Raw genomic sequence first — 51,127 nt, forward strand, 5'->3', positions numbered from 1 at the left:
CGTCGGGGTATGGGCTGGACGCACGACCATGTTGACGCCGCACACGACCGCCGCTCGGCATCCGCCGCGCCGACTCCCGAGAGGAGCGGGCCGCAGGAGGCCGTGTCGGACGGCCATCTCGGGATCCCCCGCATCCTGCGCCGCCGGGCACGGTGGGTCTCCGCCCGGCTGCGACACCATCCGCGCGGCTGACCGTCCCGCAGGCGCGGGGCGGCCGGCGAGGCCGCGCCGCACGTCCCGCCCGTCGGAGGCCGACGTACGGTCGGCAAGGCCGGCGCGGTCGGTGTGAACGTCCTCGGGTCTCCTGACCGCTGCCGCCGTCGGCAGCCCGGGCGGCCGTCGCCCGCACGACGCCGACACCGCTCGGCACACCGGCCGCAGGGACCCGCAGTACGGCCCACGAGAGCCGCCGCCGGCGGCGGGACCGCACCCACGGAGTCCCGCCGCCGCGCCGGACGGCCGCGTCAGAGGGCGCAGCCCTGGCTGTCGACCTGCTGCCCGGCGCTCAGGCCCAGCGCGATGTCCTCGCGGATCTCGTCGACCGTCAGCGCGTAGCCGGTGTTCGGGTCGTCCAGGGACCGCGCGAAGATCACGCCGTACACCTTCCCGTCCTCGGTCAGCAGCGGCCCGCCGGAGTTGCCCTGCCGGACCGTCGTGTACAGCGAGTACACGTCGCGCCGGACCTCTCCGCGGTGGTAGATGTCCGGACCGTCGGCGTTGATGCGACCCCGGACACGCGCCGAGCGCACGTCGTACGCGCCGTTCTCCGGGAAGCCCGCGACGATCGCACCGTCGCCGCTGCGCGCGTCCGTCTCGGTGAACTCCAGTGCCGGAGCCCTGAGGTCCGGCACGTCCAGCACGGCGATGTCCCGCGCCCAGTCGTAGAGGACGACCGTCGCGTCGTACAGCCTCCCCTCACCGCCTATCTGGACGGTCGGCTCGTCGACCCCGCCCACCACGTGGGCGTTCGTCATGACCCTGCGCTCCCCGAACACGAAGCCCGTGCCCTCCAGGACCTTGCCGCAACTGCGGGCCGTGCCGACGACCTTCACGATCGACCGCTGTGCGCGTGCCGCGACGGGACTGTTGACGAGCGCCGGGTCGGGCGGCTGTACCTCGGCGATCGGCTCGTTGGCGAACGGGCTGAACACCTGCGGGAAGCCGTTCCGGGCCAGCACCGTGGTGAAGTCCGTGAACAGCGTGGACGCCTGGGCGGGCATCACCTGCTCCACCCCCAGCAGCACCTTGGAGCTGCGCACCTCCTTGGCCACGGTCGGCACGGACGTCCAGGCCAGGGCCGAACCGATCAACCAGGCCACCAGCAGCATCGCCATCACGTTGACGAGAGCGCCTCCGGTGGCGTCCAGGGCGCGCGCAGGCGACCAGGTGATGTGGCCGCGCAGCCTGTTGCCCAGGTGCGTGGTGAGGGTCTGCCCGACGGAGGCGGCGATCAGCACCACCGCGACGGCGATGATCGCGGCGGTCGTCGACACCTCCGCGTCCCCGGTGAGGGGCCCCCAGGCCAGCGGCAGCAGGTAGACGGCCACGAGGCCGCCGCCGAGGAAGCCGACCACGGACAGGATGCCGACCACGAACCCCTGGCGGTACCCGACGATCGCGAACCACACGGCGGCGACCAGCAGCAGAATGTCCAGCACGTTCACCGTCATGAGCCTCACAGATCATCGCCGGCCGCCCTGGGGCCGGTCACCCCGTACCCGTACGGCCGCGGGGTGCGGCCGTCACCTGTCCTGCCACCCTGTCATGCACGCGCGTCGAGTGGGACCTGCTTCCTCCTGTCCCACGGCTGCTCCCACCCCGCGAAGTGCAGGATCCGGTCGATCACCCCGGCCGTGAAGCCCCAGACGAGGGCCGACTCCACCAGGAACGCGGGCCCCCGGTAGCCGCTGGGATGGACCACGGTGGCGCGGTTGGCCGGGGCCGTGAGATCCGGCCACGGGTACGGTGAACACCCGCGCGGTCTCGCCCGGATCGACGGCGCCCACAGGGCTGGGCGTCCGCCACCATCCCAGTACGGGCGTGACGACGAAACCGCTCACCGGGATGTAGAGGCGCGGCAGCACGCCGAAGACCTGGACGCCTCCGGGGTCGAGGCCGGTCTCCTCCTCGGCCTCGCGCAGCGCGGCGCGCAGCGGCCCCAGGGTCGCCGGGTCACCGTCCTCGGGATCGAGCGCACCGCCGGGGAAGGACGGCTGGCCGGCGTGCGAGCGGAGGGTGCCGGCCCGCTCCATCAGCAGCAGCTCCGGGCCGCGCGCCCCCTCACCGAACAGCACCAGGACGGCCGCCTGCCGTCCTCCGGACGCGGGGGGCAGGTACCGGCTGAGCTGCTCGGGAGCGATGGTGCGCGTCGAGCGCGAGACCGGCTCCAGCCAGTCGGGCAGCCCGTCGGCGGTGACGTCCACCGGCACGGCCTGCGTCCGCCCGGGCGCGGCGTCGTGCGGCCGCGGCGCCAGGGACCCGGGCTCGCCGCCCTGGGCGGCGCCGTGACCGGGCACGGCCGCGGGACCCGGCTCGATGCCCGCGGCCCTGGCGCGCCGGGCACGGCGCGGATCCGGCGCGGAAACCTTCGCAGGGTCCGCGGCGGCCCTCCCGCCTCGTGCGGGCTCTCCCGCCGACCGCCGGCGGGTCTCACGGCCGGACCGGCCCTCCGGGCCGCGATCGGCTCCGGCGGCGCCGGTGCTTTCTTCTCTCGCTCGCGTCATAGGCACCCCCGCATCTCACAACGTGTGTCGGGCACAGGTTCGTTCCGACGTGCGCCCCGGCCTTCGGCGTCCCTGACGCCCGGTCCGGCTGCCGGCTCGCGCCCGGCCGGGTCGGGACCGGTCAGGCACCGAAGCCACTGCCCGGTGTGTCCTCCGCTCCGACGGCGGCTCCCTGGCCGGTGCCCAGGGGTGCGGCGGGGCGGCCCGGAAAGTCCGGCGGCGGGGCGAGGCGCTGGCCCGGGTAGCCGCCCATCTCGTACTTGAGCAGCTTCTTCGCCTTCTCCGGGTCCGTCTCCCCCTCGCCGTACGCGGGGCAGAGGTGGGCGATCGGGCAGGCCCCGCAGGCCGGTTTACGGGAGTGGCAGATGCGGCGGCCGTGGAAGATCACGCGGTGGGACAGCATCGTCCAGTCGGACTTGGGGAACAGGCCGCAGATCTCCTCCTCGACCTTCTCGGGGTCTTCCTGTGCGGTCCACTTCCAGCGCCGCACCAACCGCCCGAAGTGGGTGTCGACGGTGACGCCGGGGACGCCGAACGCGTTGCCGAGGACGACGTTCGCGGTCTTGCGGCCGACCCCGGGGAGGGTGACCAGGTCCTCCAGGCGCCCCGGCACTTCCCCGTCGAAGCGGTCCCGCAGGGCCGTGGAGAGGCCGATCAGCGACCTGGCCTTGGCGCGGAAGAACCCGGTCGGCCGGATGACCTCCTCCAGTTCCTCCGGCACGGCGGCCGCCATGTCCTCCGGCGTCGGGTACTTCGCGAAGAGCCCGGGCGTCGTCTGGTTGACGCGCAGGTCCGTGGTCTGGGCGGACAGGACGGTGGCGACGAGCAGTTCGAAGGGGTTGCGGAAGTCGAGTTCGGGGTGGGCGTAGGGGTAGACCTCGGCGAGTTCGCGGTTGATGCGCCGCGCCCGCCGCACCAGGGCCAACCGCGACTCCGGCTGGGCCGGCCTGCCGCTCTCGGGCGACTTGGCGCCCCCGGTCTGCTTGGCGCTCCCGCTCGGCTTCGCCCTCTTGGCCGGCTCGGTGCCCTTGCCCCGGCCGGTGCTCCTGCCCTGGTCGGCGCTCTTGCCGGCATGGGCGGTGCCGGCAGCCTTCGCGCCGGTACCGGTGGCGCGGCCGGTCCTGGCCTCGCTGGCCGCCCTGCCGGGGCCTCGGGACTTCCCGGCCCCGGCGGTGGTGCCGGTTCCGTCCGGCGCCCCCGGCTTGCCGCGTGCCCCGGCCCTGCCCGACGCCGCGGCCTGGCCGGCAGCCCCGCTCGCGCCGGGGGCGGAGGACGTGGCGGCTTGCGCCGGCCGGCCGGTACCGGCGCCGGTCGTTCCCCGTACGGGCTCCGCGGCCCGGGCCGCACCGCTCCTGCGGCCGGTTCCCCGCTTCCCCCGCCCATCCGCCTCAGTTGGCCGATTCGCCCCGTTTGCCGACTTTCCGGCTTCCTTCGCGGTCACGGGCGACACCTGTTCGCCCACAGCGGAATTCTGTTCCCCGGACACTCTTCCGGCCCCCTCGGCCTGCGCTCTCACCGGCGACTTGGACACCCGGCCAGCCTAAGCGCGCCCGCCGGGATCCGCCCTGGGCACGGGCGATGAGGACCCAATCGGGCCCCTGCCGTACGGACACGCGAACCGGTGCGTCAAACTTGTTGTGATTGATCGCACGATGATTACCCTGCGGACGCCGGGTCGCACACCACCGCCGCGCGCAGCGCCCCCCGGACGAGGGCCGCGGCGTCCGGCATCATGGGGACCAACGTCCCTGAGCAGGTCGACATAGGAGAGTACTCGTGGACGACGTTCTGCGGCGCGCCCCGCTCTTCGCGGCGCTCGATGACGAGCAGGCCGCGGAGCTCCGCGCCTCGATGAGTGAGGTGACCCTCGCCCGCGGCGACTCGCTCTTCCACGAGGGCGACCCGGGAGACCGGCTCTACGTGGTCATGGAGGGCAAGGTCAAGCTCCACCGGACCTCCCCCGACGGCCGCGAGAACATGCTGGCCGTCCTCGGCCCCGGAGAGCTCATCGGCGAACTGTCCCTGTTCGACCCGGGTCCGCGCACGGCCACGGCCACCGCCCTGACCGAGGTCAAGCTGCTCGGACTCGGCCACGGCGACCTCCAGCCCTGGCTGAACGCCCGCCCCGAGGTCGCGGCCGCCCTGCTGCGCGCCGTCGCGCGCCGCCTCCGCAAGACCAACGACCAGATGTCCGACCTGGTCTTCTCCGACGTCCCCGGCCGGGTGGCACGTGCCCTCCTCGACCTGTCGCGCCGCTTCGGCGTCCAGTCGGAGGAAGGCATCCACGTGGTGCACGACCTGACCCAGGAGGAGCTGGCCCAGCTGGTCGGCGCCTCCCGCGAGACCGTCAACAAGGCACTGGCCGACTTCGCGGGCCGCGGCTGGCTGCGCCTGGAGGCGCGCGCCGTGATCCTGCTGGACGTGGAGCGCCTCGCGAAGCGCTCCCGCTGACCGCGGGCGCCGGGCCCCGAGGACCGGGCGCCGCACGGCCGCCGGCGCCAAGAACGCCGCAGAGGGCCGCCCCGCATCCGGCCGGATCGACACCGTCGACCGGTGGGCGCGCGGGGCGGCCCTCCTGCTGTGCTGCCGCCCCTTCACGCGCGCGCAGCGGCGCGCCCGTCCGGCAGGGGCCCGGCGGTCACTTCTTCTTGCCGTCCACGATCACCGGCGTGCCCCCACCGTCACCGCACGGCACCGCGTACACCGGGTTGCTCGCGGCAGCCTCCTTGTACGCCTCGATGCACTGGTTGAACAGGACCTTGTCCGTCAACGACTCGTTGAGGATCGTGTTGGCCTTCGCGATGCCCTCGGCCTCGATGCGGCGGCGCTCCGCCTCCGCCTTGGCGGTGCGGGCGGCCTCCTGGGCCCGCTCGGTGGCCTGCTCCTGCTGGATCTTCCGGTCGATCTGCTCCTGGAGCTTCTCCGACGGCCGTACGTTCCGCAGGTTCACCGTCGTGACGTCGATGCCGCGGGGGGCCAGCCGCTCCTTGACCAGCTTCCCGATCTCGGCGTTGATCCGCTCGCGGGCGGACGTGTAGCCCTCCTCGCTGGTGTAGCGGGCGAAGACGTTGCGGACGATCTCGCGGCTGTCCGGGTAGACCAGCCGCTGCTGGATGGCGGCCTCGTTGCCGGCGAGCCGGTACAGCTCGACGGCCTTCGTCGGTGCGACCGCCCACTTCACGGTCACCTCGGCGTACATCACGCCGCCCTGCGAGGAACGGACCTCGACCACGTCCTTGTCCGACAGGTTCAGGTCGACGGGGCGCGTCGAGAAGCTGGTGACGTCGGTGAACGGCGAGATGACGTTCATACCGGGCTTCATCGGCGAGCCGACCTTGCCGAAGGTCACCGGCACACCGACCTCGTACGCACTGACGACGTGCAGGCAGCTCAGCAGGCCGGCGAGGATTCCGGCGAGCAGCGCGCCGACGGCACCGAGCCGGAACCCGGACCGGTCGGTGCTCCGCGACACCACGTACAACACGACCGCTGCGATGAGCAGCAGAATGCCCAGAACGAACACAGGGACCCCCCATTCGAGCGATGACGCTGGTAAAGGGAGCGTAAAGCACCGCATGGTGCCCGGGACATGCCGATCCCGTGCAGGTAAGGCCACGTTTCCGCTTCCGGATGCGCCCCTGCCGCCCGCGACCGTCGGTCAGATCAGGCCGTGGTCCGCGAGGTACTCCAACTGCGCCCGCACCGACAGCTCCGCCGCCGGCCACAGCGACCGGTCCACGTCGGCGTACACCCGGGCCACGACCTCCGCGGGGGTCACGTACCCGTCCTCCACGGCCGTCTCGACCTGGGCCAGCCGGTGGGCCCGGTGGGCGAGGTAGTACTCGACGGCACCCTGCGCGTCGTCCAGGACCGGCCCGTGCCCCGGCAGGACCGTGTGCACCCCGTCGTCGACGGTCAGGGAGCGCAGCCGCCGCAGCGAGTCCAGGTAGTCACCGAGCCGTCCGTCCGGATGGGCCACCACCGTGGTCCCGCGGCCCAGGACCGTGTCCCCGGTGAGCACCGCCCGGTCCGCCGGCAGGTGGAAGCTCAGCGAGTCGTGGGTGTGCCCGGGTGTCGGGACGACCCGCAGCTCCAGCCCGCCGACCGCCACGGTCTGCCCCGCCGACAGGCCCTCGTCCCCGAGGCGCAGCGCCGGGTCGAGGGCGCGCACGCGGGTCCCGGTCAGCTCCGCGAAGAGGCCCGCGCCCTCGGCGTGGTCGGGGTGGCCGTGGGTGAGCAGCGTCAGGGCGACCCGCTTGCCCAGGCGCTCCGCGGTGTCCCGTACGTGCCGCAGGTGGCCCTCGTCGAGCGGGCCCGGGTCGACGACGACGGCGAGCTCCGAGTCGGGCTCGGAGAGGATCCAGGTGTTGGTGCCGTCCAGGGTCATGGCGGAGGGGTTGGGCGCCAGGACGTTCACGGCCCGTTCGGTGGCGGGCCCGGACACCACGGCCCCGCGCGGCTGACCCGGGAGGGCGGCGGCGTCGGTCATGCCTCACCACCTCCGGCCGTGTCGGGGCGTACGCCACTGGGCACGTGCTTCGTGAACTCATCATGCCCCGGCCAGCTCAGCACCACCTGCTCGCCCTCCAGCCGGGCCTGCGCGAGCACCGGGGCCAGGTCCCGGCCGCGTGCCCCGGCGAGCGCCGCCGCCGGGGAACCGTACGCGGTGAGGGTGCGGAGCGTCGCGATGGTGGGCGGCATCATCAGCAGCTCGCCCTTGTCGTAGCCGGCCGCCGCGTCCTCGGGGCGGGTCCACACCGTCCGGTCGGCCTCGGAGGAGGCGTTGCGGGTGCGCTGGCCGCTCGGGAGGGCCGCCACGAAGAACCAGGTGTCGTAGCGGCGCGGCTCTAACTCGGGGGTGATCCAGCGGGCCCACGCCCCGAGCAGGTCGGACCGCAGCACGAGGGCGCGCCGGTCGAGGAACTCCGCGAAGGGCAGCTCCCGGGCCACGAGGGCGGCCCGGTCGGCCTCCCAGTCGTCGCCGGTCGTGTCCGCCACGACCGTGTGCGGATCGGGTCCGGCCAGCAGGACCCCGGCCTCCTCGTACGTCTCGCGGACCGCGGCGCACACGATCGCCTGCGCCTCGGCGGGCTCCGCCACCCCGAGGCGGGCCGCCCACTCCTCTGGCGCCGGGCCGGCCCACCGGACCGGCTGCTCGTCCCGCGGGTCGACCCCGCCGCCCGGGTAGGCGTAGGCGCCGCCCGCGAACGCCATGGACGTCCGTCGGCGCAGCATGTGCACCTCGGGCCCGAGGCCGGCCTCGCCGTCCCGCAGCAGCATGACGGTGGCGGCCCGCCGCGGCACCGCCGGCGTCAGCTCGCCGGCCGCGAGGGCGCGGATGAGGCCGGGCCATTCCGGCGGGTACCACTGACCATTGGGCTGACCGTAAGGCATGGCCGGAGCCTATGCGGATCAACCGGCGCGGAGAAGGGCGGCCCGTACGGAGAACCGCCCCGCCGCGCCCGCGAGGGCCGCAGCGGGACGGAAAGAGCCCCCGGCGGCGGGAACCGGCCGGCGGGACCCTTCCTTCGGGAGGCCCGCCGCCGTCCGGGAGGGCTCTCCCGGGTGTCTGCCCGTCAGCCCTCTTCCGGCAGCAGCTCCACCTGGAGCTCCACCTCGACCGGCGCGTCCAGCGGCAGCACGGCCACACCGACGGCGCTGCGGGCGTGCACGCCCCGGTCGCCGAGGACCTCGCCCAGCAGCTCGCTCGCGCCGTTCAGCACGGCGGGCTGCCCGGTGAAGTCCGCGGCCGACGCGACGAAGCCGACCACCTTCACGACGCGCGCGATGCGGTCCAGGTCACCCGTGACCGACTTCACCGCGGCCAGCGCGTTGAGCGCGCAGATGCGCGCGAGGTCCTTCGCCTCCTCGGCGGTGACCTCGGCGCCGACCTTGCCGGTGACCGGAAGCTTCCCGTCCACCATCGGCAGCTGCCCCGCGGTGTACACGTACGCGCCGGACCGCACGGCCGGCTGATACGCGGCGAGCGGCGGGACGACCTGCGGCAGCGTCAGCCCGCGCTCCGCGAGGGCGGCCTCGACGCGCCCGGTCACTGCTTCTCCCGCTTGAGGTACGCCACGAGCTGCTCCGGGTTGTTCGGGCCGGGGACGACCTGGACGAGCTCCCAGCCGTCCTCGCCCCAGGTGTCCAGGATCTGCTTGGTCGCGTGCACGAGAAGGGGCACGGTCGCGTATTCCCACTTGGTCATGGGGCCGACTGTATCCGCTCCGCGGGCATGCCCAGGGGCGGCCTCCTGCGTGGGTGACACGGCGACTGGTTACGCTCGCTGGTGTGAGCAGGCTCCAGGTCGTCAGCGGCAAGGGCGGTACCGGTAAGACGACGGTCGCCGCCGCCCTCGCGCTCGCCCTCGCGGCGGAGGGCAGACGGACCCTCCTCGTGGAGGTCGAAGGCAGACAGGGCATCGCACAGCTCTTCGCGACGGAGGCGCTCCCCTACGAGGAGCGCAAGATCGCCGTCGCACCGGGCGGCGGGGAGGTGTACGCCCTCGCGGTCGACGCGGAGCGGGCACTCCTCGACTACCTCCAGATGTTCTACAAACTGGGCGCGGCGGGCCGGGCGCTGAAGAAGCTCGGCGCGATCGACTTCGCGACGACGATCGCCCCCGGCGTACGGGACGTCCTGCTCACCGGCAAGGTGTGCGAGGCGGTGCGCCGCAAGGGGAAGGACGGCGGCTTCGTCTACGACCACGTGGTGATGGACGCCCCGCCGACCGGCCGCATCACCCGCTTCCTGAACGTCAACGACGAGGTGGCGGGCCTGGCCAGGATGGGCCCCATACACAACCAGGCGCAGGCCGTGATGCGGGTGCTGAAGTCGCCCGAGACGGCGGTGCACCTGGTGACGCTGCTGGAGGAGATGCCGGTCCAGGAGACCGCCGACGGCATCGCCGAGCTGCGCGCCGCCGACCTGCCGGTGGGGAACGTGTTCGTGAACATGGTGCGTCCGCAGCTGCTGGACGAGGACGCGGTACGGGCCGCCACGGCCGGGCGCCGCGAGGGCATCGCGCAGGCCCTGGCGGCTGCGGGGGTGGCGGGCCCCGAGGGGCTGGTGGGCCCGCTGCTGGAGGAGGCCGCCGACCACGCCCACCGGGTCGGGTTGGAGCGGGAGCAGCGGGAGGCCCTGGCGAAGCTGGACGTCCCGGCGTACGAACTGCCGCTGCTGGGTGAGGGCGTGGACCTGGCGGCGCTGTACCGGTTGGCGAGGGAACTACGGAAGCTCGGGGTGGGCGCATGACGACGGCCGACGCGGTGCACGAGGCCCCCGGCGGCACGGGGAAGGCCCCAGGCACGGTGGGCGGGGCCCGCGGAGCGGGGGCCCGGCGTCGACGACCGGAGGGCGCGGCCGCGGGGGGCGCGGTACGACGGCCGGAGGGCGCGGTCCCGGAGGCGGCGGCTCCGCGGCGGCGGGGCTCGTCCGCCGGCGGTGCGGCCGTCGGCCGGGACGCCGAGGCCGTGCGGCTGGAGATCGATCCGCTGCTGGACGACCCGGCGACCCGCATCGTCGTCTGCTGCGGCGCGGGCGGCGTCGGCAAGACGACGACGGCGGCGGCCCTGGGCGTACGGGCGGCGGAGCGCGGCCGCAGGGTGGTGGTGCTGACCATCGACCCGGCGCGGCGGCTGGCGCAGTCCATGGGCATCGACGAGCTGGACAACACGCCGCGCCGGGTGCCGGGCGTCGACACGGGCGCCGGGGGCGAGCTGCACGCGATGATGCTGGACATGAAGCGGACCTTCGACGAGATCGTCGAGGCCCACGCGGATCCCGAGCGGGCCCGCGCCATCCTGGCGAACCCCTTCTACCAGTCCCTGTCGGCCGGCTTCGCGGGCACGCAGGAGTACATGGCGATGGAGAAGCTGGGGCAGCTGCGGGCCGGGGACGCCTGGGACCTGATCATCGTGGACACGCCGCCGTCCCGCTCGGCGCTGGACTTCCTCGACGCCCCGAAACGGCTGGGGTCGTTCCTGGACGGCCGGCTGATCAAGGTGCTGATGGCGCCGGCGAAGGTGGGCGGCCGGGCGGGCATGAAGTTCCTGAACGTCGGCATGTCGATGATGACGGGCACGCTGGGGAAGCTGTTGGGGGGTCAGTTCCTGCGGGACGTGCAGACGTTCGTGACCGCGATGGACACCATGTTCGGCGGTTTCCGCACCCGGGCGGACGCCACGTACCGGTTGCTGCAGGCCCCCGGGACGGCGTTCCTCGTGGTGGCCGCCCCGGAGCAGGACGCGTTGCGCGAGGCCGCGTACTTCGTGGAGCGGCTGGCCGCGGAGCGGATGCCCCTCGCGGGGCTCGTCCTCAACCGCGTGCACGGCAGCGGCGCCGCCCGGCTGTCCGCCGAGCGGTCCCTCGCAGCCGCGGAAAATCTTGACGGAGCCGGCATGGTGGATCAGGGAGGCGGGCAGACTCGTGGGGGCCGCCCGGACGCCGTCTCCCCCGACGCCCCGGCGCCCGGTTCACCCGCACCCGCCGGGTCACCCGCTGACCCCGGGTCGGCGGCCTCCGCACCCGCTCGCCCCGAGCTCGCGCAGCCTGCCTCGGCGGGACCCGGTGCCGCACGCAGTGCTCCCCCGCCCGGCGCGGCCGTCCGCGACCTGGCGCCCGCGCACGCCCGATCCACGCCGACCGGGGCCGGGGCCACCGAGGGCACGCGCACGGACGGCGCGGGCCGTGCGGCCGCGCCCACCGGGGCGCAGGGCGACGGGGCCACGCCGGACGCCTCGGCGGTACCGGCGACCGCCGCAGAAGTGCCGCCCGCCGTGGCCGCGTTGACGGCCGGGCTCCTGCGTCTCCACGCGGAGCGGATGCAGGTCATCGCGCGTGAGCAGCGAACACGCGACCGCTTCCTCTCGCTCCACCCCGACGTGGCCGTGGCGGAGGTGTCCGCACTGCCCGGGGACGTCCACGACCTCGCGGGGCTGCGGGCCATCGGCAACCGCCTGGCCACCGGCTGAAGGCCCCGGTACGACGGGGGCGCCGGAGGCCGGTCAGCCGACCGCAGCGTACGTCTCGTAGGTCTCGTCGTCGTTCAGTGCGACGGGCAGGACGCCCGCGCTCCGCTCGTACTCGGTACGTGCGGTCTCCAGGAGCCGGCGCCACGAGGTGACGGTCGGCCGACGGCGCAGCAACGCCCGCCGTTCGCGTTCCGTCATCCCGCCCCACACGCCGAACTCGACGCGGTTGTCCAGCGCGTCGGCCAGGCACTCGGTGCGCACCGGACACCCGGTGCACACCGCCTTGGCCCTGTTCTGCGCCGCTCCTTGTACGAACAGTTCATCCGGATCGGTAGTGCGGCAGGCCGCCTGCGCACTCCAGTCAGCTACCCAGCCCATGCCGGCGCCGTCCTCTCCCGAATCGAGGCTCCCCCACGGCGGCAGCGGCATATTCACCGCTGCCAGTTGAGGACGTTACGGAAGGCCGGGACACCGCAACACCTCCATCGGGCCCAATCTTGAATGGCCCGAACGGACTATGCGTACGCGGCAGATCACCCAGGGGAGTGACCGATAGACATACAAGATGTCTTGCGCGAAACGGGGCAATTCACTTTTGCCACACAGGGCACACCCCATCACACGGCACAAAATCGGACAGGTTTCTGCCCGGCACGGGAACCTGGGGAGCGGGCCCGGACGTAGTACCGGAGGGTGGTGCACACCACGTACGGAGGCGGTCGGCGCGTGTCGCGGGGGAGCCGACTGCGGCGCCGGGGGGAGGGGGCCGGGGTTGCAACAGAGTTGTGACTGCTGTGACTACCGCAACCACAGCAACGGGTGCTGTCGTTGTGATGGCCAGCTTAGGCCAAGGCATATACACGTGTCCGGCGAATGAGAACGTAGGCTTTCCCCCATGCCAAAGAAGCGCCCCGGCGGCGGTCTGACCCGGACCGAGCAGGCCGCCAAGTTCCTCGGTGTCAGCGTGCTCTCCGGAGTGGTCCTCGCCGGTATCGCCATGCCGGCGGCGGGCGCGCTCGGGCTCGCGGCCAAGGGCTCCGTGGAGGGGTTCGACGAGATCCCCGCCGACCTGAAGCGTCCGCCGCTGAGCCAGCGCACCACGATCCTGGACGCCGAGGGCGGGACCATCGCCACGGTCTACTCCCGCGACCGCACGGTCGTGCCGCTGGAGGACGTCTCCCCGTACCTCCAGAAGGCGATCATCGCGGTGGAGGACGCGCGCTTCTACGAGCACGGCGCCATCGACGTCAAGGGCGTCCTGCGCGCGCTCAACCGGAACGCCCAGTCGGGCGGCGTCTCCCAGGGCGCCTCCACGCTGACCCAGCAGTACGTGAAGAACGTCTTCGTCGAGGAGGCCGGCGACGACCGCGAGAAGTTCCGCCAGGCCACCCAGCAGACCCTGGGCCGCAAGATCCAGGAGCTGAAGTACGCGATCCAGGTCGAGAAGGAACTCGGCAAGAAGAAGATCCTGGAGAACTACCTCAACATCACCTTCTTCGGCCAGCAGGCGTACGGCGTCGAGTCGGCCTCCCAGCGGTACTTCTCCAAGAAGGCGAAGGACCTCACCCTCGGCGAGGCCGCCATGATCGCCGGTCTCGTGCAGTCGCCCAGCCGCTACGACCCGGTCAACGACATCGAGGAGGCCACCCAGCGCCGCAACGTCGTCCTGCAGCGCATGGTGGCCGTCGGCGACATCAGCCAGGCGGAGGCCGACGAGGCCAAGGCGAAGCCGATCAAGCTCAAGATCACCAGACCCAAGAACGGCTGCATCACCGCCCGCGACGGTGCCGGCTTCTTCTGTGACTACGTCCGCGAGGTCTTCCTCTCCGAACCGGTCTTCGGCAAGACCAGGGAGGAGCGCGCGAAGATCTGGAACCGCGGCGGCCTCACCATCCGCACCACCCTGGACCCGCAGTCCCAGAAGTCGGCGCAGGAGTCCCTCAAGGACCACGTCTACCAGGACGACAAGGTCGCCGCGGCAATCACGATGGTCGAGCCCGGCACCGGCAAGATCCTCGCGATGGGCCAGTCCAAGCCGTACGGCTTCGGCAAGAACGAGACCCAGATCAACTACTCGGTCAACAAGAGCATGGGCGGCTCCAACTTCGGCTTCCCGACAGGCTCCACGTTCAAGCCGTTCCTGGCCGCCGCCGCCCTGGAGCAGGGCAAGCCGCCGACGCAGGTCTACTCGTCCCCGTACCAGATGCCGTACCCGGAGCGCGTGCAGACCTGCAGCGGCAAGCCGTGGGTCAACGTCGGCAAGGACACCGCCGAGAACGAGAACGAGTCCGAGGTCGGTCCGTACGCGCTGAAGGAGGCGATGGCCAAGTCGGTCAACACCTACTTCGTGCAGATGCTCGAAGAGATCGGCATGTGCCCCGTCGTGGAGATCACCGACAAGCTCGGTGTCGTCATGGGCAACGACAAGAAGCTGCCCGAGAGCCCCTCCGCGCTCACCCTCGGCTCCCAGGGCGTGTCCCCGCTGAACATGGCCAACGCGTACGCCGCCTTCGCCAACCGGGGCAGGTTCTGCACCCCCACCGCCATCGAGTCGATCAAGGCGGCGGACGGCAGCAGCCTCAAGGTGCCGCAGTCGAAGTGCTCCCAGGCCATGAGCCAGCAGACCGCCGACACGATCAACACGCTCCTGCGCGGTGTGATCGACTCCGGCACCGGCCAGGCGGCCGGACTCCAGTCCCGTGACAGCGCGGGCAAAACCGGTACGACCGACGGGCGCAAGAACGCGTGGTTCGTCGGCTACACCCCGAACCTGTCCGGTGCCGTCTGGGTCGGCAGCGCCACCCAGAAGGTGGAGATGGTGAGGATCACCATCGGCGGCCGCTACCACCCGCTGGTCTTCGGCGGCCAAGTCCCCGGGCCGATCTGGAAGGACGCCGTCGCGGGCGCCCTGGAAGGAAAGCCGTCGCCCAGCTTCACCCGAGTCCACATCCCCGAGCCCCAGCAGCCCCAGCCGCCCCGGGACCGGGACCGCGACCGGGACCGCGACCGGGGCCGCGGCGACAACAAGCCGGGCCGGTCGAACGGCGGCAACGGCGGCGACACCGGGTTCGTCCAGGGCACCACGGGGGACAGCGGCGACGACCCCTTCCCCGGCATCTCCCTCCCGCCGGACCTGATCAGCGGCGGCGCCAACACGACCGGCGGCGACACCAACGGCGGAAACCGCAACGGCAACGGCGGCACCGACGGCGGCAACCGCTGACCAGGGCCCCCGCCTGAGACGGAACGCACGAAGGGCGGCCACCTGAGGAACAGGTGGCCGCCCTTCCGTGTGCTCCGCCCGCGTGGCCCACGGCCGCCGCACGCGGTCCCCGTACGAGCTCAGAAGCGCGGGCGGATCACCCCTGGGCGAGCATCTGCTTCACGACACCGGCGACCCGCCCGCCCTCGGCACGGCCGGCCACCTTCGGGTTGACGATCTTCATGACGGCGCCCATCGCGCGCGGGCCCTCGGCGCCGGCGGCCCTGGCCTCCGCGATCGCCTGACCGACGACGTCCCGCAGCTCCTCATCGGTCAGCTGCTGCGGCAGGTACACACCGAGGACGACGCCCTCGGCCCGCTCCCGCTCGGCCTGCTCCGCCCGCCCCGCCTGATCGAAGGCCTCAGCCGCCTCACGGCGCTTCTTCGCCTCACGGGCGATCACCGTCTGCACCTCGTCGTCCGAGAGCTCACGGGCCTGCGTGCCCGCGACCTCCTCCTTGGCGATGGCGGTGAGGGTGAGCCGAATGGTCGAGGAGCGCAGCTCGTCGCGCGCCTTGATGGCTTCGGTGAGGTCTTCCTGCAGTCGGGCCTTGAGCGTGGTCATACGGCAAGCATGACAGGTGGAACGCCCCGGTCACACACACATTTCCGGGCCGCCCCGCCCGCACGCCTTCCCTTCCGCCCGCTCTCCCGTCCTGCGTTCCCCCGCCTCGCCCGCGAGGCGTCGTGGCGCGCACCGCCGTCTGCGACCATGGACGCATGCGCGCGCGATACGGAGTACCCCTCGGCATCACAGCACTGGGCGCCGCCGGTCTGGCCTACGCGGCCGGCTACGAAGCCCGCTCGTTCCGCCTCCGGCGGGTGACCGTCCCGGTCCTGCCCCAGGGCGCACGACCGCTGCGCGTCCTGCAGATCTCCGACATCCACATGGTGTGCGGCCAGCGGAAGAAGCAGCGGTGGCTCCAGTCCCTCGCGGGCCTCCGCCCCGACTTCGTCGTCAACACCGGCGACAACCTCTCGGACACCGAAGGCGTCCCGGAGCTCCTGGACGCCCTGGGGCCGCTCCTCGAGTTCCCCGGCGTGTACGTCTTCGGCTCCAACGACTACTACGGCCCGAAGCTCCGCAACCCCGCCCGATACCTGCTGGAGAAGATGCAGGGCCGACACGGCCTCAACGGCAACCCGCCCGTGGTGGGCGCCGTCCACAACCCGTGGGAGCTGATCCAGGACGCCTTCGACACCGCCGGCTGGGTGAACCTCACCAACACCCGGGGCCGCCTCAAGCTGGACGGCATGGAGCTGGCCTTCGCCGGCCTGGACGACCCGCACATCAAGCGCGACCGGTACGGCCTGATCAAGGGCGGCCCCGAGGCGGACGCCGACCTGTCCGTGGCCGTCGTCCACGCCCCGTACCTGCGCTGCCTGGACGCCTTCGCGGCCGACGGCTACCCGCTGGTCCTCGCCGGCCACACGCACGGCGGCCAGCTCTGCGTCCCCTTCTACGGCGCACTGGTCACCAACTGCGACCTCGACACGGACCGCGTCAAGGGCCTCTCCACCCACAAGGCCGGCGGCCACACCTCCTACCTCCACGTCTCGGCCGGCTGCGGCACCAACCGCTACACCCCGGTCCGCTTCGCCTGCCCCCCGGAGGCCACGCTGCTCACCCTGACGGCCCGCCCCTGACCCACCCCGCCGGCGGCCGTGCGCCACCGCCCGAAACCGGATTTCGTCTCCGGCCGCCGGTGGGCTAAAGTAAACGACGTCGCCGGGACAACGGGCGACATCGGGGTGTAGCGCAGCTTGGCAGCGCGCTTCGTTCGGGACGAAGAGGTCGTGGGTTCAAATCCCGCCACCCCGACAGCTGTAAGACCAGGTCAGGGGCCTGATCCGAGAAATCGGATCAGGCCCCTGAGTGGTTTCCGGGGTCGCCTTGGGAGCCGTCTGGGAGCCGAGTCCGGGTCGCGGCTCCCAGAGTCCGGACCAGATTCCAGAGGCAGAGCCCATTGGACTGCGCCAGGAACCGTCCGAGCCATAGGCTCCGGGTGCCCGGCCAATGCCGCCGGGCACGGCGAGGGGGCACAGTGGATCATCTCTTCACGGTTTCGGGTCCGTCGGCGACACCGGTCTCACCCACGGGGCTGGCCACGGAGGGGCTGCTCGAACGGCAGCATCTTCAGGAGTGGGTGATCGACAACCCGCAGGTCCTCGGCGAGGCGGTGCTCGTGATCACCGCGGAGTTCGACCGGTGGGCCGACACAGACGGGGTTCCGGCGCGCGACCGGCTGGACGTCCTGGGACTGGACGCCACAGGTCGGCTCGTCGTGGTCGAGCTGAAGCGGGGAACAGCCGACCGGGACGTACACCTCCAAGCGATCACGTACGCCGCCCTGGTCTCCCGCTTCGACATCGACACCCTGGCTCAGGCGCATCGTGACTTCCTGGCACGCCGAGGGCAGACACTAGACCTCGACGCGAGCAGACAGCGTCTCCTCGATCACGTCGACGGTGACTGGAGCCCGGAACTGCTGCAGCGGCCCCGGCAGGTGATCATCGCTGCGGACTTCCCCAAGCAAGTCACGCACACCGTTGTGTGGCTTTCGGAGATGAACCTCGACATCGACCTCATCCAAGTCGGCCTGTGGAAGGTTGGAGGCCACCTGGTGGCCAGCTTCACCAAGGTCTATCCGACTCCGGAGGTGGAGGAGTTCACCCTGGCCCCCGCGCGCGTCGAGGCCAAGGCCGCCGCCCAGAAGCTGGAGGAACGCTCAAGAGCCCAGAACGCTGTGCACGTCCTTGTGGGAGCCGGTCTCCTGCCCGACGGAACCAGGCTGCGACTTACCCCTCGGCACGGCGTGACGGACGCCATCCGCGACGCCATCGCGGCGTGGGTCACCGAGGACACCAAGCGCTCGACGGTCACCTGGAGCAACGACACGGCGAAGCCCTTGACCTGGGACGCCGACGACAGCCGGTACACGCCGACCGGGCTCGCCAACCACATCTTCCGCAGTGTGACGAACTGGAAGGCAGACGGGATCCAGGGCACGACCTGGTGGGGCGTCGACACCGCTCTCATCCCGGACAACGTCGACCCCGAGGAATGGGTGACGCTCGAAGGGGTTGACCTCGCCACCCTCGCCCAGCGACTCCGCGGAACCGGGAAGGACTGGACGCGCATGCACGCCCTGCTGGAGGCCGTCCCTCCCGGCCGCTGGACCACGTACGGCGACGTAGCCGCCATCATCGGCAGTCACGCCGTCCCCGTCGGCACCCACCTCGCCAACTGCGGCCAGTGTCCCGCCCCGTGGCGCGTCCTCACCGCGGCAGGGCGTGTCGCCGCGGGATTCCGAGGGGCCGGCGTCACTCACCCGGGCACGCCGACGGAGATCCTGATCCGCGAAGGCGTCTCCTTCAACGGTGACACCGCGGCCCCGGAAGCACGCCTGACGCTGGATGAGCTCCGGAAACTACTCGACAGCTGACATCCGGACGATCGCGTGGCGCAGCCGAGGAGACCTGCGCCGACATCGGCGCCATCGCCGGACCCAGCCTCCAGGCATCCCGGCGACCGTGTTGTCGGGCGGGCAAGCGACTCCTGGCGGGCCTGCCCACCTACCTACGAGAGGAGTTCTGTGAGCAGTCAGATCCCACCGATTCCTGAGCAGCCACCCGCCGCTCCCCGGACCGTCAGAAATCCGTGGAAGATAGCGACTTTCTGTCTGACCGGCGCGCCTCTGGCGACCTCGGCAGCACTCGTCTACACGGTCGCGGACGACGAAAGCCCGTTTGCCGGCGCCACTGTGGATCCATCACCTTCGATCTGGCAGGACGACCGCCCCCGTGCAACCCCCGAACCTGTCGAGCCTGAGTCCCCCACCCCCAGCCCGAGCCCATCAGCGGGGTTCAAGGTCGGCGAAGAGGCCCGCAACGGTGGTGCCGTCGTCACGATCAACAAGGTCAGGGAAACCAGCTCGATCATCATGTCGGGCACCACGAAGAAGGCAGGCAGTGGCGCCAAGTACGTGGTCCTGGAAACCGTGGTGTTCAACGACACCAAGGCCAGCATGGACCTCACGTGCGGCCTGCCCATCGTGAACAACCTGCTGGACGAGGAAGGCCGCCGTTACGACACCATCGATGACCTCGACGAGGTGGCGGACAATCCCGAGTGCAACGACCAGCTGCAACCTGGATTCAAGGACGCCATGCTCTTCGTGTACCGCGTCCCCGAGGATGCGAAGATCACGGCCTGGGAGTTCTCCGAGTACGACCTCACCTCAGACCGAGAGCCGTCCATTGTTCAGCTGAATGGCGTCGCCACGTGAAGTAGAGATCCATCTGACACGGCGTAGTAGCAGCGTTCCCGGATGGTCCTGATCCACCAACCAACCAGCCCGCTGCGCAGCGCCAACTCCTTCGACCACGAACGGGATCTTGTCCCGGCACCTTGCCTGTCAGTGTCAGTGCCTGCCGCTACCGTCAGTCGAGACAGTTCCCCTCGACCGTGAGTGGTGAGCAAGACATGGCAGACCGAGTGGCCGAGGGCAGCGCAGACCCTCGCAAGGTGTTCGTGATCCACGGACGGAACGACCTCGCACGCAAGGGGCTCTTCGAGTTCCTGAGGGCGCTGGGGCTCGATCCCATCGAGTGGTCCGAGGCCATCCGAATGACCGGCAAGGGCTCCCCGTACATCGGTGAGGTCCTGGACACGGCGTTCTCGAACGCCCAGGCAGTGGTCGTCCTCCAGACCCCCGACGACGTCACCTACCTGCACGAGAGCCTGACGTACGCGGGGGACCCTGAGTGCAGTCCGCAGATGCAGCCCCGGCCGAACGTCCTGTTCGAGGCAGGCATGGCCATGGGCCGGGACGAGAACCGCACCGTGATCGTGGAGCTCGGGCAGGTGAAGGTCTTCAGCGACATTCACGGCCGGCATGTCATCCGGCTCGACAACTCCACGAAGAAGCGCCAGGACCTCGCAACCCGTCTGGAGACAGCGGGGTGCGCCGTGCGCCTGACTGGCACGGATTGGCACGACGCAGGCGACCTCACTCCCCCGGTGCCGCCGGGCGGCGGGCTTCCGCTGGGGCGGAAACTGCCGTCCTCGCAGGCGGCCGGCGTCCCTCGGCTGAGTGCCCGCTATGTCGACAACGGGTCGAGGAAGATGGGGAAAGTCGTGATCACCAACCACGGCCCCGGGGACATCTACGACCTCGATGTGGAAGCCGAAGAGAAGGCCGAGCTCGTCACGCGCAGTGAGGGTGAGTTTCCCGTCCCGAAACTGCCCGCCGGTAAGTCGGTACGCGTGATGAGCGCCCGTTCCATGGGGACGGGGGCAAGCTCGTACTTCAACATCGTGCTGACAGGCAAGACCGCCGACGGGGTGCCGATCAGGGTCGAAGAGTTCGTGGACGGGGCCTGACATGGAGATCCCGATGAGCCTGCCCCTCGACCACGACGGTTTCGTGCGTCGGGAGTGCCCTCACTGCATCAGCCAGTTCAAGTGGCACCACGGACCGGCGAACGAAGAAGCCGAGCAGCAACCGTCACCCGCCGCTTACTACTGCCCTCTTTGTGGGCAGCCGGCTGGGCTGGACTCCTGGTGGACGCAGGAACAGATCGACTACACCAGGGGCGTGATCGCTCCCGCCGCGGTGCGAATGGTGGAGGACGAGCTGAAGAGCGCGTTCAAGCGGACCCGCAGCAAGTACGTCACGGTCAGCGTCAAGGGCGGTGTGGAGTCTCCAGAGGTACCTTCGCCGCTGACTGAGCCTGACGACATGGTCATCGTGACATCCCCCTGCCACTCGTACGAGCCGGTGAAGGTTCCCGAAGACACCTCGGGCCCGTACCACTGTCTCGTGTGCGGCCAAGCATTCGCCGTCTGACCTGGCGCGCCCCTAGAGCGCGGGTGCCCCCACACGACGTCCGTGTGGGGGCACTCATATGAGGCATCAGCCAGTTAGTGCCAGCCCGCAGGCTTCCCTGCGTGCGCGCAGAAGATCGTTGAGCATGCGTACCGGCGACGTGGGACACATGGCCAGGCGGGCGTCGAGCGCCGCCTCCCACTGCTCGGTCAGGCCGGCCATGAGGCGGCGGCGCATGCCCGGGGTGACGTGGGCGTAGCGGGCGGAGACGGAGCCGTCGATGTGGCCCATGCGCTCGTCCATGAGGACCTTCTCGGTGCCGAGGTCCTCCATCATCGTGCGGTGGGTGTGGCGGAGGCCGTGAGGGGTGAGCCCCTTGGCGATCGGGACCCAGCAGGCGTCCGCTCGGTCGGTGGCGTTGCGGCCTCGTGCCGGGACGCCGGGCCACGGCTCTCCTAGGAGCGGCACCGGACGTGCCTCCTGGGGTGCCTTCTTCGGGTACCAGCCGGAAACCGCCGGTGTGAACAGCCAGGTGGCGAAGCCGCTTCGGCGCCAGTGGGCCGCGTGCTCGGACACCGTGCCGCCTCGTACGAAGCCGAGGTCCATGATGGCCTGCTCCACCTTGGCCTGCGTGCCTTCGGCGACACGGTCCGGGTGGTTGAGGACGTTGGACACCGTGCCCGTGGATACGCCGGCGCGGCGGGCGACGTCGGCGAGCTTGGCGCCCTGGTGGCCGCCTGTGCGCGCCGCGCCGAGACCTCGGTAGACGTACGTCTTGCCGTGGCACGGGCAGGGGCTCGGCTTCGTACGGGCGATGTGGTTGGCGACGAGGGCGGAGAGCCAGTCCATCGAGTCGATGGTGCGGTAGCTGTCGTCCTTGGGCGGGACGCGCACCAGTTCGCCGGTGTCGAGTTCGTACAGCTGCCATTCGACGCGGAACGTTCCGGGCCGGGCGACCTCCGCCTCCAGGCCAACCATTTCGGCCCAGCGCATGCCGGTGTAGCCCTTGTGCACCACGGCGACGAACTCGTCATCGCGGCCGGAGAGCAGCGAGGCCCGCTCAGCGGTCAGCAGGAGGCCGAGCGCGTCGGTGATGACCTTCTCCGGTCCTCGGTCGCGCGAGCGGCCAGCGCGCTTGCCGCGCCCGCGTCGCCTGGCGGCCGGGTTGGAGGTGATCAGGCCCTCGTCGATCGCGTCTTCGAGGATCAGGTGGAGCGTCGAGCGCCAGGTCTTGACGCTGGAGGCCGCGTACACGGCCCGCTCCTTCTTCTCCCACAGCTCGACGTCCGAGCGCAGGATGCCGGCGAGCGCCTTGTCCTCGAAGTCGGGGAGCAGGTGCTCCTCGATGTGGCGCCTGTAGTTCTGCATCGTCGACGCAGCCAGGTCCTGAGCCTCGTACCAGCGGCTCGCGTACTCGCCGAAGGTCTCCTGGCCCAGGGCCGGGTCGCGCCAGTCGCCGCGTCGGTACTTGTTCTCGGCCTCGCTCGCGGCGCGCTGAGCTTCGCCCTTGGTGGCGAACCTGATCGCCTTGCCGCTGCCGTCGACGACCGTGAGGTGCTTGCCGGGCGCGATCTTGTATCGGCCGCGCCAGTAGTTCGCGCGCTTCTCCGCAAATCCCATGTGTTCCTCCCCTCCTCCTGCGTCGCCTCTTAGGCAGCGGCCCCGAACCGGTCCTGGCGGGCTCGGCGTGGTGGCCGGGCGCGGAGACGGCTCGTGGGCAGAGGTACGGCGGGGGGAGATGCGGGACTGGGAGCGTTCATTTTCGGGACAGCGGCAGTCACAGCAGGGCTGCTGGGGACCGCCGGACGGGCCTCGTGCATGCGGATGATGTCCGCGAGGTGCTCGCCAGTGAAACGGTAGGCGCGGCCGACCCTGGTGTACGGGATCAGCCGCCGGCGGGCGCGGTCCTTGACCCACCAGGCGGAGCAGCCGAGCACGGCGGCGACGTCTTCCGGGAGGTAGAGGCGCGGCGGGGCCGTTTCGGCGTGCGGGGGCTGTACGCGGGCGTGGGGTATCGCGGCGTGGCGCAAGCAGGGTCCTCTCCTGGCCTCGGCTGGTGGGGCGGCAACCCCGGCCGGGCCGGTGTCGTTCAGGGATGGGATGGGCGTGTGGCTGGCCGGGGCCTGGGGTTTGCGGTCCAGGGCGGCCGGAGGGCGGGCTACGGCTGGGGCGGCAGGCCGAACTCTTCCTGGTTGATCTTCATCATGCTCTCGGCGATGGCGTTGCTGACCACCGCGTTGGCCTCCTCGCGGATGTCCGGGTGCTCGTCGAGGTAGGCGATGAGCTCGGCATTGACCCGGCGGTACGCGTGCTGGGCGCGCTGGGCGGCGGCGCTGGCTGCCACGACGGTGTCGATCAGCTCCATGGCGCGGCCGGCGGCGGCCAGGGCCGGCGGGCCGACGAGGCTGGACAGCGACACCCCGAAGACCTCGGCAAAGCCGATGGCCTCGTCGAGGTTGATGCGGCGCTTGCCGTTCTCGATCCGCCAGACCGCCGACGGGTTCATCTCGTAGCCGGCCTCGTTGAGGCGGTCGGAGAGCGTGGTGGTGCTCCAGCCGCGGTTTTCGCGCTCGGCCTTGATCCGCTTGGCGGCGTTGTCCTCGCCCTTGAGCAGGACGCCCTCAGGCTCGCCCTCGTGGTCGTCGTCGGACATTCCACCTCCTTCCTCTCGCAGCATGTTCCTGCAATTCGCAGCAGCCTAAACAGTACACCACACTCTGCCGCTTGCATAGCCGCTCTGCGCATGGCATGGTTGTAGTGCTGGACCGCTGCTGCCCGCAGAAGACCGCCAGCACCTAGCCAGACATGCAAAAGCCCCCCAGTGCTTGCGACACCGAGGGGCTCAAAGCGCAAACCTCACGCCGCCCATCCCTGAACGACTAGCTGCAAGGCCGGGATTGCCGTCCCGTATGGCCCGCAGATTGAGGAGCTCGATGTCCAGTATGGACGAAGCCACCCCGAACACGCCATCGCTTCCCGCCGAGTGCCCGCCGGTCGCCATCCCCGGCCAGCCAACCGCCCCGTCGCCCACCGCAGACCCCGAGGGCGTAGAGGTCCTGGACCTGCTCCGGGAGACGATCCGGCGCTACGTCGTGATGCCGAGCGACGAAGCCCTGACCGCGACCACGCTGTGGGCGGCGGCGACCCACCTGCAGACGGTCTGGCAGCACGCTCCGCGCCTGGCGGTGGTCGGACCGGCCAAGCGGTGCGGGAAGTCGCGGCTCCTCGAAGTCCTGATCGAGGCGGTCCACGAGCCGCTGATCACGGTCAACGCCTCCGCCGCCGCGATCTTCCGCTCGATCGGCGCGGGCGACCCGCCCACACTCCTCGTCGACGAGGTCGACACCATCTTCGGCAGCGCGAAGGTCGCGGAGAAGAACGAGGAGATGCGCGGCCTGCTCAACGCCGGCCACCAACGCAACCGGCCCACCCTGCGCGTCACCGGCCCCAACCACGAGGTGGTCAAGTTCGACACCTTCGCCATGGCCGCCCTCGCCGGAATCGGCGACCTGCCCGACACGATCATGGACCGGTCGGTCGTCATTCGGATGCGGCGACGAGCCGGGACCGAGAAGGTCAGCTTCTGGCGCTACGGCCGTGACGACCTGGCGGTACGCGAGCTCCGTACGCGGCTGACGGCCTGGCTGGCGTCCGTACGCGAGAAGGCGCTCGCCCTGGAGCCGAAGATGCCGGTCGAGGACCGCGCCGCCGACACGTGGGCGCCGCTGATCAGCATCGCCGACCTCGCGGGCGGACACTGGCCCGTGCTGGCCCGCACCGCCTGCACAGCCATGACCGACTACGAGTCCGGGCGCGACGAGGACGGCGGACTGAAGATCCGCATCCTCGCCGACATTCGCCGTGCCTTCGCCTCCGAGGGCGACCAGCCGGCGATCCGCACCGGCCGCCTCCTGGAGATCCTCAACGCCGACCCTGAGGCGCCCTGGGCCGAGCACAGTCCCAACGGGCTCACCCCTCGCGGGCTGCAGATCCTGCTCCAGGACTACGGCATCAAGTCGGGCAACCGCCGCTTCCCCGGCGGCCACCAGGCCAAGGGCTTCACCCGCGCCCAGTTCACCGACGCCTGGACCCGCTACTGCCCGCCCGAGGCAGCTCCCACGCTCCCCGTCGAGCCCGGGGCCTGACCCTCCCTGACTCGTCCCACTCGTCCCCGCGCAGGTCAGCGCGGGGACGAGTCACCGACCCGCAACGAGTCGACTCGACATCACCGCCCCACCCGTACCTGCCCTGACCAGCGGCGGGACGAGTGGGACGAGTCCCCACCGCCCACGGCCGCCAACGCCACGGCGGCCACACCCTTCCCCACCTGGAGACCACCCCCTTGCACTTCCCTGCCCCAAGCGCCCCGGCAGCGATACGCAGCATCCGCGCCCGCATCGCGCGGCTCACCTCGGCCCCCGAGGACGAGGCCCTCAAACAGAACGACGATCCTGACGACGCAGGCCGAGCACCCGCACGCGCCGGGCGTCGTCGCTTGAACAGCCCCGGACGCTTCGCCCTCGTCCTCGGCCTGGTGGCCGTCGTCCTCATGGCCTTCCGGGTCTCATGGAACGCGCTGTCCGACGTGGCCCGCGCCATCGGCGCCGACTCCACTGCTGCCTTTCTCTACCCGATCGTCGTCGACGGCCTGATGGCCCTCGCGCTGATCGCCACACTCGTGCTGACCGGACCCGACCGGAAGTTCGCGCTGCGAGTCCTGGCGACCTACACGATCGCCAGCCTCCTGCTGAACTACGTGCACGGCCTCGTACCCGCCCTGCACACCGACTCGATCCGGTGGGGCCGACTGACCGACCTGGACTACGCGAACTGGACCCTCGTACTACTGGCGACCTCACTCCCGGTCGGGTCGATCTACTTCGGCTCGGACCTCGTGGCCAAGGTGCTGCACCACAACCCCGAGTCGGCCGACTCCCCCGAAACGACCTCTACCCGGTCGGCCGGCGGCCAGGCCCCACGGTCGACGCCTGACCGGCCCGAATCGGTCTCTGAGCAGCTGACCGAGTCGGCCCCCATGGAGGCCACCGAGGCACCTGCCACGGGGCCGACCGAGGGAACCGAAGCGGCTCCCGCCACCCGACCGCCTCGGCCGGCCACGGTGGCGCAGTCGACCGGAGCCGCCCCGCGTCGGGCGACCGGTCGGGTCCCCGACGCCGCCAAGTCGACCGCCGACCGCACCCGCACCGACGCCGAAGTCCTCGATAAGGCCCGAGTCCTGACCGCCGACTGGACCGACGACCAGCTCACCGCCGTGCGGCTGCGTACCGAGCTACGGATCGGCCAGAAACCGGCCCGCATTCTGCGCGACCAACTGCAGGCCGAGCGCGCCAGCAAGGCCCAGCCCGTCACAGACGACGACTTCAAGGTCGGTCCGGCTGGCGGACCCGACGAAGCTGCCATCCCCGTCGGCACCGTCTGACCCCCGCAAAGACACCCACCCTTCCGGCGCATCCCGTGTCCCCGTGCAGCCGAGCACGGGGACACGGGGGCCGCACACAGCCAAGCACCCACGGAGAACCGATCCATGCACGACCCGAATCACGAACTCCCCACCACCCAACAGGAGACGACTACCCACCTCAACCGCGCAGCAAGGTATGGCGTTGGACCGTCCAAGGGCCGGTCCAACGCGGAAGCCTCCGCCCCAGGGGTGGCGGAGGCAGGTCCCCGGCGCGAGGGCGCACCGGGGCAGGGGGTCGTGCGTGCCGCCGACGAGGCCGCGCTGCGTCGCATCGCCCGCCGTCGCGCCCGCCAGGACGTGCAGCGCAAGGAGCGTGTCGACGTCCGCTACAGCGCCGACGAGAAGCAGGCGATCCTCGCCGAGGCCCGCCGCCTCGGCCTGGCCGGCGCGCACCTCGTCGGCGCCATCGTCATGGCCCACCTGAACGGCGACCTCGCCCTGCCCGCACAGCGCACCGCCACCGACGACCTCATCGACGAGTACGCAGCCCTGCGCGAGCAGGTTTCCAGCATCGGCCGGAACGTGAACCAGATCGCCAAACGCCTCAACAAGGGCGGCACGACACACCCTGTGGACATCGCAGTCCTCGCCGAGACCGGACGGCTCTTGGCCCTGGTCCAGGATGCGGTCACGGCGGTCGACACCGCCGCCCATGGGGCCGCCACAAACCGTTGGGCGGCCTGATTGATCGCGAACATCGTCAAGCCCGGCCACAAGACCAGGGGCGTCCTGAACTACCTCTACGGGCCCGGCCGCGCCAACGAACACACCGACCCCCACCTCGTCGCCGCGTGGGACGACTTCGTGCCCGACCCCGGCCGCAACCCCGCCGCCACCCTCGCCCAGCTCGCCGACGTCCTCGACCTGCGGGTCAAGCAGGCCGGCCCCAAGGCGCCGAAGAACCACGTCTGGCACTGCTCGATCCGCGCCGCCCCCGAAGACCGCCACCTGACCGACGACGAGTGGGCCGCCATCGCCCGCCGCGTCCTGGACGCCACCGGCATCGCCCCGGACGGCGACCCCGACGCCTGCCGCTGGGTCGCCGTCCGCCACGCCGACGACCACATCCACATCGTCGCCACCAAGGTCCGCGGCGACCTCCGCCCGCCCCGCAACTGGAACGACTTCCTGCGCGCCGACAAGGAACTCGTCGCCATCGAGAAGGAGTACGGGCTCCGCCAGGTCCCGCGCGGCGACCGCACCGCCGCCAAACGCCCCACCCGAGCCGAACAGGAGAAGGCCCAGCGCACCGGCCGCGCCACAACCGCCCGCGAACGCCTGCGCACCACCGCCCGCACCCTCCTCGCAGTAGCCACGACACCGGAGGAGTTCTTCCGCCTCCTCGAAGGCTCCGGAACTCTCGTGGAGATCCAGCGATTCCCGTCCGGTGACATCCGCGGCTACAAGGTCGCCCTCGCCGGCGACATCAACAAGGACGGCCAGCCCGTCTGGTTCTCCGGCTCCACCCTCGCCCCCGACCTCTCCTACCCCAAGATCCGCGAACGCCTCACCGCCACCGACACCAGTCCAGCGGCGCCGTCGGAGTCCCATGCCTGGCGTCGCCTCGCCCGGGCCACTGACCGGGTGCCCGAGCTCCTCGACCACAGCAAGGACAAGGCCGGACAGGCGCACATCACCGTCCTCGCCGAAACCCTCGACATCCTGCCCCTCGCCGTCCCACCGGGCCTGCGGCCCGGACTCCTGCAGGCAGCCACCGCCTTCGAGCGGGCCAGCCGCTCCCGCATCCGCGCCCAACACCAGCAGGCTCAGGCCACCCGCCGGGCGGTGAAGGCGATCCTGCGGGAACCCGCCCCGAAGGACGGAGTCCTGCTCGCGGTCCTCGTCGACGCCGTTCTGTTGGCGGCCGTGGCCGCGCAGCACTGGCACCGCACCCGTGGCCACAACCAACAGGCGGAGGCCGCACGGCAGGCAGCCGAGCATCTCCGGGCCGCGTACCAGGTCGCGGCAGCCGAGCCGCTGGCCGTGATCCACCGGCGAGGAACCGAGCTGCCCGAGTGGCTTCGTCTCCAGCAGGCGGCGACCGTGCGCCGAGCGCTCCCGGAACAGGCCGAACAGATCCTCGCCGAGCCCGGCTGGCCCGCCCTCGCAGCCACCCTCGCCCAAGCCGGCACGGCCGGCCACAACCCCGCCGCCCTCCTCACCGAAGCCACCGCCCAACGAGAACTCGACACCGCCACCAGCGTCAGCGAAGTCCTCACCTGGCGGCTGCACCGCCTCGCCGACCTGACCCAACGCACCACCAGCCGTGCCCCGGCACCCCAGTCGGCTCCCTACCGTCCCGTCCGCACCGACCAGCAGCACCGCACGCGCTGAACCCCATCCCGCCATCCGACAAGGAGCACACCCTGAAGTCCCACCCCACCGCCAGCATGTTCCCGATGCTCAGCCAGGACGAGCTGCTCGACCTCGCCGAGTCCATCAAGGCCGAGGGCCAGCACAGGGACATCGTCCTCGACGCCGACGGCGTCCTGCTCGACGGCCGCAACCGCCTCGCCGCCTGCGAGATCGCCGGCGTCGAGCCCCGCTTCACCACCTACACCGGCAGCAACCCGACGGCGCTGATCCTCTCCAACAACGTGTACCGCCGGCACATCAGCAAGGGCCAGCAGGCAATGATCACCGCCATGGCTTGTTCCATTTCGGGACACTCCCTGCGGGACCTGGCCAAGCTCCACGGCCTCAGCCGCAGCCGCCTCTCCGCCGCCAACGTCGTCCTCGAACACTCCCCCAACCTCGCCGAACAGGTCCGCATCGGCACCCTCAGCCTCGACAACGCCTACAACACGGTCGCTGAGGACAAGGCTCGGGCCGCCGCCCGCCAGGAGCAGTACGATCTCCTCCGCGAGCACGCCCCCGACCTCGCCGAACAGGTCACTGAAAGCCAGATCGCCCTCGCCGACGCCACAGCGGCGCTGAACGAGCGGCTGGAGACGGAACGGCTCCGGCAGTACGTGATCAACGCCGACACCGTGCGCCTCGTCGATGGCGACACCACCCCACCTCTGGCCGAGCTCGTCGAACGGGGAGACATCACCTGGCCCGAGGCACACCAGCGCGCCGAGGAGTTCGCCGTCCATCGACGGGACACCATCCAGCGATCCAGGCAGGCTCTCCATCTCATCGCCGAGCACTGGACCGCCGTCCAGGACCTCGCTACCCGACCCGACACCCCCTACGCCCACGAGATCCTCGACGGCCTCGCGCCCGAAGCCCGCTCCCTCGCCCAGGCCCTGATCACCCTGGCCTGATACGACACATACTCCTTGGGGCTGGCGTCGAACGCGCCGGCCCCAAGCGGCTTGTCTCCTCCGAACAGGACGATTCTCAGGCGATCTATCGGTCAGCGACCACGACGGTGACGACCTCGCCTCCTCCCCCCGGAGCTGTGCTGGGGAGCATGTCTCGGCGGCGCGGGGCGGGCGGGCGAATCGTGCGTCCGGAGGGAGTGCCAGATGCGTGTCTGGAGTTCCTTGATGCAGGCAGCGCAGGCGTTCATGGGTGCCTGGGCTCCGGCGACGGTGGCCGGACCGATCCACAGGACCCTGGTCTGCTGCTGTCCGCAGTAGAGCCAGCAGACGCCGTCGACCCAGTCGTTGCCGTCGTCGGTGGTCGGCGGGTCGGGCAAGCCGCCGCGCGCGAACTCGGCGATGCCGGGGATCACCAGATGGTGCCGTAAGCCCGCCTCGGTGATCACCGGCTCACCTCGCCTGTCCGCGGTCCGCGTCAGACGACCCAGCGGGCGGCCGATTTCCGGTATCGAAGTCGCCGATCGGGGTCCACTCGTGCTCCAGGATCGAGTACGTGATCGAGTCCCGCCACGCTCCGCGCACGAAGACGTGATCGCGGATCCGGCCGTCCTCGGTCATACCCGCCCGCAGAAGGGTCCACGCGGACGCCTCGTTGAGCGGCGAGCGGGCCGCCCAGATGCGATGGAGGCCGAGCTTCTGGAAGCCGAGCGCGCACAGCAGGTGGACGGTCTCGGTGCCGAGGCCCTTGCCCCACGCGGCCGGGTGCAGGGCGAAGCCGATGGTGGCTGCCTGCTGCGGTTCGGTCGCCAGGCGGGCGTAGCCGATCAGCTGGTGCTCGCCGCGCCGGGTGATGGCGAGGCAGTACTCGGTCCTCGGGGTGTCCGTGGCGGAGGCGATGGATCGGTCGACGATCGCCTGGACCTGCTCGGGGGTACGGGGCTCGAAACTCAGGTGCCGGGTCGCCTCGGGATCGCCGTAGATGGCCAGGAGCGCTTCGGTGTCCTCGGGTTCGACTTCGCGCAGGGCCAGGCGGGGGCCGGCCAGGTGGACTGGGGTCATGGGCGCGGAGCCTACCTGCGGGTTCATCGGACGAGGACGGAGGTCGGGGTGGCGGTGAAGGCTTCGATCTCCTCGCGCAGATCGGCCGCAGCACCGACGCTTCGTCGCCCGTCGGCGTGCAGGGCGGCGTGGACGCGCTGGGCGCTGCTGGTGATGCCGAAGTTCCGCTGCTCGATGGGGAGGTCGAGCACGGGGCGTACGGCTTCGACGGCGCCCTCGATCTCGCCGCGGGCGATGCGGGCGAGGGCGAGGTCGGTCTGCGCGCCGGCCTCGTCGCCGAAGGCCCACTCGTCCTCGGCGGCGTCGCGGTACGCGGTGACGGCGGCCTCCGACCGGCTCTCGCCGAACGCGGGGTCGTCGCCGAGGTGCACGGTGGCCTCGGCGACGTAGTACAGCTGCCGGGGCACGGGGAAGGTCATGATGCCGCCGAAGGCGTCGAGGTCGTCGGGTTCGACGGCCGCGCGGGCGTCCTCGGCCTGCTGGATGGCGGTGCGGGTGGCGTCGGCGTCGCCGATCAGGGCGTGGGCGCGGGCGGAGAGACAGGCGAGCCAGACGCCGGTCGTGCCACGGACGCTGCCGGCGACGTTCTGGCCGAGGGTGGCGTAGTCGGCGGCCTCGGCAGGGCGGCCAGCCCAGTAGGAGATGAGCGACTGCAGGGAGCGGACCCAGGCCCGCATGGCGTGGTGGTCGGCGTTGTCGGCGCACACGAAGGCGGTACGCGCCTGCATCATCGCGGCGCTCGGGTTGCCCAGGTCGTGGCTGGCCTTGGCGAGCATGCCGGAGGTGATCCCGGCGAGCAGATACAGCTCGCGGGCCTGCAGGGGCTTGACCCGGCCGTGCTCCAGGAGCCGGAAGGTGAGGTCCTGCACCTCGACCAGGTCGCCGAGCAGCGTCGGCAGCGCCAGCCTCGGGTACGCGGCGGTGAGCCGCCGCACTTCGTCATGGATCTGGCCCAGGGTCTCCGGGCCGATGCTGCTGCCCTCCGCCATCGCGGTGAACCGAAGCGCACGACGAGCCGCCATCGCGACCTGCCTTTCCAATTCCGTTGTGCCCGCGTCGAAGCGGGGCTCGCTGCTGAACGGGCCGCCGACAGGCAGTGCCGCTGCCTGCTCGGTGGGGAGAAGGACAGGCGCCGGCCGTGGCGGTGGGACGACGAGCAGGGGATCGGCCGCGGGTGCGGTCGGTGAAGCGGTCGGCGGTGCGGGAGCGAGAAGGAGATCGACGCCGACGTCGAACATCGCTTCCAGTACCCGGCACTGGTCGGGGTAGGGGCGGGTCTTGACCGCGCCGCCGTACCAGCGCTCGAACTGCCGCTTCGAGACCGACAGGCCCCGGAGCCGGGGATCGTTCTCGTGCTCGGCGATCGAGCTCGCCGTCGCTTCGAACCGGAGGCGGAAGGTCTCGTAGACCTGCCAGTGCCGCCGGAGCGTCAAGACCCGTAAGAGCGTGGGAGTTTCTGCCACAGCGGATCCTCTCCGTCCCCGTTCGTCTCCACCCGACGATAGCCGCGTCGGATCGGCGGGAAACCCGTTCGGCGGCTCCCCGGCCGAGATGACGGCGGCCATGACGGTGGTCATGACGCACGGCCGTCACCGACCGACATCGACCGGGGCGCCGGCCATCCCGGGAGGGCGGTTCCATGACGGCGGCGGCGTCGTATCCATGCCTCACCGCCCACCTCCATGCTGAACGCCACTTCGCCGTACGTGTACTTCCTGCGGCGGAGCGTGAGATCGGGAGCTGCCTCAGCGGCTCCGGCCGATCACCCCATCCAGCACCACGTGCCCGTCGGCCCGTTCATGCGCGGGCCGGCGACGGGAGGGAACCGATGGATACCCTGACCGCCCTTGCCGGGCAGATCGCCCAGCTCGACGCCGTCGACACCGCTCAGCTGGAGCGGATGCGCCACGAGGCCCTGACGGCCCCGGTGCCTTGGAAGGCCGAGTACAGCGCCTACCAGTCCGGGGGCTGGTGGACGACCTCGCTCATGAACGCCTCCGGCGACCCCGCCGACGTGACAATCGGCGACTGCACCGCCCGGCCGACCGACCTGCTGGCACAGATGCCGGCCACCGCCGCCCTGCTGACCGAACTCGGCCTGAACTACATGTGGGTGCGGCTCGCCCGGCTGGAAGCCAACGCCTTCCTGTGGGAGCACCGCGACTACGACGAGCTCGACCAGGTCGAGCGGCACCGGCTGCACATCCCCCTGCACACCAACACGTCAGCGTTCCTCGTCACAGGCGGCGCCAAGGTGCACATGACCGGCGGGCGGATCTGGCGGCTGACGCCGACGTACGCCCACGGGGTCTGCAACCTGCTCGGACCGGACCGGATCCACCTGATCGCCGACGTGTACGCCGACGACGCCTACCGGCGCCTCGCCCGCCGGCCCACGCTCCACCCCGGCTCCGCCGAGCCGCTGCCTTCGGCCGACCAGGCAGTGCTCGCCGAGCGACTCCAGGCCGCCCGCGGCATGGCCGGCCTCGGCTACACCGACGCGGTCGAGCGCATGCTGCTGCGGCTCTTCTACACCTACGCCCTGCCCGAGGGCGCGGTCTACGACCTGATCGCCGAGCTGCACACCTCGCTCGGCGACGAGGAGGCCGCCACCCGCTGGACGACAGCCAAGCGCCGCCTCCTCGCCCTCACGGCCTGACCGCCACAGCCCACACGCAGAAGTCCGATCGGAGGACGCACGTGCCCACCCTGCACCTGGCGGAACTCACCTTCGCCAACCGCCCGTCCCAGCTCCCGCTGCTGTCCCGGCTCGCCAACATCCTGGCCACCTCGCCGGCCGTCACGCACCTGATGGTGCGTGGGTCGCTGGCCCACGGCACCGCCGACCGCCTCTCGGACGTCGACTTCGTCGTCGGCGTCCAGGACGCCGACCTGCCCGCGTTCGTCGAGGCCCTGGACGACCTGATGTCCATCGAGGCCGGTGCCCTGCTGCCCGGCTGGCGCGACACGATCGTCGCCGACCTCGGCGGCGTCGGCATGGTCTTCCTCGTCCCGGACGAGGGGCACTTGCACCAGATCGACCTCTACCTCGCGCCCGCCTCGCGTGTCCCACGCCTTCGGGCGACCGTCGCCACCGCGTTACTCCTCGACCGCGAGCCGGCCATCGCCCCGGCCGAGGGAACGGCGGCTGCCGAGCGGTTCGCGGCCGAGTTCCTCGCCCGGCCCCGTACCTGCTCCGAGCTGCTCATCGAGCACCTCGTGCTGGCCGTGCTGCTGCACAAGCGCATCAAGCGCGGCCAGCGGTTCGTCGCCTACTCCGAGTGGCACCGCCTCCACACCGCGACGAAAGACCTGATCAAAACGGCTCTGGCGCCCACCTCGCGGTTCTGGGGCTGGTACCAGCTGCGCGAGGAGATCGCCGTCACCCCGATCGGCCGGGCCTGCCTGGGCGACCTGGAGGCGGCGATCAGCGGACCGGCCGTCCCCCTCGCCGCCGATGTGGACGCGGCCGTCGAGCGGACACTCGCCCTGGTCGAGCGGGCCTGCCCCGAGGCGCTGATCGGGCTGGAGAGCCCGATCGCCGCTTACCGCACCTACCTGGAGCTGATGTGAACGCGCTCCACCTCGCAGGCCCGGCCTCCGACCGGGCCCGCAAGGGCCTGACCGCCGTCTTCTTCGGCGGGGTCCGTCCCGCCTCCGGCGAGGAGGAGAAGCTGGCCGAGGAGATCGGCCGGACCCTGGCCCAGGCCGGCTACTCCCTCCTGCACGGCGGCTACAACGGCCTGATGGAAGCCGCCGCGCGCGGGGCCTCGTCCGAAGGAGCCCTGATCACCGCGGTGACCCTGATCAGCAAGCACGACGAGTGGGGAGCGTTCAACCCGCACGCCACCACATCCGTCCACCTGCCCGACCTCGGCGCCCGGCTCAACCACTACCTGGACCACGCCGACCTGGTCGTCGGCATGGGCGGAGGCATCGGCACCCTGCACGAGCTGACCGCCGCCATGTACTACGCGACGACCATCCGGCCCGTACCGATCTTCCTCGCCGGGCCGACCGCCCTGCGCCTGCTCGCCTTCCTGCGCGAGGAGAAGTGGCTGTACGAGACCCCGACCCGGCCCCTCGGCTTCCTCCACACCGCCGAGTCGGCCGACGCCTTCCGCGACCGCCTCGCCGCTCTCGACACGTCCGACACCCTCGATACGGCTCCGATCGGAGGAGCATGACCAGCAGCACGCGCCTGCCCGACCTCACCGTCCGGCTCGCCGAAACCGCCCTCGTCACAGCCCCCTTCCACCTCGCCGACGGCGCGAGGCTCGACAGCTACTTCGACGAGTACCGTCTGGCCGCCGACCCCGAGCTCCTGCGCGACACCGCCGCCGCCATGACCGCCCTCGTCCCCAGCGACGCCCAGCTCCTCGCTGGCATCGAACTCGGCGGCGTCCCCCTCGTCGTCGCCCTGTCCGCCGCCACCGGCCTGCCCGCCGTGTTCGTGCGCCGCCGCCCGAAGGGATACGGCTCCCGCCGGCAGATCGAGGGCGCCGCCTTCAACGGCCGCCGGACTGTCCTCGTCGATGACGTGGTCCGCTCCGGCGGACAGCTGCTCGCCATGGCCCGCATCCTGCGGATCGCCGGCGCACCGGTCAGCGACGCGCTGTGCGTCCTTGAGCGCCCACTGGGCGGCAGAACGCTGCTGGCCGAGCACAACATCACCCTCCACTCCCTGCTCACCGAGGATGACCTGGTCCTGTCTCAGACGGGTGATCCGTCGTGAAGGGGGCCGTGCTGTTCGACCTCGACGGCGTCCTCGTCGACAGCCACCACGCCCAACTCACCACCCTGGCGGGCTTCGCGACCTCCGCCCTCGGCCGACGCGTCACCATCACTGACCTGCCGGCCGGGGCCGCGACCACCCCGCGCGAGCACGTCCTCGCCGAGCTCGGCTACGCAGGGGCAATCAACCAGGACTGCTGGGACGCGGCGACGGCCACCGCCACCCTCACCGCCGACGTGTTCCCGTTCGTGGCCGACACGCTCGCCGCACTCCGCGCCGCCGACGTCGCCACCGGCATCGTGACCCTGCGAAGCCGCCAGCGGGTCGACTGGCTTCTGCCGCCCGGCATCCTCGGCCTGATCGACGTCGTCGTCTGCTACGAGGACGCGGCGCCGAAGCCCGCGCCGGACGGCCTCCTGCTCGCCCTCGACAAGCTCGACGTGACGCCCGGCGACGCCGTGTTCGTCGGCGACATGGAGTCCGACATGCACGCGGCCCGCGCGGCCAGCGTGACGCCGATCGGCTCAGGCTGGGGCTTCTCCGACCCGGCGACGCTCACCCGTGCCGGCGCCGCCGTCGTGCTCCCCCACGCCGACGACCTCGCCGGGACACTGCTGTCCCTGACCGGCGCCGGGCGCCGGGGCGCATAAAGCTAAGCGATCTTGACTCCGGACCCGCTACGCTGGGTGGCGCAGTCGCAGCGGACCGTTGCGTCCGGTGTCGGCTGCGCCACCTCAAGCGACGGATCTGGAGTCATGGTCTACACCGTGGGGGCGCGAGCTATCTGCGTCGAGCTGGAGAACTGAGAACCTCTCAGTCCCTGTTCTCGGCCCGGCTCGGCGTGTGATCGACCTCCACCTCTCCACGACTCTTCCGTGAGGGCCACACCACCATGCGCTCGACGCAGATCCGCTCCACCTTCCTGGACTTCTTCACCTCGCGCGGCCACCGCCAGGTCCCGTCCAGCCCACTCATCCCCTCCGATCCGACGCTGCTGCTCGCCAACGCCGGCATGAACCAGTTCAAGCCGTACTTCCTGGGCGAGGTCACCCCGGAGTTCCCACGCGCCACCACCATCCAGAAGTGCGCCCGCACCTCCGACATCGACAACGTCGGCCGCACGAACCGGCACGCCACGTTCTTCGAGATGATGGGCAACTTCTCCTTCGGCGACTACTTCAAGGCCGATGCCATCGCCTTCGCCTGGGAACTCCTCACCCAGGGCTACAACCTGGAGAAGGACCGCCTCTGGATCACCGTCTACCAGGACGACGACGAGGCCGAGCAGCTCTGGCGCAAGATCGGCGTCCCCGCCGAGCGCATCCAGCGCCTGGACATGGAGGACAACTTCTGGTCCATGGGCGTCCCCGGCCCCTGCGGTCCCTGCTCGGAGGTCAACTACGACCGCGGCCCGGCCTTCGGACGCGAGGGCGGACCGGCCGTCGACGGCGAGCGCTACGTGGAGATCTGGAACCTCGTCTTCATGCAGTACCAGCGCGGCGAGGGCGACAAGAAGGGCGACTTCCCGATCCTCGGCGACCTCGCCCAGCAGAGCATCGACACCGGCCTCGGACTCGACCGGCTCGCCGCGATCCTCCAGGACGTCGAGAACGTCTGCGGCACCGACCTCCTGCTGCCCACCCTCACTGCGGTCCAGGAACTCGCCGGCCGCGACTACCCCGGCAGCGGCGAGGAGAAGGTCTCCTTCCAGGTCGTCGCCGAGCACGCCCGCTCCATCGCCTACCTGATCGCCGACGGCGTCCTGCCCGCCAAGGACGGCCGCGGCTACGTCCTGCGCCGCCTGATGCGCCGCGCGATCCGCCACGCCCGCCTCCTCGGCATCGACCAGCCCGTCCTCGCCCCGGCCACCGCCAGCGTCATCGCCAACCTCGGCGACGTCTGGCCCGAGCTGACCGCCCAGACCGCCCTCATCGAACAGGTCGTCACCGCCGAAGAGGAGTCCTTCACCCGCACCCTCGCCCAGGGCACCCGGCTCCTGAACGCCGCCATCACCCGCAGCCGCGAAAGCCGGTCCGCGACCCTGACCGGAGAGACCGCCTTCGAACTGCACGACACCTTCGGCTTCCCCGTCGAGCTGACCGTCGAGGCCGCCCGCGACGCCGGCCTGACCGTCGACGAGGACCGCTTCGCCGACCTGCTCGCCGAGCAGCAGCGCCGCGCCAAGGCCGGCGGCAAGGCCAAGACCGCCGAGGCGCTGCGCCGCCAGGACGCCTACCGCGAGCTGTCCGCCCGCCACGGCCGTACCGACTTCGTCGGCTACGACCGCCTCGACACCGAGGCCACCGTCCTCGGCCTCATCTCCGACGGCACCGTCGTGCCCGGCGCCGAGCAGGGAAGCACGCTCGAACTGGTCCTGAACCGGAGCCCGTTCTACGCCGAGTCCGGCGGCCAGGTCGGCGACACCGGCACCATCCGCACCGCCGACGGCGCCCTGCTTGAGGTCCTGGACACCAAGCCCGGCCTGGAGGGCTTCCACGTCCACACCGTCCGCGTCGCCGAGGGTGAGATCCGCACCGGAGAGCAGGTCGAGGCCCTCGTGGACGGCGCCCGTCGCGAGGCCGTCGCCCGCTCCCACTCCGCCACCCACGTGCTGCACGCCATGCTCCGCCGCACCCTCGGCGACCACGCCCGCCAGCACGGCTCGCTCGTCGACGCCGGCCGCCTCCGCTTCGACTTCGCCCACTTCTCCGCCGTCGACCGCACCCAGCTCGCCGCCATCGAGACCCTCGTCAACGACAGCCTCCTCGCCGACCCCGAGGTCCGCGTCTGGCATGCCTCGCGCGCCGAGGCCGAGGCCGCCGGGGCCACCGCCCTGTTCGGCGAGAAGTACGGCGACCACGTCCGCATCGTCGACATCGGCGACTTCTCCCGCGAGCTGTGCGGCGGCACCCACATCGGCCACGGCTCCAACGCCGGCCCCGTCCGCATCGTCGGCGAAGCCTCCATCGGCTCCAACCTCCGCCGCATCGAAGCCCTCACCGGCCGCGACGCCCTGAACTACTACGACACCGAGCGCCGCCTCCTCGAAGAACTCTCCACCCTCCTCGGCACCCGCCCCCAGGACGCCCCCGACGCCCTCCGCAAGCGCCTCGACTCGCTCGCCACCGCCGAGCAGGAACTCGGCCGCCTTCGCGAGGCCGAGCTACGCACCCGCGCCCAGCAGCTCGCCGCCTCCGCCCGCCCCGTCGCCGGCGGCCGAGTCGTCAGCGAAAAGGTGACCGGCCTCGGTCCGAACGAGCTCCGCACACTCGCCCACCACACCGCCAGCCTCCTCGACGCTGGCCACGCCGTCGTCGTCCTCGGCACCGAACACCAGGGCAAGGCCCTCCTGGCCGGCGCGGTCACCCGCAGCCTCCACGACACCGGCATCGACGCCAGCCGCATCCTCATCCCGGCCGCCCGCACCGTCGGCGGCGGAGCCGGCGGCAAGGGCCCGGTCGCCAGCGCCGGCGGACGCCGCACCGAAGCCCTCGACGAGGCCCTCACGATCGCCGCCGAGGACGCCACCCGCGCCCTCGCCGCGTAGCGCTCTGATGGCCGGTGCCGCCGCGCACGGCACCGGCCATCCACATCAACGCCCGCGTCGGCCGGGCGTCAGCTCCTTCAGGAGCACCACGCTCTCGTAATTCGTCACGCCCCACCGCCAGGACCCGACCGGCGCGTAGCCACGTCTGCGATACCAGCCGACCAGGTCCACCGCCTCGGCCGACGTATCGATCACCGCCTGTGAAGACCCGAGCGCGGCGATACGTTCCTCCGCCAGAGCCAGCAGTCGCTGCCCCAATCCCGTGCCCCGGCATTGCGGATCCACCGCCAGCTGCCAGAACGACCCCACACCCACCGGAGCGGGATACCCCTCAGGCAGGAGGTACGGAGCCGCCACCGTCACCGACCCCACCAGCTCCGGACCGCGAACAGCGAGCCAGCACTCACCCCTGCCCAGCCTGTAGGCCGTGTCCTGCACCGACTGATACGAGGCAAAGAAGACTCGGCCTTCGGCGGCATGACCGGCGTAGGCCCGGTGAAGTAGACGGGTCAACCCCACAACGGAGTCACCCTCGGCGAACGGCCGAATGACGACCGGCTCACAGCTGCCGAGCCGTGTCGACGTACCTATGGATGGTCTGTCCACGCGATCAAGTATCGGTCGTAGAGCGACACGCCGCCCGCTGAGCTGCAGGTACGCCCCGGCTGTGCACGACGGGCAGACAACACCCAAGCCAGGATCGCAGTCAGGAAGTGTCCTCGCAGCTCACGCGCGCCTCGGGGCGGTCGGACGTGGGTGCGCCTGGCTCCACGCGGCGGAGCCACCAGGCTGTCATGCATTGAAGCCCTGAACCGTACCGAAGATGCGGTGACCTGCCGCGCGGGAGAACATGCCTGTATCCCCGGTGCACAGCGCCCTGCGGGGCGTGAAGGTCCACGGAGGGAACATGCCTCGTCTGCTGGTGCTCGCGCTGACCATGGTCCTGGCCGTCGTGGGGGCTGCTGCTTGCGGCAGCCAAACCGTCACGGAAGCTCCGGCGAGCAGCAACCCCACCCAGCCGAGGACGGCCGAGCAACCGACATCACCACCCAGTCCCAGTCCCACGCCTACCGTTGCCGTAGTCGGTGACACACTGAGCGTCACCGGCTTCACCGATGACGCGAAACTCGCCGTGACGGTTGTGAAGGTGGTCGATCCGGCGGCTGGCAAGGACACGCGACCGGAAGCGGGCGAGCGGTACGTCGCTGTGCAGTTCCGGCTGCACAACACCGGCTCCAAGACCTACAACGACGCACCGGACAACAGCGCCAAGCTCATCGACGACCAAGGCCAGCGGTTCAACTCCTGGATCACTGAGACAATCGCCGGTCCGGGCTTCGGCGGAACCGTGACGATCCCAGTCGGCGACACCGCACTCGGGTACATCACATTCAAGGTGCCGGCCGAGTCCAAGATCGCCAAGATTCAGTTCACAATGGAGAGCGGCTTCGCCGACAACACCGGCCAATGGCGGGTGCCGTGACGAGTACGGCCTCGGCCGACTCGCCGAACTCGCCACCGCGAGTCGCTCGGCACGGATTCGATCCCACTCCGGGCGCGACGCCGGACAGATCCACCATCTGAATGCTGCGACTATCCGACTACGCACTGTGGATGAAGATGAGGAAGGAGGAGGGAGGAGCGGTACTGTCCTTACGTGGCAACCATCGCGCTCTTCACCGACGACCTCACCCTTCCCGAGTCTCTGCAGGAGGCCATGGAACATGGCGAGGTATTCACGCGTGCCTGGGTTGTCGAGCTCATCCTGGACCTGCTCGGCTACACCGCTGACAAGGACCTCTGTGATCTGAGGCTCGTGGAGCCGGCTTGCGGTGGCGGCGCGTTCTTGACCGTGATCGCGTCCCGAATCAGTGCGTCATGCCGGGTGCACCAGCGGCCCATCTCGGATGCGGTCGACGCGGTCCGCGCCTTCGACCTGCTGGGTCGCAACGTGGAGCAGAGCCGGACGCTGGTCTCGGAGACGCTGCAAGAAGAGGGCTGGGGCCCCAAGGACGCGAGGGAGGTTGCCGCGGCGTGGGTGAAGCGGGGTGACTACCTCCTGCAGTCGGATGCTGATCATCGCGCCGACTACGTTGTCGGTAACCCTCCGTATATCCGGCTCGAAGACGTTCCCGACGACCGGATGGCTGCTTACCGCCGTGCCTGCTCCACGATGGGTGGCCGAGCCGACATCTACATCGGCTTCTACGAGGTGGCCTTGCGCAGCCTCAACCGAGGCGGCCAGCTGGGCTTCATCTGCGCCGACCGTTGGATGCGGAACCAATACGGCCGGCGGCTGAGGCAGCTGGTGACCAAGCACTTCAGCATGGACCTCGCCCTCGTGATGCACGACGTCGACGCCTTCGACGATCAGGTTTCGGCCTATCCCGCGATCACCCTCATCTCGAACAAGAACCAGGGCGCAGCGGTAGCTGCGGACACGAACCGGTCCTTCGGAGCGGAACAGGCGCGGGACTTCGCCAGCTGGTATCTGGAGGGCAAGCCGACGACGGTCGCCGCGGCTTCCTACCAAGCTGCTCGCATGCCGCACTGGTTCCCGGAGGAAGACTCGTGGCCGGCTGCTTCACCGGCCAGGCTCGCGATCCTTGAGGACCTCACCGAGCGCTTCCGGTTCCTGGAGGACACCGAGACGGGAACGAAGGTCGGTATCGGCATCGCCACCGGCGCGGACAAGGTCTTCCTCACCAAGGAAAAGGGCGTGGTCGAAGACGACCGGCTGCTCCCCATGGCCATGGTCCGGGACACCACCAGCGGCACCATCGACTGGGACGGCACGCACCTGGTCAATCCCTGGACGGCCAGTGGCGACCTGGTCGACCTCGACGCGTATCCGCGTCTCGCCTCCTACTTCGAGAAGCACGGCGAGGCCCTGCGCAAGCGCTACGTCGCAGTCAAGCAGCCTCAGCGCTGGTACAAGACCATCGACAAGGTCGACCACCAGCTCACCCGTCGTCAGAAGCTGCTGTTTCCGGACATGAAGCTGAGGATCCACCCGGTCCTCGACGAAGGCGGCCTGTACCCTCACCACAACCTGTACTTCATCGTCTCGGACGTCTGGGACATGCGCGTACTCGGTGGCCTGCTGCTGTCCAAGGTCGCGGAAGCGTTCGTGGAGGCGTACGCGGTCAAAATGCGTGGGGGAACCCTCCGCTTCCAAGCCCAGTACCTCCGGAAGATCCGCGTCCCGGACCCGGCGATGATCAGCGAAAGCGACCAGGCCGCTCTCGCCGAAGCCTTCGACAAGCGGGATAGGGAGGCCGCCACCGAGGCCGCTTTGCGTGTCTACAGGCTCGCCGAGCTGCCTGACTAGGAGGAACGGATCTTGACGGTCACCCGCCAAGACTTCGAAGACGCCATCGCGGCGTACTGGGGCGCCAAGCAACTGCAGAACGAGCAGTCCGCAATCAGGGACGCGGTAGGAGCCGGCACCGCTGGCTCCGTACGAGGCGGCAAGCACTTCGACGTCATCGCGACCCTCTTGGCGAAGTTCTTCCTGGACGCCGGCTACCCGGCTTCGAGCATCCGCGTCACCAAGTCGCAGGGCCTTGAACTGCCCGGTTACTACCGGCCGCAGAAGCAGTGGGACCTCGTGGTCGTCCACGACAACGTCCTCGTGGCGGCGTTCGAGCTGAAGGCGCTGGGCGGGCCGTCGTACGGCAACAACTACAACAACAGGGTCGAAGAGGCGCTGGGCAGCGCAGTCGACCTGCGTCGAGCTGCCCTCGCCGAGCTGTACCCGAAGGAGAAGCCCTGGCTCGGCTACTTCTTCATCATGCAGGACGGCGAAGGCTCCCGGAGGCCAGTCAAGACGGCCAAGGGCGCCCTCCCCGCCGATGAGATCTGGCACGGAACGTCGTACCAGGACCGGTTCGGGATCTTCTGCGAGAGGCTCATGGCCGAGCAGCTCTACGACGCCGCGTGCTACGTCACGTCATCGGCCGAAAACCCGAAGCCGATCGAACTGGTCGAGAGCCTCGACTGGCGACACTTCTCCGCAGCGATAAACGCCCGCCTCACGTACCTGAAGGACCTTGGCATCCCTGGGTAAGTGCGGCGCCTGAGGACGTTGGCGACGCGCGGCCGTCGGGTACGGATGTGAGGCATGGCGACAGATGAAGACAGGCGAGCGGCCATACGCCTCGCCGACCAGGCCCACGAAGTCGGTCGCGCGTCCGGGCGAGTTCTCTGGCGCGAGGTACTGCAACGGGTCAGCAGTGGGAGGCTGGGGCGGCCTCACGACTGGCTTGACGTTCCCCAGCTGGATTCACCGTGGCAGGACACCATTTCGTCCGAGCGAATGGGCTGGCGCCAACGAGCGGCCAATCTGCAGGGCGAGTTCGCGTTCGCGGTCGACTACCGGATCTGTCACCGCTGTCGCATCGGCTGGGTTGAGCAGCCGTACACCCTGCCGCAGTACCAGCGGTGTGGACTCGGGATTGCCGGCCTGGCCTCGCTGCGTTCCGAGCACCCTGACCTGTCCTGGCACACCCTCGGCGGCCACCTCACCGAATCGAAGGGGTTCTGGGGCGTGGTCGGCAGGGACGTACTCGGCGGCTACCAGCAGCGCCCGCTCTGCCCACACGTGGAAACGGGCAGGTGACGAGTCGGCACGACTCGGCCATGCCACACCGCGATCACCAGACCCCGGCTCTTTGAGGAATAGTCGACGAGTTGCGCCGACCGCACGGTGGAGCGGCCGAAGCGGAGCCACACAGCTCCCTCTCCTACTCGTACCGCCGACGTCGTAGAGCCAGCCTCTAGAAATCTGAGGATCGCACGTACTGCATCTGTCAGTGCCTGCGCATAGCGTTCTCCCTGTCCGACCCGAGAACAGGGAGCAGGAATGTTCGATCGCGACGTGAGCTACCCGTGTGCTGTCGCCAGCTACGACGCCGAGGGTGTGGACGCGGCCATCGACTGGTGCTGCGAGCGCATGGAGGACGGCGACACGCTCACCGTATGGACCAGTCTCAAGTCCAATCTGAGCAACTGCTCCGAGTTGGAACAACTCGTCAATCGACACTCCAACGTCGAGCACATCACCGGAAGAGGCGGCGGGTTCATCCGTGGAAACGGTCCCGTGCTCATGGCCTGGCCGGACATGGCAGACATCGGGAAGCTGGTGCAGTACGGCGGCCGGCGCATCCGGGCGCTCTGCGTCATCACCTGGAACGAGGACGAGATCAGGCCATGGGTAACAGCCATGAAGCCATCGATCCTGGGCAATGGCTCAGCGTGGGAGGAGCTGACGCCCGAGATTGATCCAGTCGTCGTCGAGGCGCTAAAGGGCCTCACGTTGACGGTCAACCACAACAACACCATCTCGGCAGGTCACGAGAAGGACATGGTCGTGAGCAGCCTCCTTGCATTGCACGACGCCGACGTCCGGATGGACGGTGAAGCCATGCAAGGGTGGGCGCTGGCGCATGGCTGGTCGGGGAAGAATCCCGAGCGCCTCGCCAAGTACGTGGAGGACATCAACGCAGGAAAGCGTCCGCGATGCCGACGCATCCTGCGCCCGGACTATGTCGACGATCTTCGACGCCGAGTCGCGGACGGAACGTAGAGCCACTGGCTGATCACGACGCCTACCCATCCATCTGCACCATTCAACCGGCAGGGCGCCTTGGGAGCCATCTGGGAGCCAACCCGCTCCCCGAGTCCCTTCGAGAACACCCGAGACCTCGGTAGCCCGACGCTCTGACCAGAGCAAACGCGATTCCGACAGGCCAGGTCAACAACCGAACCTCATTCGGGACGAAGAGGTCGTGGGTTCAAATCCCGCCACCCCGACTTCGTAAGTGCAGGTCAGGGCCGGTCCTCCTTCAGGGAGACCGGCCCTGACCGCGTTGTATCTGGGTGTCATCTGAGTGTGATCTTGAAACGGGGCGTCACCGCTCGGCGGCGCACTGCTGCAACACACGCGAGGAGACGAGCCTGGACCAGACGTGGGACGGCGTGCGGAAGCTGCGCGGCTGCCTGGACGAGGAAGACCGGGCCGCGGCCGGCGACGTGCGCCTGCTGCGCGTGCTCAAGATCGGTGAGGAGCTCGGAGAGGCAGCGGAGGCCATCACAGGGGTCCTCGGCGCCAACCCGCGCAAGGGCAACAGCCACACCTGGGGGACGTCGAGAAGGAGCTGTGCGACCGAGGTCGCCGCTGACCTCGATGTCGTCCCGGACCGTCAGGGCGGCCGGGGGGACCGCACCGGCCAGCACGGCCCGAAGGTCCCGCTCGGCGAGGGTCACCTCCACGTCCGGCGTGGCCACGGCCGGCCCGGAGCCGGTGGCGTGGACGAGGACGCCGTTGCGCAGGCGCAGGGTCACCGGGTCGCCGTCCGTGAGGTTCCAGCGCACCGTGATGTCCGTGTCCCAGCTGCGCGGCCCGTCGACCCGGATGGCGAGGGCGTCACAGAACTGCTCCAGGGTCAGTGCCGTCAGCAGGTCGGGGGACGTGCTGGAGGTGGGGGTGCCCAGGGTGCCGTGCCGCAGCTCCAGGGCGCCGGTGAGGTAGAAGTTGCGCCAGGTGCCGTTCTCGCTGCCGTAGCCGAGCTGTTCGAGGGCGTCGGCCTGCAGGGCGCGCGCCTCGGCGTTGTCCGGTTCGGCGAACACCACGTGGTTCACGACCTGTGCGACCCAGCGGAAGTCGCCGTCGGCGTACGACTGGCGGGCCCGGCGCAGCACCTCGTCGGCGCCGCCCATGAACGCCACGTACCGCCGCGCGGACTCGACCGGGGGATGCTCCCACAGGTGCGCCGGGTTCCCGTCGAACCAGCCCAGGTAACGCTGGTACACGGCCTTGGTGTTGTGGCTGACGGAGCCGTAGTAGCCGTGGGTGTGCCAGGCCCGCTCCAGCGCGGGAGGCAGTTCCATCCGCTCGGCGATCTCCGTGCCGGTGAGGCCCTCGTTGAGCATGCGCAGGGTCTGGTCGTGGAGGTAGGCGTACAGGTCGCGCTGTTCCGACAGGAACCGCACGACCCGGTCGCGGCCCCAGACCGGCCAGTGGTGCGAGGCGAAGGCGGTGTCCGTGGTGTCGGCGAAGAGGGCGATCGCCTCGGTGAGGTAGCGGGCCCACACACGGGGATCGCGGACCTGGGCGCCGCGCAGGGTGAGCAGGTTGTGGAGGTTGTGGGTGGCGTTCTCCGCCATGCAGAGGGCGGCGCGGTCGGGGAAGTGGATGTTCAGCTCGGCCGGGGCCTCGGTGCCGGGCGTCAGCTGGAAGACCATGCGGATGCCGTCGACGGTCTCCGTCTGTCCGGTGCGGGTGACGTCCACGGTCGGGGGGATCAGCCCGACCGCACCGGTGGAGACGGTCTGCCCGAGTCCGGCGCCGATCTGTCCGCGCTCCCCCTTCGGCAGCGCCGCTCCGTACATGTAGGCGGCGCGGCGGCTCATGGCCGTGCCGGCGTAGACGTTCTCACTGACCGCGTGCTCCAGGAAGCCCTGCGGTGCGTACACCGGCACGCCCCCGGCGACGTCCTCGTCGCTGACGACACCGCGTACCCCGCCGAAGTGGTCGACGTGGCTGTGCGTGTACAGCACGCCGGTCACCGGGCGCTCGCCGCGGTGGCTCCGGTAGAGGGCCAGACCCGCGGCGGCGGTCTCGGCGCACAGCAGCGGGTCGATGACGAGGACGCCGCGTTCACCCTCGACGAGCGTCATGTTGGACAGGTCGAAGCCCCGGACCTGGTAGATGCCCCCGGTCACCTCGAACAGGCCGTGGTCGGAGCACAGTCTGCTCTGGCGCCACAGGCTGGGGTTGGCGGTGTCCGGGCAGTCCTGGTCGAGGAAGCCGTACGCGTCGAGGTCCCACACCGTACGGCCCGTGGCGTCGCGGACCACGCTCTCGCGGGTCGTGCCCATGAAGCCGCGTCGCGCGTCCCGGAGGTCCTGGTCGTCGTCGAAGGGGAACCGCCGCAGCACCGCCCGGTTGGCCTCCGCGATACCCGGCTCGGCGGGCTTCGCTCCGGTGCTTCGCGACATGTCGTCCTCCCTCGCCGGGGGCGCCGGGATGGATGCGGGCGGCCCAGGCAGTGCCACCTTCACCCGCCGCCGGTCGCTCCACGACCCGTTGTACGCCGGGCGGGGGAACCGTCGTGCAGCAGTGCCGCCTTCCGACGCCGTCGTCGGCGGTGCGCGGGCGGGACCGCCGCTCCGCGGGCCCGGATGCGCCCGCCCCGTCGGGCACCGCGCCAGGCCGCTGCACGCGGTGGCGTCCGCCCGTCGGCGGTGTGTACGACGGGCCCGTCCTGTCCGCGCCACGGCATCCCCCGTGCCGCTCCTGGTGCCGCTGCGCCTCAGGGGTGAAGAGCAGCTGTCCGAACCTGCTGGTCATGACTGCCCCTCACCACCAGTAGGTAGGGCCGGGGAACTCCGTGGCCTCCGCGGCGGCCTCGTGGGACCAGCCCCACCTGCACCTCGGCATCCCTGGGGCCGGTCCGCCTCCACCTCAGCGCCCCTGGAACCACCCCGCCCGCGGCCCGGCACCTCGCACGCGCCGAGTCCGCCCGTGCGCCGATGGCCCGACGGCGGGCCCGCCCACGCGAGGGCGGCCGTCGTCGGGTCACTCCCCCGCGCTGGGGCAGGACAGTTCGCGCAGCTCCCGTTCCCAGGCCGACAGGATGCCGGTCTCCGTGTCGTCCGGCGTGCCCGGGTCGTCCGGCACGCTGGAGTCCAGCAGGGCGGCCAGGTCCTCGGCGGCCATGGACAGCAGCGCGGTGCCCTCGGGTGGCCGCAGACGGAGGTAGACCCTCCGGCAGGCCCCTGTCCGGTCGGTTCCGGGCCAGACGATGACGTCGCCGATGCCCACGCTGTGGTGCATCCCGTCGGAGAGGAGCTCCCGCGCGAAGGTCCACTCCTGTTCCTCGTCCGTCCCGGGGTTGAACACCGCGGTGATCGCGTACGGGTCGGACGCCCGGTGGACCAGGCGGACGGGGAGGCGCTCGCCGCGGTCCCCTTCGACCTGGTGCAGGCTCATCCACAGGTGTGCGTGCTGCTCGGCCTCCTCTCCCTCCTTCCTGCTCCACCGCCGTGGCACGCCGTGGCCCGCGTCCGCCCGTGCCCGCTGCCCGCAGTCCGTGCCGCCGTGGTCCTTGGGCAGCAGCAGGGCGGTTCCCGGCGCCGTCTCGTAGGCGTTCGGGTCGGGGGGCGGAGGTGGCTGCGTGGGGATGGCGCGGCGTCGCCGTGCGTCCAGGTCAACGGCGAGGTCGGCGGCCACCAGGAGCCGGACAGGGGTCAGCAGCGTGTCCGGCGACGATGGTCCGGCGGCCGGCTCCTCTGCTCCGCCCGGCGTGCGGCGGGTCGGTTCGCCTGCGCCGGTCCGGCCCGCCGCCTCACGCAGCAGCCAGTGCCACAGCTCGTGCGGGCAGTCGTCGGAGACCGGCGCGGGAGGAGCGGACGGCTCCGTTCCCAGGATGGTCGGCCACAGGGGCCGACCGGTCCGCGCGGGCACGTGCAGCAGATCGGTCATGCGCCTCGCGGCGATCACACCGTGCCGCTCCGCTGCCGTGTCCGGGGCCCGGAGGGCCGCCGCGCAGGACGGGCGCCCCACCCGGCCCGCACTCCGTGCCTCGCGCTCCCACCAGGTCCCGGCCGGCCGGGACAGGAGGTACGACCACCACCAGGACTGCCGGGAACCCGCTGGGTCCGTTCTCGTCGGCAGGCAGAAGACCGGCCCGCGCGCGAAACGCCCGACGCACCGCAGCAGCACGGCCCGGTCCGAGGCGGCCGGGCTCGCGTCCGGTGCCTCCTCCGTCGGCCGCACGGCACGGTCGGAGCCGCCGGAGGGGACCGTTTCGTGCAGCCACCGGTCCGACAACCACGCCACCCGCGGCGGCACCGCGCCGTCCCCCGGCGCAGCGAACAGCAGGGTCGCCCACGGCGGGAGGTGCGTCCGGGCGTCGGACACGACGAGGGCGTACGCGAGGAGGTCGGGGCGCATCCCGGCGTCGGACGCACCCGAGGAGCCCGCGAGGAGGTCGAGCGCGCGGCCCGCCAGGGCACGCACTGCCACCTCCCTCGGCGACTGCGTGCGGAACCCGATGGTCCGCGGGCACGACAGCAAGGGCAGGACGTAGCCGGCCGCCCTCGCCACGCGGTGCAGCGTCCTGGGGGACGCGGGCGCCACCGGGTCCGTGCGCGGGGCGGCGGGCAGCACGGGGAACCCCGGCGCGGCCGGGCCCGGCAGCCCGGCACCGTGGGCGCCCAGGCCGCCGAGCAGCGCCGCGAGGACCCAGGCGTACCGGGGCGCGGCCTCCTGCCCCTGCTCGGCGGCAGGTGCCGGTGCTGGTGCGTCGTCGTCCTCGGCCGGGTCGTCGCAGCCGTCGTCGGCCACCTCGCCGCAGCTCTCGCCGGAAGAAGCGCGGCCCGGGACGTCCGTGCCGGAGGCGTGGCCGGCGGCGTCCGCGGCGGCGTGCAGCCGCCGCCGCACGCCGTCGGGGACGGGCGCGCCCAGCGTGCGCACATGGGGTGCGCGCAGGCTGGAGGCGGCCATCAGGGCGGCGAACTCGTCGTCGTCCGCAGTGTGCATGGTGCTGTCCTCGTGAACACTCATCGTGCTCCCCCCTCCCCCAGCCGGACCTGGTGGAGGCCGCCGGCGGAAACCTTGGTACGGGCGCGGGCCAGGCGCCTTTCGAGTGCCTTGGGCGTCAGGCCGACCTTCACGGCCGCCTCGGCGTGGGTGTAGCCCAAGGTCACCCACCCGAGGGCCTCGCGCAGCTGCTCGTCGGGCAGCAGGGGGCGGATCCGGCTGATGCTGTCGAAGGTGGCGGCGGCGTGTTCGGGATTGACGGCGCGCTGGTCCGGGATGTCGCGTTGGGCGTACAGGACGTCGTCGGTGTCGGCCGAGCGGTGCTCCAGCTCGGCCTGTCCGAGGCGGTGGGCGCGGGACCAGCGGATGTAGACGGGGCGGAAGGCGAGGATGCCGGCGCCGACGAAGTAGGTGGTCAGGCCGGCTCCTCCGTCGGGGCTCCACTTGCCGCGGACGAGTCCGTGCTCGCGGAACAGGGCGGTGCCCTTCACGATCGTGTCCGTGACGACCTGGGTGCGGTCCTCGTAGTCCCAGGCCGTCGGCAGCAGGGGCTCCGGGACCGGGCGGCCCATGCGGGCGGTGCGTTCGAAGATGTGGCCGCTGGCGCTCCAGCCGCTGAGCGTGCGCCAGCCGTAGTCCATCAGCTCCGCGATGAACGCCCGGTACTGGGGGCCCGTGAAGCCCTTCCGCCGGAGGTAGGCGACCAGGGCCGCGTCGGCCTCCCGGCGTTGCGCGCGGGCCGCGGCGTCCTCCGGTGACCCCGCAGCGAGGGAGTCCTCCAGGCCCAGGAGCGCGGCCCTGGCCTCGGCGGAGATCCCGCCGGGACTCCGGGTCGCGTGGCGGGGGGCATGCCCCTTGCAGGTTCCATCCGGCACATCCGCTCCCTTGCCCTGTGTCCGGCCCCGACGGGCCTCGGTCCGCCATCCGTCACCCGGTCATAGGCGCGCCTCAGCGGCCTCCCCCCTCACGAACTCCGCACTCCTTATGTGATGTACGTCATACGGGGGCAGGGTGGGGGCGGCGGGCTACACCGTCAGCACAGGCCCGTGCGGGAACGGTTGATGACGCATCAGGAGTAGCCCATGAACACCCACCCCACCCCGGCCGCCGGCACCGAGAACCCCCGCCACACGCAGGACACCGCACCCCACCCGGCCCCGGCAGGCGGTGACGGCGGCCACGACGCCCGGGGCCTGCCGCACCGGCAACCGGTGACCGGCCCCCTCCCACCCCCGGACCCCTCGCCCGCCGGCGCACTGCTCGGACTGCGCAGCGCGATCATCCTGACCCTCGGCGTGCTGGTCGGTGCGGGAGCCGGCGTCCTGACCTACCTCTCCCAACACGACGGCGCCACCGCCTTCCTGGCCGGAGGCGCCGCCTTCGCGGCGGCGGTGCTCTTCTTCCAGAACGTCGTCGGCACCTGACACCCGCACGGCAGCCCGGCCCCCCTTGCGGAGAGGGGCCGGGCTGCGGCTTCACGGCGGTCCCCGCGCACCCCGCCCCCGCCACCGGGCTCCGCCGCACCGGTGACCGCCGGTCCGCACGCGCCGGCCCGCCCCACCACGACGGACCGGGGACGAGCCCCGCACGGGACGTACGCGAACGCCCCACCCCAGCACCCCGCCGCGTCCGCCCGTCCGCCCGTCCGCCCGTCCGCCCGTCCGCCTGTCCGCCCGTCCGCCCGTCCGCCCGTCCGCCGGT

The 51,127-nt window shown here is 71.0% G+C and carries 46 protein-coding genes, 1 tRNA gene and 1 pseudogene; 28 read left to right on the forward strand and 20 right to left on the reverse strand.

Annotation, left to right across the window (positions count from 1 at the left end):
* Positions 1-9: 9 nt before the first annotated feature.
* On the forward strand, positions 10-192 hold the full coding sequence (locus BJP40_RS35635; RefSeq protein WP_079171237.1) for a hypothetical protein: 183 nt from the start codon (positions 10-12) through the stop codon (positions 190-192).
* Between the two features lie 272 nt (positions 193-464).
* Here the strand turns inward: BJP40_RS35635 and BJP40_RS16600 are convergent, their stop codons facing one another.
* The 3 genes and pseudogenes from BJP40_RS16600 to nth all read right to left on the reverse strand — a co-directional run bounded on the left by BJP40_RS16600 (position 465) and on the right by nth (position 4,164).
* Positions 465-1,664: a MarP family serine protease gene (locus BJP40_RS16600; RefSeq protein WP_177204413.1), complete on the reverse strand. Its 1,200-nt coding sequence runs from the start codon at positions 1,662-1,664 to the stop codon at positions 465-467.
* 98 nt (positions 1,665-1,762) lie between these two features.
* A pseudogene (locus tag BJP40_RS16605) lies at positions 1,763-2,474 on the reverse strand (CoA pyrophosphatase).
* 370 nt (positions 2,475-2,844) lie between these two features.
* The gene (nth, locus tag BJP40_RS35640) at positions 2,845-4,164 is read right to left on the reverse strand and encodes an endonuclease III (protein ID WP_226962530.1); all 1,320 of its coding nucleotides are present in this window, start codon (positions 4,162-4,164) and stop codon (positions 2,845-2,847) included.
* 335 nt (positions 4,165-4,499) lie between these two features.
* Between nth and BJP40_RS16620 the strand changes: the two genes are divergently transcribed.
* Entirely contained in the window at positions 4,500-5,174 is a 675-nt protein-coding gene (locus BJP40_RS16620; protein WP_030573597.1) for a Crp/Fnr family transcriptional regulator, read from the forward strand.
* Between the two features lie 187 nt (positions 5,175-5,361).
* Here the strand turns inward: BJP40_RS16620 and BJP40_RS16625 are convergent, their stop codons facing one another.
* The 5 genes from BJP40_RS16625 to BJP40_RS33045 form a co-directional block, all read right to left on the reverse strand.
* Positions 5,362-6,246: a prohibitin family protein gene (locus tag BJP40_RS16625; protein WP_071281025.1), complete on the reverse strand. Its 885-nt coding sequence runs from the start codon at positions 6,244-6,246 to the stop codon at positions 5,362-5,364.
* 135 nt (positions 6,247-6,381) lie between these two features.
* Positions 6,382-7,212 (reverse strand): MBL fold metallo-hydrolase, encoded by an 831-nt coding sequence (locus BJP40_RS16630; RefSeq protein ID WP_071281026.1) that lies wholly within the window; start codon positions 7,210-7,212, stop codon positions 6,382-6,384.
* Complete coding sequence (locus BJP40_RS16635) at positions 7,209-8,117, reverse strand: NUDIX hydrolase (protein WP_071281027.1); 909 nt, start codon at positions 8,115-8,117, stop codon at positions 7,209-7,211. Before BJP40_RS16635 ends, BJP40_RS16630 begins: the two co-directional genes overlap by 4 nt.
* A 182-nt stretch (positions 8,118-8,299) precedes the next feature.
* Positions 8,300-8,776, reverse strand: a complete 477-nt coding sequence (locus BJP40_RS16640) for a RidA family protein (protein WP_071274091.1) — start codon at positions 8,774-8,776, stop codon at positions 8,300-8,302.
* Positions 8,773-8,931, reverse strand: coding sequence for a DUF4177 domain-containing protein (locus BJP40_RS33045; protein WP_003991873.1), 159 nt, complete (start codon positions 8,929-8,931; stop codon positions 8,773-8,775). The genes BJP40_RS16640 and BJP40_RS33045 overlap by 4 nt, the downstream gene beginning before the upstream one ends.
* 83 nt (positions 8,932-9,014) lie before the next feature.
* On the opposite strand from BJP40_RS33045, the gene BJP40_RS16645 reads away from it, so the two are divergent.
* Together BJP40_RS16645 and BJP40_RS16650 are read left to right on the forward strand one after the other, a co-directional pair.
* Entirely contained in the window at positions 9,015-9,977 is a 963-nt protein-coding gene (locus tag BJP40_RS16645) for an ArsA-related P-loop ATPase (RefSeq protein WP_071281028.1), read from the forward strand.
* The gene (locus tag BJP40_RS16650) at positions 9,974-11,695 is read left to right on the forward strand and encodes an ArsA-related P-loop ATPase (protein WP_226962531.1); all 1,722 of its coding nucleotides are present in this window, start codon (positions 9,974-9,976) and stop codon (positions 11,693-11,695) included. Before BJP40_RS16645 ends, BJP40_RS16650 begins: the two co-directional genes overlap by 4 nt.
* A 33-nt stretch (positions 11,696-11,728) precedes the next feature.
* On the opposite strand, the gene BJP40_RS16655 is transcribed toward BJP40_RS16650, so the two are convergent.
* Positions 11,729-12,073 carry a WhiB family transcriptional regulator gene (locus BJP40_RS16655; protein WP_071274097.1) on the reverse strand — a complete coding sequence of 115 codons (345 nt, stop codon included), beginning with the start codon at positions 12,071-12,073 and terminating at the stop codon, positions 11,729-11,731.
* A gap of 517 nt (positions 12,074-12,590) precedes the next feature.
* Here BJP40_RS16655 and BJP40_RS16660 point away from each other — a divergent pair.
* The gene (locus BJP40_RS16660) at positions 12,591-14,918 is read left to right on the forward strand and encodes a transglycosylase domain-containing protein (protein ID WP_071281029.1); all 2,328 of its coding nucleotides are present in this window, start codon (positions 12,591-12,593) and stop codon (positions 14,916-14,918) included.
* Between the two features lie 136 nt (positions 14,919-15,054).
* Here the strand turns inward: BJP40_RS16660 and BJP40_RS16665 are convergent, their stop codons facing one another.
* Positions 15,055-15,522 carry a GatB/YqeY domain-containing protein gene (locus BJP40_RS16665; protein WP_071281030.1) on the reverse strand — a complete coding sequence of 156 codons (468 nt, stop codon included), beginning with the start codon at positions 15,520-15,522 and terminating at the stop codon, positions 15,055-15,057.
* Positions 15,523-15,677: 155 nt separating this feature from the next.
* On the opposite strand from BJP40_RS16665, the gene BJP40_RS16670 reads away from it, so the two are divergent.
* The 6 genes from BJP40_RS16670 to BJP40_RS16695 all read left to right on the forward strand — a co-directional run bounded on the left by BJP40_RS16670 (position 15,678) and on the right by BJP40_RS16695 (position 20,809).
* Positions 15,678-16,604 (forward strand): metallophosphoesterase, encoded by a 927-nt coding sequence (locus BJP40_RS16670; RefSeq protein ID WP_071281031.1) that lies wholly within the window; start codon positions 15,678-15,680, stop codon positions 16,602-16,604.
* 101 nt (positions 16,605-16,705) lie between these two features.
* Positions 16,706-16,779 (forward strand) — tRNA-Pro (locus tag BJP40_RS16675).
* A 223-nt stretch (positions 16,780-17,002) separates the two neighbouring features.
* The gene (locus BJP40_RS16680) at positions 17,003-18,403 is read left to right on the forward strand and encodes an MGMT family protein (RefSeq protein ID WP_071281032.1); all 1,401 of its coding nucleotides are present in this window, start codon (positions 17,003-17,005) and stop codon (positions 18,401-18,403) included.
* 150 nt (positions 18,404-18,553) lie between these two features.
* On the forward strand, positions 18,554-19,246 hold the full coding sequence (locus BJP40_RS33050; RefSeq protein ID WP_177204405.1) for a DUF4352 domain-containing protein: 693 nt from the start codon (positions 18,554-18,556) through the stop codon (positions 19,244-19,246).
* Positions 19,247-19,443: 197 nt separating this feature from the next.
* Positions 19,444-20,343 carry a TIR domain-containing protein gene (locus BJP40_RS16690; protein ID WP_071281034.1) on the forward strand — a complete coding sequence of 300 codons (900 nt, stop codon included), beginning with the start codon at positions 19,444-19,446 and terminating at the stop codon, positions 20,341-20,343.
* 1 nt (position 20,344) lies between these two features.
* A complete protein-coding gene (locus BJP40_RS16695) occupies positions 20,345-20,809 on the forward strand; it encodes a hypothetical protein (protein ID WP_071281035.1) in 465 nt (154 codons plus the stop codon).
* Positions 20,810-20,875: 66 nt separating this feature from the next.
* On the opposite strand, the gene BJP40_RS16700 is transcribed toward BJP40_RS16695, so the two are convergent.
* From BJP40_RS16700 to BJP40_RS16705, 3 genes are all read right to left on the reverse strand, one after another.
* Positions 20,876-22,408 (reverse strand): LacI family DNA-binding transcriptional regulator, encoded by a 1,533-nt coding sequence (locus BJP40_RS16700; protein WP_071281036.1) that lies wholly within the window; start codon positions 22,406-22,408, stop codon positions 20,876-20,878.
* A gap of 29 nt (positions 22,409-22,437) precedes the next feature.
* Complete coding sequence (locus BJP40_RS35645; protein ID WP_371258649.1) at positions 22,438-22,818, reverse strand: helix-turn-helix domain-containing protein; 381 nt, start codon at positions 22,816-22,818, stop codon at positions 22,438-22,440.
* A 128-nt stretch (positions 22,819-22,946) separates the two neighbouring features.
* Positions 22,947-23,441: a helix-turn-helix transcriptional regulator gene (locus BJP40_RS16705; protein ID WP_071281037.1), complete on the reverse strand. Its 495-nt coding sequence runs from the start codon at positions 23,439-23,441 to the stop codon at positions 22,947-22,949.
* A 289-nt stretch (positions 23,442-23,730) separates the two neighbouring features.
* Here BJP40_RS16705 and BJP40_RS16710 point away from each other — a divergent pair, with 289 nt between their 5' ends.
* The 5 genes from BJP40_RS16710 to BJP40_RS16730 all read left to right on the forward strand — a co-directional run bounded on the left by BJP40_RS16710 (position 23,731) and on the right by BJP40_RS16730 (position 29,539).
* Entirely contained in the window at positions 23,731-24,933 is a 1,203-nt protein-coding gene (locus tag BJP40_RS16710) for a DUF3631 domain-containing protein (RefSeq protein WP_071281038.1), read from the forward strand.
* Between the two features lie 350 nt (positions 24,934-25,283).
* Positions 25,284-26,228 carry a DUF2637 domain-containing protein gene (locus BJP40_RS16715; protein ID WP_079171239.1) on the forward strand — a complete coding sequence of 315 codons (945 nt, stop codon included), beginning with the start codon at positions 25,284-25,286 and terminating at the stop codon, positions 26,226-26,228.
* A gap of 105 nt (positions 26,229-26,333) precedes the next feature.
* Positions 26,334-26,954, forward strand: coding sequence for a plasmid mobilization relaxosome protein MobC (gene mobC, locus BJP40_RS16720; RefSeq protein WP_071281039.1), 621 nt, complete (start codon positions 26,334-26,336; stop codon positions 26,952-26,954).
* Positions 26,955-28,604, forward strand: a complete 1,650-nt coding sequence (locus BJP40_RS34375; RefSeq protein ID WP_071281040.1) for a relaxase/mobilization nuclease domain-containing protein — start codon at positions 26,955-26,957, stop codon at positions 28,602-28,604.
* A gap of 65 nt (positions 28,605-28,669) precedes the next feature.
* The gene (locus BJP40_RS16730) at positions 28,670-29,539 is read left to right on the forward strand and encodes a hypothetical protein (RefSeq protein ID WP_143065958.1); all 870 of its coding nucleotides are present in this window, start codon (positions 28,670-28,672) and stop codon (positions 29,537-29,539) included.
* 92 nt (positions 29,540-29,631) lie between these two features.
* Here BJP40_RS16730 and BJP40_RS16735 read toward each other — a convergent pair whose 3' ends face one another.
* The 3 genes from BJP40_RS16735 to BJP40_RS16745 are packed head-to-tail and all read right to left on the reverse strand — an operon-like array spanning position 29,632 to position 32,061.
* The gene (locus tag BJP40_RS16735; RefSeq protein ID WP_071281042.1) at positions 29,632-29,985 is read right to left on the reverse strand and encodes a hypothetical protein; all 354 of its coding nucleotides are present in this window, start codon (positions 29,983-29,985) and stop codon (positions 29,632-29,634) included.
* A 4-nt stretch (positions 29,986-29,989) separates the two neighbouring features.
* Entirely contained in the window at positions 29,990-30,598 is a 609-nt protein-coding gene (locus BJP40_RS16740; protein ID WP_071281043.1) for a GNAT family N-acetyltransferase, read from the reverse strand.
* A gap of 23 nt (positions 30,599-30,621) precedes the next feature.
* Positions 30,622-32,061 (reverse strand): hypothetical protein, encoded by a 1,440-nt coding sequence (locus tag BJP40_RS16745; protein WP_218153213.1) that lies wholly within the window; start codon positions 32,059-32,061, stop codon positions 30,622-30,624.
* Between the two features lie 365 nt (positions 32,062-32,426).
* On the opposite strand from BJP40_RS16745, the gene BJP40_RS16750 reads away from it, so the two are divergent.
* The 6 genes from BJP40_RS16750 (at position 32,427) to alaS (ending at position 38,880) form a co-directional block, all read left to right on the forward strand.
* Positions 32,427-33,257, forward strand: a complete 831-nt coding sequence (locus tag BJP40_RS16750; RefSeq protein WP_071281044.1) for an aspartyl/asparaginyl beta-hydroxylase domain-containing protein — start codon at positions 32,427-32,429, stop codon at positions 33,255-33,257.
* A 41-nt stretch (positions 33,258-33,298) separates the two neighbouring features.
* Positions 33,299-34,171, forward strand: coding sequence for a hypothetical protein (locus tag BJP40_RS16755; protein WP_071281045.1), 873 nt, complete (start codon positions 33,299-33,301; stop codon positions 34,169-34,171).
* Positions 34,168-34,785 carry an LOG family protein gene (locus BJP40_RS16760; RefSeq protein ID WP_107416792.1) on the forward strand — a complete coding sequence of 206 codons (618 nt, stop codon included), beginning with the start codon at positions 34,168-34,170 and terminating at the stop codon, positions 34,783-34,785. The genes BJP40_RS16755 and BJP40_RS16760 overlap by 4 nt, the downstream gene beginning before the upstream one ends.
* Positions 34,782-35,333, forward strand: coding sequence for an orotate phosphoribosyltransferase (locus BJP40_RS16765; RefSeq protein WP_071281046.1), 552 nt, complete (start codon positions 34,782-34,784; stop codon positions 35,331-35,333). Before BJP40_RS16760 ends, BJP40_RS16765 begins: the two co-directional genes overlap by 4 nt.
* Positions 35,330-35,983, forward strand: a complete 654-nt coding sequence (locus BJP40_RS16770) for an HAD family hydrolase (RefSeq protein ID WP_226962534.1) — start codon at positions 35,330-35,332, stop codon at positions 35,981-35,983. Before BJP40_RS16765 ends, BJP40_RS16770 begins: the two co-directional genes overlap by 4 nt.
* A gap of 242 nt (positions 35,984-36,225) precedes the next feature.
* Entirely contained in the window at positions 36,226-38,880 is a 2,655-nt protein-coding gene (gene alaS / locus BJP40_RS16775; protein ID WP_071281047.1) for an alanine--tRNA ligase, read from the forward strand.
* Positions 38,881-38,925: 45 nt separating this feature from the next.
* On the opposite strand, the gene BJP40_RS16780 is transcribed toward alaS, so the two are convergent.
* Positions 38,926-39,486: a GNAT family N-acetyltransferase gene (locus BJP40_RS16780; protein WP_177204406.1), complete on the reverse strand. Its 561-nt coding sequence runs from the start codon at positions 39,484-39,486 to the stop codon at positions 38,926-38,928.
* Positions 39,487-39,787: 301 nt separating this feature from the next.
* On the opposite strand from BJP40_RS16780, the gene BJP40_RS16785 reads away from it, so the two are divergent.
* The 5 genes from BJP40_RS16785 to BJP40_RS16805 all read left to right on the forward strand — a co-directional run bounded on the left by BJP40_RS16785 (position 39,788) and on the right by BJP40_RS16805 (position 44,467).
* Entirely contained in the window at positions 39,788-40,363 is a 576-nt protein-coding gene (locus tag BJP40_RS16785; protein ID WP_071281048.1) for a DUF4352 domain-containing protein, read from the forward strand.
* A gap of 174 nt (positions 40,364-40,537) precedes the next feature.
* Positions 40,538-42,211: an Eco57I restriction-modification methylase domain-containing protein gene (locus tag BJP40_RS16790; protein ID WP_079171241.1), complete on the forward strand. Its 1,674-nt coding sequence runs from the start codon at positions 40,538-40,540 to the stop codon at positions 42,209-42,211.
* Between the two features lie 12 nt (positions 42,212-42,223).
* Positions 42,224-42,949, forward strand: a complete 726-nt coding sequence (locus BJP40_RS16795) for a PaeR7I family type II restriction endonuclease (RefSeq protein WP_071281049.1) — start codon at positions 42,224-42,226, stop codon at positions 42,947-42,949.
* 54 nt (positions 42,950-43,003) lie between these two features.
* Positions 43,004-43,501 carry a hypothetical protein gene (locus BJP40_RS34950; RefSeq protein WP_107416793.1) on the forward strand — a complete coding sequence of 166 codons (498 nt, stop codon included), beginning with the start codon at positions 43,004-43,006 and terminating at the stop codon, positions 43,499-43,501.
* 243 nt (positions 43,502-43,744) lie between these two features.
* On the forward strand, positions 43,745-44,467 hold the full coding sequence (locus BJP40_RS16805) for a hypothetical protein (protein ID WP_071281050.1): 723 nt from the start codon (positions 43,745-43,747) through the stop codon (positions 44,465-44,467).
* Positions 44,468-44,763: 296 nt separating this feature from the next.
* Here BJP40_RS16805 and BJP40_RS16810 read toward each other — a convergent pair whose 3' ends face one another.
* The 3 genes from BJP40_RS16810 to BJP40_RS16820 form a co-directional block, all read right to left on the reverse strand.
* Positions 44,764-46,881, reverse strand: coding sequence for an alkyl/aryl-sulfatase (locus tag BJP40_RS16810; RefSeq protein WP_079171242.1), 2,118 nt, complete (start codon positions 46,879-46,881; stop codon positions 44,764-44,766).
* Between the two features lie 580 nt (positions 46,882-47,461).
* On the reverse strand, positions 47,462-49,450 hold the full coding sequence (locus tag BJP40_RS16815; protein WP_143065959.1) for an SsgA family sporulation/cell division regulator: 1,989 nt from the start codon (positions 49,448-49,450) through the stop codon (positions 47,462-47,464).
* Entirely contained in the window at positions 49,447-50,301 is an 855-nt protein-coding gene (locus BJP40_RS16820; RefSeq protein WP_079171243.1) for a sigma-70 family RNA polymerase sigma factor, read from the reverse strand. The genes BJP40_RS16815 and BJP40_RS16820 overlap by 4 nt, the downstream gene beginning before the upstream one ends.
* A 207-nt stretch (positions 50,302-50,508) precedes the next feature.
* Here BJP40_RS16820 and BJP40_RS35650 point away from each other — a divergent pair, with 207 nt between their 5' ends.
* On the forward strand, positions 50,509-50,850 hold the full coding sequence (locus BJP40_RS35650; protein WP_226962539.1) for a hypothetical protein: 342 nt from the start codon (positions 50,509-50,511) through the stop codon (positions 50,848-50,850).
* Positions 50,851-51,127: the final 277 nt, after the last annotated feature.

The organism is Streptomyces sp. CC53, assembly GCF_001865245.1.
In the GTDB taxonomy this organism is placed as follows: Bacteria; Actinomycetota; Actinomycetes; order Streptomycetales; family Streptomycetaceae; genus Streptomyces.

Bases quoted from the DNA above. Each gene is read 5' to 3' on its own strand.
- BJP40_RS35635 (WP_079171237.1), top strand. From the start codon at position 10: ATGGGCTGGACGCACGACCATGTTGACGCCGCACACGACCGCCGCTCG.
- BJP40_RS16630 (WP_071281026.1), bottom strand. From the start codon at position 7,212: ATGACCGACGCCGCCGCCCTCCCGGGTCAGCCGCGCGGGGCCGTGGTG.
- BJP40_RS16635 (WP_071281027.1), bottom strand. From the start codon at position 8,117: ATGCCTTACGGTCAGCCCAATGGTCAGTGGTACCCGCCGGAATGGCCC.
- BJP40_RS33045 (WP_003991873.1), bottom strand. From the start codon at position 8,931: ATGACCAAGTGGGAATACGCGACCGTGCCCCTTCTCGTGCACGCGACC.
- BJP40_RS16650 (WP_226962531.1), top strand. From the start codon at position 9,974: ATGACGACGGCCGACGCGGTGCACGAGGCCCCCGGCGGCACGGGGAAG.
- BJP40_RS16655 (WP_071274097.1), bottom strand. From the start codon at position 12,073: ATGGGCTGGGTAGCTGACTGGAGTGCGCAGGCGGCCTGCCGCACTACC.
- BJP40_RS16660 (WP_071281029.1), top strand. From the start codon at position 12,591: ATGCCAAAGAAGCGCCCCGGCGGCGGTCTGACCCGGACCGAGCAGGCC.
- BJP40_RS16665 (WP_071281030.1), bottom strand. From the start codon at position 15,522: ATGACCACGCTCAAGGCCCGACTGCAGGAAGACCTCACCGAAGCCATC.
- BJP40_RS16670 (WP_071281031.1), top strand. From the start codon at position 15,678: ATGCGCGCGCGATACGGAGTACCCCTCGGCATCACAGCACTGGGCGCC.
- BJP40_RS16690 (WP_071281034.1), top strand. From the start codon at position 19,444: ATGGCAGACCGAGTGGCCGAGGGCAGCGCAGACCCTCGCAAGGTGTTC.
- BJP40_RS16695 (WP_071281035.1), top strand. From the start codon at position 20,345: ATGGAGATCCCGATGAGCCTGCCCCTCGACCACGACGGTTTCGTGCGT.
- BJP40_RS16700 (WP_071281036.1), bottom strand. From the start codon at position 22,408: ATGGGATTTGCGGAGAAGCGCGCGAACTACTGGCGCGGCCGATACAAG.
- BJP40_RS16705 (WP_071281037.1), bottom strand. From the start codon at position 23,441: ATGTCCGACGACGACCACGAGGGCGAGCCTGAGGGCGTCCTGCTCAAG.
- BJP40_RS16710 (WP_071281038.1), top strand. From the start codon at position 23,731: ATGGACGAAGCCACCCCGAACACGCCATCGCTTCCCGCCGAGTGCCCG.
- mobC (WP_071281039.1), top strand. From the start codon at position 26,334: ATGCACGACCCGAATCACGAACTCCCCACCACCCAACAGGAGACGACT.
- BJP40_RS16730 (WP_143065958.1), top strand. From the start codon at position 28,670: ATGCTCAGCCAGGACGAGCTGCTCGACCTCGCCGAGTCCATCAAGGCC.
- BJP40_RS16740 (WP_071281043.1), bottom strand. From the start codon at position 30,598: ATGACCCCAGTCCACCTGGCCGGCCCCCGCCTGGCCCTGCGCGAAGTC.
- BJP40_RS16750 (WP_071281044.1), top strand. From the start codon at position 32,427: ATGGATACCCTGACCGCCCTTGCCGGGCAGATCGCCCAGCTCGACGCC.
- BJP40_RS16765 (WP_071281046.1), top strand. From the start codon at position 34,782: ATGACCAGCAGCACGCGCCTGCCCGACCTCACCGTCCGGCTCGCCGAA.
- alaS (WP_071281047.1), top strand. From the start codon at position 36,226: ATGCGCTCGACGCAGATCCGCTCCACCTTCCTGGACTTCTTCACCTCG.
- BJP40_RS16785 (WP_071281048.1), top strand. From the start codon at position 39,788: ATGCCTCGTCTGCTGGTGCTCGCGCTGACCATGGTCCTGGCCGTCGTG.
- BJP40_RS34950 (WP_107416793.1), top strand. From the start codon at position 43,004: ATGGCGACAGATGAAGACAGGCGAGCGGCCATACGCCTCGCCGACCAG.
- BJP40_RS16805 (WP_071281050.1), top strand. From the start codon at position 43,745: ATGTTCGATCGCGACGTGAGCTACCCGTGTGCTGTCGCCAGCTACGAC.
- BJP40_RS16810 (WP_079171242.1), bottom strand. From the start codon at position 46,881: ATGTCGCGAAGCACCGGAGCGAAGCCCGCCGAGCCGGGTATCGCGGAG.
- BJP40_RS16815 (WP_143065959.1), bottom strand. From the start codon at position 49,450: ATGAGTGTTCACGAGGACAGCACCATGCACACTGCGGACGACGACGAG.
- BJP40_RS35650 (WP_226962539.1), top strand. From the start codon at position 50,509: ATGAACACCCACCCCACCCCGGCCGCCGGCACCGAGAACCCCCGCCAC.